Origin of the sequence: Marinobacter sp. CH_CUG1437-1, assembly GCF_037029655.1 — a bacterium.
In the GTDB taxonomy this organism is placed as follows: domain Bacteria; phylum Pseudomonadota; class Gammaproteobacteria; order Pseudomonadales; family Oleiphilaceae; genus Marinobacter; species Marinobacter salsuginis.
Genome location: NZ_JAYMEW010000003.1, coordinates 342,218 through 397,646, shown reverse-complemented (window position 1 = coordinate 397,646; position 55,429 = coordinate 342,218). Strand labels below are relative to the sequence as shown.

The following is a 55,429-nucleotide window of genomic DNA, read 5'->3' as shown; positions in this document are numbered from 1 at the left end:
GACAGCCTCTCACAACTGGTTTTTTCTGGGAACCGGCGTTTATGACATAATTATGGTCAATATTGCCACAACCTGATCACCTGTCGCTGATTCATTGCTGACCGACCGGCTCTGAGGTGGGGAAGTCTGGCCGGGACACGCCGTGAATACATCCATGTAGGCTTGACTGCAGCATCCATGCTGCAGACAGTCCCGGCCAGACTTCCCCACCCCAGAGCCTACCTTGGAGGATGCATGCGAACCGTTTCTGTTATCGGTTTTGACGGGGCACTTGCCAGTGCCATCACTGGCATTATTGATCTATTCCGTCTTGCCGGCGTTACCTGGGCGCGGATTCACGATGAAACGCCGGCACCCCAATTCACAACCCGACTTCTCACGAAGGACGGAGCGCCTTGCCGCTGCATAAACGGGCTGACCATTCAGCCAGACGGAGCCTGGAACGAATTGCTTCCGGGGGGCGACGACAGTGATTTGGTGGTGATACCGACAATTGGCGGTCCAATTGATGTTGTGCTGGCAGGGAATCCGGAGCTCATTGAGTGGCTCGGCGCCTTTCGGGCGTCAGACGCCGGGCAGGTCCGGGTAGCCAGTAACTGTACCGGGGCGTTCATGCTGGCCGAGGCGGGGCTGTTGGATGGTCGGCAAGCGACGACACATTGGGGGTTCAGCCATCAGTTTCGGCAACGTTTCCCGGCGGTGAACCTGCAGCCGGACAAGCTCGTTACGGTGGACGGCGACGTTGCCTGTGCCGGGGGCGGGATGGCCTGGTGGGATCTGGGGATCTATCTGGTGGAAAGGTACGCGGGGGCACAAGTCGCAAGGGAGCTGGCGAAGGCGTTTGTGATTGATGCAGGGCGGACCAGTCAAGCGCCCTACAGTGCACTCCAGGCCCGGCGCTACCATTCCGATGCTGCCATTCTAAAGCTTCAGGACTGGCTGGATAGCCATTACAGTGAACCCGTCACCCTCCACCGCATGGCTTCTTTGGGCGGACTCACCGAGCGCTCCCTGATTCGCCGGTTCAAGACAGCCACCGGCGATACGCCTACAGGGTACCTGCAGCTTCTTCGGATTGAGGTGGCACGTCAGCATTTGGAGAAATCGCGGTTACCGATTGATGAAATCACGCAATTGGTAGGCTATGAGGACGTGAGCTCGTTCACTCGTCTGTTCCGCAAACATACCGGGCTATCCCCGGGTGCTTACCGGTCCCGCTTTGTCAGGTAATGTTGCCCCCCGACTGGCCCGGGTTATGCATCGGTTTTCAGCGAAGGCCAACATCCGGTCTTGAACGTAAAGAATACCGACAGGTGTCACTATGGGGAGGCCCGCCATGAACGCACCGATCAGACAAAGCCAGGCAGATATTTTGAGCAAGCTGTACGACATGAAACGAAAGCAGATCGAGCAGGCGATGCAGCAGGGAAACAGCCTTCGGTGTCAGGTACTTGAAGCAGAAGCCGAAGCAATTTCCAATGCACTGAAAGCCGCCCGTTAAACCTCACATCCCCGTTTATCCGGAGCCATACTTCTTCAGACGACGGCTCCAGCGCTGCTTCGCATACCGGCGGAGGTTAGAGACATTGTCGGTTTCATCCATGATTTCCGTGCCCAAAAGTGTCTCCAATATGTCCTCCAGCGTCACTATCCCCAACCAGGTCCCCAGTTCGTCATAGACCACGGCCAGGTGTTGCCGTTCTCTCAGCATGTCCGAGAACAGGAATTCAATGTTGGTATTGCCTTTCACGCGCTTGATCTTGCGCATGTGCTCCAGGAGGTCGACGTCGGCATCGAGGTTGATCAGATCGGCCCGGTGCAGGTAGCCAAGTGCCTCCCCGTCTTCGTCTATCACCGGATAACGGGAGAAGGGTGATTTTCTGACCTGGTCGCGGAATTGTTCGTAGGTAACGTCCGGATCGACGTATTTGCAAACCGTCCGCGGTGTCATGACCGAACTGACCTTGATTTCGTGGAAGCGCAGAACGTTGTGAATCATCCGCCGCTCATCTTCGTCCAGCGCCTGTTGGTCTTTTCCTATTTCTGCCAGGGCGCTGATCTCGGCGCGGATGTCCGTATCTGCCTCACCCGAGGCAATGCGCCGAGTGACCTGTTTGGACAACCAGATGAACGGCAACAGCGCCTTGATCATGAAGCCCAGAATGGCAGGCAATCGAGGAGCGATGCCCCGCCAATACTTTGCCCCGATGGTTTTGGGAATGATTTCCGAGAAAATCAGGATGGCGAGGGTCATCACGGCAGAGGCGATACCGAGCCAGGCCTCACCAAAGACCACAGTGACCTGGGCGCCGACACCGGTGGCGCCGACGGTGTGGGCAACGGTGTTCAGTGTAAGGATTGCAGACAGGGGGTCGTCCACATCGTCTTTGAGTTTGCGCAACCTGGAAAACAGCTGCGGTTTCTCTTTTTTCAATGAGGCGATGTAGCTCGGCGTCACCGACAGCAACGCCGCTTCGAGAATGGAACACAAGAAGGAGAAGCCTATCGAAAGCACTGCGAAGGCAATAAGTAATGTCATAGTTTGGCTGCGACTTCCGTTCCCTGCCGGATGGCCCGTTTTGCGTCGAGTTCTTCGGCAACGTCTGCGCCGCCGATAAGATGTGCGTTAACCCCAGAGTCCGACAACTGATCGAAAAGTTCCCGGAACGGCTCCTGACCGGCGCAAATTATCACATTATCCACCGGCAGCACCCGGCTTTCCGTCACCTTGCCCTCTTTATCGGTGACGGAAACATGCAGTCCCTGGTCGTCGATGCGCTCATAGCGACACCCACGAAGCATTTCCACTTCGCGATGCTTCAGGCTGCTGCGGTGCACCCAGCCCGAGGTCTTGCCCAGGCCCCCACCGACCTTGCCGGTTTTTCGCTGCATCAGATAAATTTTGCGGGGCGAGGGGGTCGGTTGACGTTCCGCCAGGCCGCCGGGGCCATCAAAATCGGGATTAACGCCCCACTCCGCCTGCCAGTCGGCAACGCTGACCTGCTCGCCTTCGGGATGATGGCTGAAATCATGGGTCAGGAATTCGCTGACATCGAAACCGATGCCGCCGGCGCCGATAACCGCCACATTCTTGCCAACGGGTTTGTTATGGCGAAGTACATCGAGGTAGCCGAGCACCTTGGGATGATCAATGCCGTCAATGGACGGAGTTCTCGGCTTCACACCGGTGGCGATCACGACATCGTCGAAACCCTGCGCCTTAAGTGACTCAGCATCCACACGAGTGCCGAGTTTGAGGTCAACCTCAAGCAGCTCGATCTGGCGCTGGAAATAGCGAAGGGTTTCATAAAATTCTTCCTTGCCCGGGATGCGCTTGGCGTAGTTGAACTGGCCACCAATCTGGTCATCCGCTTCGAACAGCGTCACTTTGTGGCCGCGTTTCGCGGCTGTTGTTGCTGCGGCCAAACCGGCAGGTCCGGCACCTACCACGGCGACCCGGCGCGCAACAGGCGCTACCGTCAATACCAGCTCGGTTTCGTGACAGGCTCGGGGGTTCACCAGGCAGGAAGCCCGCTTGGCCTGGAAGGCATGGTCCAGACAGGCCTGGTTACAGGCAATGCACGTGTTGATTTCATCACTGCGCCCCTGCTCGGCCTTGCGCACAAACTCGCTGTCCGCCAACAGAGGCCGGGCCATGGACACCATATCCGCCTTGCCGGCCGCCAGAATCTCCTCCCCTTTCTCCGGGGTGTTGATTCGGTTGGTGGTGCACACCGGGATATCCACTTCGCCATAGAACTTGGCGGTGACATCGGCGAAGCCGCCACGGGGCACAGAAGTAACAATGGTGGGCACCCTCGCTTCGTGCCAGCCAATACCGGTGTTAATAATAGTGGCACCTGCCTGCTCGATGGCTTTGCCCAGGGTTACGATCTGATCCCAGGTCTGGCCGCCCTCAACGAGGTCCAGCATGGACAACCGATAGATAATGATGAAATCCGGCCCCACGGCTTTGCGCATCCGGCGAACAATTTCCACTGGCAGGCGCATGCGGTTTTCGTAAGGGCCGCCCCACTTGTCTGTCCGCTTGTTTGTCCGTTCGCACAAAAACTGGTTAATGAAATAGCCCTCGGAGCCCATCACCTCAACGCCGTCATAACCGGCAAACTTGGCAAGTTTCGCGGCACCGACAAAATCGTTGATCTGCCGCTCAACGCCCTTCGTGGACAGGGCGCGTGCCTTGAATGGGCTGATTGGCGCTTTGGTGGCCGACGCCGAAACAATAAGTGGCTGGTACCCGTAGCGACCGGCGTGCAGGATTTGCATGCAGATCTTTCCGCCCGCCTCATGAACCGCGCCCGTCACATGGCGATGCAGCAAAGCCGTGGCCCGGTTGTTCATGGTTGAAGCAAGTGGAGCCAACTGCCCGACCAGATTGGGCGAAAAGCCACCCGTTACCATGAGCCCGACGCCACCTTCGGCTCGCTCAGCGAAATAGCGGGCAAGCTTGTGAATGTTCCAGAACCGATCTTCAAGGCCCGTATGCATGGACCCCATCAGCACCCGGTTCTTCAGTTCGGTGAAGCCGAGGTCCAGCGGTTTCAGAAGGTTGGGATAGCTATCGGTCATGGGACTCTCTCATAAAATATTTATCGGGAGTATACACTTGATCAATGGCAAGTTGACTTGACCTTCCAGATGGGCCACGTATCATCGGCAAACAAGTTTGACTGACGGAGCAACCATGACCGCAAGGTCCTTCGGCTGCACAAGAGTTACCCGCCCACCTGTTACCGCTGACATCGCGCGGCACCGGGGACGTTTACCGTACTTTCCGGATCCGCCTCGTCTCAGCTGATCCACGCCACCCCCTGTGCCGTAATGGCATCTTTGCCCAATGTGCAGGGTGGCCGGCCTGAGACTAGACTCTGGCAAACATGCCTTCAATACTCACGTAAAAGAAAACCAATAACGAGGTTGCGATGTCGCTACCGCTGGTTGTTTTACTGCCTTTTCTGGGTGCCATAGCCGCACCCCTGTTCGCCCAGGGCGGCAGAACGGCGATAGCCGTTGCATCTTCAGTACCCGCACTGATCGCTCTGGCAGCCCTCTTCCCACACTGGGAAACCCTTGCTGACGGCGGCGTGGTTCTGCACAGCTACGAATGGCTCCCTGCCCTGGGCCTCTCATTCAGTTTCCGGCTGGATGGACTATCGCTGCTGTTCGCCCTGCTGATCCTGATTATCGGGCTGCTGATCATTCTTTACTCTCGCTATTACCTAAAAGCTCACGAGAACGTCGGCAAGTTCTACGCCCTTCTGCTCTGCTTCAAGGGTTCGATGTTGGGCATCGTGCTTTCCAGCAACCTGTTGCTGATGATGATCTTCTGGGAACTGACCAGTCTGACCTCGTTCCTGTTGATCAGCTTCTGGACACACAAGCAGGACGCCCGTCGCGGTGCCCGGATGGCCCTTGCGGTCACTGGTGGCGGTGGCCTCGCGCTACTGGCCGGCATACTGATCATTGGCAATATCGTCGGCAGCTTCGAACTCGATGATGTGCTGGCAGCCGGTGACCAGATCAAGGCCCATGCCATGTACCCGGTCGCCCTGACACTGGTTCTGCTGGGCGCGTTCACCAAATCGGCCCAATTTCCGTTCCATTTTTGGCTACCCCATGCCATGCAGGCGCCTACCCCGGTATCGGCCTACCTGCACTCTGCCACAATGGTGAAAGCCGGCATCTTCCTGATGGCCCGGCTTTATCCGGCGCTGGCAGGCACCGAGCAATGGTTTTACATGGTCAGCTTTACCGGCATGGCCACCCTGCTCATTGGCGCCTATGTCGCCATGTTCAAGCATGACCTCAAAGGCCTGCTGGCCCATTCAACGGTCAGCCACCTGGGCTTGATCACGCTGCTGTTCGGCATGGGCACGCAGCTTGCTGCAGTGGCGGCGGTTTTTCATGTGATTAACCACGCTACCTTTAAGGCCTCCCTGTTTATGGCCGCCGGTATCATCGATCATGAAACCGGTACCCGGGACATGCGGCGCATCAACGGGCTGTGGCGTTATATGCCACACACCGCCACCCTGGCCATGGTCGCGGCGTCATCCATGGCCGGTGTTCCGCTGCTGAACGGCTTCCTGAGCAAGGAAATGTTCTTTGCCGAATCCCTGGAACTTAACCTCCCGGGACTCATAGCCTGGCTACCCCCGATTGTTGCGACCCTGGCCGGGATTTTCGCGGTGGCGTATTCAGCGCGTTTTGTCCACGATGTGTTCTTCAATGGTAAACCGGTGGATCTTCCGATCTACCCACCCCATGAACCACCGCGCTATATGAAATTCCCGGTGGAGATCCTGGTGTTTGCGTGCATCATGGTAGGCGTGTTCCCGGCGGTGTCTGTCGGTCCGCTACTCTATATTGCCGCGTCGGCCACGCTTGGCGGTGATGTGCCGGATTACACCCTTTCTGTCTACCATGGATTCAACCTTCCGTTGCTCATGAGTTTCGTCGCCTTCTTTGGTGGCCTGCTCATGTACAGTCAGCGTCAGCGTTTCTTCGACTTCCACGCCCGATTCAAGGAAATTGACGAAAAGGCTGTTTTCGAAGCGGTGGTCCTGCGAGTTGTCGATCTGGCCAACAGATTTACCACGCGTATCGAGAACGGTTCCCTTCAACGATACGCATTGCTGCTTTTCGTCAGTGTTATTGCCGTTGCCGCAGCGCCACTTCTTGATTTAGGGATTTTCGTCGGGCAGAACGGATTGAGTCCGATCGATGCACCTACGACGATTGCTGCTGGCATCCTGATTCTTTGCGCCCTGGCAACCGCTACTCTGCACCGGCAGCGTTTTTATGCACTGGTTCTACTTAGCGTGGTGGGCCTGATTGTGGCCCTGGCCTTCGCCCGATTCTCGGCGCCGGATCTCGCCATGACCCAGCTGTCTGTCGAGGTTGTGACCATCGTTCTTCTGATGCTCGCACTTTTCTACATGCCGTCCTGGACGCCAATAGAAACACCAATGAAACGGCGTTTGCGGGACATGGTTATCGCAGGAGCTGCAGGTATCGGTATGACGCTGGTCACGCTCGCCATGCTGACCCAGCCATTCAGTTCAATTTCTGAATTTTTCCTGGAGAACAGCAAAACCGGCGGCGGTGGCACCAACGTGGTCAACGTAATTCTGGTGGACTTCCGTGGCTTCGATACCCTCGGGGAAATCGCCGTGTTGGCTATTGCCGCCCTGGGCATTTACGCCATGCTCAAAAACACAGCCCTGACACCACCCCCAAGTGATGGCGAGGGGCACGCGTGGACCCGGGATGCCTATCCGCTGATGCTTCGCCAGATTGCGCGCCCGATGTTACCACTGGCTCTGATGGTATCGGTGTTCATTTTCCTGCGAGGCCACAACCTGCCTGGCGGGGGCTTCATCGCCGGCCTGATCACCTCGGTGGCGCTCATTCTCCAGTACATTGCCAGCGGCATGATCTGGACCCAGGACCGGATTCCATTCCGTTATCACAATGTAATTGGTCTGGGCCTTCTGTTCGCAACGATTGCTGGCGTCGGAAGTTTTGCCTTCGGCTACCCATTCCTGACGTCCACGTTCGGCTACATAACCTGGCCTGTAGTAGGAAAATTCGAGGTTGCTTCCGCCCTGGTTTTTGACCTCGGCGTCTATCTGACGGTTATCGGAGCCACTCTGCTTGCGCTGGTGAGTATTGGACGGCTGTCGCCCCACTCGGCTATCAAGAGTAAAAAGGAGGGTGCGTAATGGAGCTCGTTTTCGCACTGGTTATTGGCGCCCTGACGGCATCCGGCGTTTATCTGATTCTGCGGTCACGCACCTTCCCCGTGGTGGTCGGTCTGACCATGCTTTCCTACGGCGTGAACCTGTTCCTGTTTTCCAGTGGTCGCCTGGCGACGGGCCAGCAGCCAGTGCTCGGCACTGCAGCTACCCACTCAGACCCACTGCCACAGGCGCTGGTACTGACGGCTATCGTGATTGGCTTCGCCATGACGGCATTCGTTGTGGTGTTGTCGCTGCGAAACCTGGCAGACAACGATGACGATCATGTTGATGGCAAGCAGCCCTACAAATCTCCTGCTCCGGAAGAAGAAGAGGAGGTAACCGGTAAATGAACCATTGGCTTACCGCTCCTGTTCTTATTCCGCTGCTTGGTGGCATTCTTCAGGCTTTCATGGGCTATGCGCCTATCAGTCTGCGCCGCACCCTGGCGCTGGCAACAACTGTGTTGATCCTGGTCTCAGCGATCGTGCTTCTGGTGTTGGCAGACGATGGCAGCTATCGGATCTATGCGTTCGGCAACTGGCAGCCGCCCTTCGGGATTGTTCTGGTACTGGATCGCCTCGCTGCGCTGATGCTGGTGATGACAGCCGTGCTGGCCCTGTTTTGCCATATCTATGCCATTGGCGGCGCCGATGAAGGAAACCGCCAGTTCCACGCCTTGTTCCTGTTCCAGATCATGGGCCTGAACATTGCCTTCCTCACCGGTGACCTATTTAACCTTTTCGTTGCCTTCGAGGTGTTACTCATTGCCTCCTACGGCTTGCTGATGCACGGCGGGGGAACCGTCAGAACCGTCCCCGGCCTGCACTACGTGGTCCTGAATCTCGCCGGTTCCGCCATTTTCCTCATCAGTGTCGGGATGATCTACAGTGTCACCGGCACCCTGAACATGGCCGATCTGGCAGTAAAAATTCCCCAGGTCTCGGGCGAGGACGTGAATATCGTCAAGGCTGGAGGGATGATGCTTCTCGTCGTCTTCGGCCTGAAAGCAGCCATTCTGCCCCTGTGCTTCTGGCTACCCAGGGCCTACTCAAAAGCCACGGCTCCGGTCGCCGCATTGTTTGCAGTCATGACCAAGGTTGGAATTTATGCGATTTTGCGCGTGTATTTGCTGATTTTCGGTGACGACGCCGGCGAGTTGGCAAACCTGGGTATGGACTGGCTGTTCCCGATTGCCCTGGCCACACTCGCCATGGGCGTTGTTGGAGCACTGGGTTCTGGCAGCCTGAAAACCCTGGTCGCATGGCAGGTCATCATTTCCGTGGGCACATTACTGGCTCCGATATCGCTCGGCTCCGAAGCCGGGCTGTCCGCTGCCCTCTTCTATCTGCTGAGCACAACCTGGACGGTTGGTGGCCTGTTCCTCGTCTCGGAACTGGTGGCCAACCAGCGAGGTTCTGCTCAGGATCGCATCGTTACGGCCCCCAGAATGCAGAATCGTACCTTCCTGAGCGTGCTGTTCCTGGTCGGAGCCGTTGCCGCGGCAGGGCTACCACCACTGAGTGGATTCTTTGGCAAGTTGCTGATTCTGCAATCCGTTCAGTCGGGAACTGAAATGGCCTGGCTATGGTCTGTACTGCTTATTGGCAGCTTCCTGACCGTTATCGCGTACAGTCGTGCGGGCAGTATTGTTTTCTGGCGGACTGTGGATGGCCATCTGGAAAAGCCTGACCCCCTCAACGGCCGGATTTCCGTCGCAGCCGGCGCCCTGACTGCCCTGGCGGTTGCGATAGTGGTCCTGGCAGGGCCAATAACACGCTACACCGATGAGACGGCGGCCCAACTCTTTAACAACGATGCCTATATCAACATCTTGCAGACCCCCGTGGTCGGGGAGGATGACTGATGCTTGATCGATTGAGTTTTCCGCAACCGTGGTTGAGCCTGATCCTTTTTACGACCTGGCAGTTGCTGAGTGATGGCGTGTCCGGAGCCAGCGTTGTGATGGGGATCATTCTCGCCTGGCTGATCCCCCAAATCACCCAGGGATTCTGGCCTGAGCGACCGGCATTTATTAAATCCTGGAAGATGCCTGCCTATCTGGCCATCGTGTTGAAAGACATTGTGGTGGCCAGTTTCTCTGTGGCACGTCTGATTCTGAGCCCGCGTCAGCCAAGACCGATCTTCGTCTGTTACCCGCTTCAGCTTGAGCATCCGCTGGCCATTTCAATTCTCGCCAGCACAATTTCCCTGACGCCGGGCACCGTATCTGCCGATGTCAGTGATGACCAGAAAACATTGCTGATCCATACTCTGGATGCCGGCAGCGATCAGGAGGTCATTGACGCCATTCACAAGCGCTATGAGAAGCCACTGATGGAGATGTTCCAATGATGACAGCCGCTCTCTACATCACGATCGCCATGGTGACTCTGGCCGCGTTGCTCAACGTCTACCGGCTGATCAAGGGACCCGATGCTCCAGATCGTGTTCTGGCACTGGACACGCTTTACATCAACGCCATCGCTCTGATCATCCTCCTCGGCATCACCCTGGGTACGCGCATGTACCTGGAAGCAGCTCTGCTGATCGCGGTAATGGGCTTTGTCGGGACCGTTGCCATGGCCAAGTATCTCAAGCGAGGCAGTGTCATTGAATAGTCCCGATTTCTATCCTTCACCTGCAGGAGAAATGTCACGATGAGCCTGATTGCGGAATACCTCATATCAGCGCTGCTGCTACTGGGTGGCGCTTTTACACTGATAGGCGCCATAGGTCTTGCAAGACTTCCGGATTTCTTCACCCGCCTGCATGGCCCAACAAAAGCCACAACAGTGGGCGTTGGCGCGATCATGCTGAGCTCCGTGTTTTATTTCAGTGCCAATGGCGCAGGAATCGGTATCTCAGAAATCCTTATCACTGTATTTCTGCTGATGACCGCCCCGGTAAGTGCAAACATTCTGGCCAAGGCAGCGATGCATATCGGCGTCAAAACCATGGAAAATACCGAGGGTAACCCCTGGGACCAGTGAAAACCCTGATCGAGCATCCTGATCAGCATTTTGTCATTGGAGTTCAAGAAAATTGCCGTATAGTAGGCTCCCAAACTTATTCGAGGAGCCCAGCACATGCTGAAAGTAAATGAATATTTCGACGGCAAGGCAAAATCCATCGCCTTCCAGACCTCCACCCTGCCTGCCACGGTCGGCGTCATCAGCCCGGGCGAGTATGAATTTGGCACCAGCAAGAAAGAAACCATGACCGTCATCAGTGGCGCTCTGACCGTCCTGCTGCCGGGCATGGACGAGTGGATGACCTATGGTGCGGGCGAAAGCTTCGATGTCGCGGGCCAGGCCAGTTTCAAGGCCAAGACCGATATCGATACAGCCTATCTTTGCACCTACGAGTAAGTGCGCACCTGCCTGTGATTCGACACCTCTGAGTGTCGCGTCAGCGCTGACGGACGTGTCCGCAGAGCGAAACGGAATTTGCATCTAAGCCACCGTTCGCTCTGCATTTTTTCACTGTTACCGGTTCCTGTTTCAGCCAAACTGTGTCAGATTTATTCCTGTTTCTCGCGATAACACCAACAACTGGGAAAGAGGAAACAGGTAATGGCACAGACCCGCATTCTGCCCCCGGCTGAAAACGCCTACGAGTACCCGCTGCTGATCAAACGACTCCTGCTGTCCGGCCCCAGGTATAACCCGGACCAGGAAATTGTCTACTCCAACCGCAGCAAGTACACATACACAGATCTGGTTGAGCGCATCCACCGCCTGGCCAACGCACTGACCGATGCCGGCGTGAAGCCTGGTGATACCGTTGCAGTGATGGACTGGGATACGCCCCGGTACCTCGAGTGTTTCTTTGCCATTCCGATGATTGGGGCGATTCTGCACACGGTCAACATCCGGCTGTCTCCGGATCAGATTGTCTACACCATGAACCACGCCGAAGACGATGTGGTGCTGGTACACGACGACTTCCTCCCGATCATTGACGCTGTCAAGGGCGAGATCAAAACGGTCAAGACCTGGATTCAGCTCACCGACGACGATGCCGCGAAACAGGCACCGGTTGAAACCATCGGCGAATACGAGAACCTCCTGGCGAAGGCCAATGATAAGTTCGACTTCCCCGATTTCGACGAAAACAGTGTCGCAACCACGTTCTACACTACCGGTACCACAGGCAATCCGAAGGGCGTTTACTTCAGCCACCGCCAGCTGGTACTACATACACTGGCCATGACCGGCACCGTAGCGTCGTTTGATGAGATGCCGCTGATGCGCTCCTCGTCGGTTTACATGCCGGTCACCCCGATGTTCCACGTGCACGCCTGGGGTGTTCCCTATGCCGCCACCATGATGGGCATCAAGCAGGTTTACCCCGGTCGCTACGAGCCGGAGTTGCTGGTCGACCTTATCAAAGAGCATAAAGTCACCTTCTCCCACTGCGTGCCCACCATCATGCAGATGATGATGGCCACAGAGTCCATCAAGACCGCCGATTTGAGCAACTGGCACGTGCTGATCGGCGGCAGCGCGCTGACTAAAGGTCTGTGCGATGCCGGGGCCAAGCTTGGCATCAAGATGTTCACCGCCTACGGCATGTCCGAGACCTGCCCGCTGCTGTGCGCTTCCCACCTGAAACCGGAAGACCTGGAGTTGCCTCTTGAGCAGCAAACCGCAAAACGCGTGAAGACCGGTATTGCAACGCCAATGGTTGAACTGGAAATCGTGGATCCTGAGGGCAACCCGGTACCCCACGACGGCGAGGCGAAGGGTGAAATCGTGGCACGCGCCCCCTGGTTGACCCAGGGCTACTTCAAAGAGCCCGAGAAAGGCGAACAGCTCTGGGAAGGCGGCTGGCTCCACACCGGCGATGTTGCTTCCATGGAGCCCGACAACACCATCACCATCAAGGATCGCATCAAGGATGTGATCAAGACCGGTGGTGAGTGGCTGTCGTCACTGGACCTTGAAAACCTGATCAGCCAGCATCCGGCCGTCGCCGGCGCTGCCGTGGTGGGTGTGCCCGATGAAAAATGGGGCGAGCGTCCTCACGCTCTGGTTACCCTCAAGCAAGGTGAACAGGCCAGTGTCGAGGATATCCAGAACCACCTGAAGCAGTTTGTGGAGAGTGGCGAGATCAATAAATGGGCAATCCCCGAGCATATCGATTTCGTCGAGGATATCCCGAAAACCAGTGTTGGCAAGATCAACAAGAAGCTGATTCGGGATCAGTTGCAGTAAACCGGCCGAACGCTGATGAAGACTGGGGCCAGATGAAGGCTTTCATCTGGCCCCTTTTCATTTCTATAGCCCGGAAAACGTAAAATCCACCTCAGGCTTACGGCCGTCAATAATGTCCGCAAGCGCGGCGGCGGAGCCACAGGAATGGGTCCACCCCAGGGTGCCGTGCCCGGTGTTCAGGTAGAGGTTGGCAAAGTGGCTCTTTCCGATGTAGGGCACATTGGAGGGAGTTGCCGGCCGCAGACCGGTCCAGAATTCGGCCTGGTCCCAGTAGCCCGCCTCTGGCATAACTTCCGCAGTGCGCCGGACGATGGCGCGGCAACGGGTGTAATTCAGTTTCCGGCTGTAGCCACTGAGTTCTGCCGTGCCTGCCACACGCATGCGATCGCCCAGGCGTGAGAATACCAGCTTGTACTCGTCGTCGGTCAGGCTAACTTGGAACGCTGCCTCTTCGTTTTTCACCGGCACGGTAATCGAATAACCCTTGGCCGGATAGATGTTCAGGAAAATACCCAACTGCCGGGCGAGTGCCGCACTGAAGCTCCCCATGCTCAGCACGTAGGCGTCTGCACGGAGCGTCTCATGGTGGCCGTCGTGAAGGGTCTGGACGCCAAGCACCCGTTCGCCAGCACGCTCGAACGCCAGAATTTCAGTGCCGTACCGGAACTCTACTCCCGCCTCGGCGCAGCGTTTTGCCAGGTTCTGGGTAAACATCCGGGCATCACCGGACTCATCCTCAGAAGTGTAGGTTGCACCCGCGATCCGGTTCTGGATCGGTTTGAGTGCCGGCTCCAGTTCAACTGCGCGATCAGCGTCGATGATCTGCCGGTCACAGCCAAGATCCTGCATGATTCGGGTAGGCTCGATAGCGCCGTCAAATTCGGCCGGATTGGTATAGAAATGCAGGATACCCTTCTCGAGGTGGTTGTACTCTATACCGGCCTCCTTGCGAAGAGCCTGCAACTGGCTACGGCTGTAGGTGCCAAGGTTCACCATCTGGCGGATATTGTGAGCGGCCCTGGCCGACGTGCATTGCCCCAGGAAGGAAAGCGCCCAGCGCCACTGGCTGGGATCCAGCGTTGGCCGGAACAGCAGAGGCGCATCCGGCTTGGTGAGCCATTTCAACACCTTCAGGGGCGCTGATGGATTGGCCCAGGGTTCGGCATGGGAGACCGAGATCTGCCCCCCGTTGGCATAACTGGTCTCCACGCCGGGCTGGTTCTGGCGATCAACCACGGTTACCTGGTGCCCCTGCTTCTGCAGATACCAGGCTGTGGTAATGCCCACAACGCCTGCGCCCAAAACCAGTATATGCATGCTCGCCTCCGGTCGAACGGAAACCGCCATCCCACAGGATATTCCCGGGGATTTTCGGCCAGATTCCGGTTGATGTGAAACTCGGGATTCGTTCTTCGCAGGGTCTATTGTAACGTGAGCATAAGGGAATTGCGTGTTATACCATCAGCCACCGGCGCGCTTGACGATCCACCCTTTCTGTTCGAGAAGTGGAACCAGGAGGTCCCGCTGGTCGCCCTGAATCTCGACTACGCCGTCTTTTACCGTACCACCGGTGCCGCATTTGGCTTTCAACACCTTGGCGTAAGCCTTCAGTTCCTTGTCATCCAGTGGAATGCCGGTAATCAGGGTGACACCCTTGCCTTTGCGGCCCTTGGTTTCCCGGCTCACCCGGACAATGCCGTCGCCGGCCGGCCGCGACGCTGCAGCGCAGGTGCACTCGTTCACCGGGTTACGGCAATCGGGGCACATGCGCCCCTGTTCTGTCGAGAAAACCAGGCCGCCCTCAGATCGCTTCTTCATTCCGTCTCCGTGCCATTCCGGTCTTGCCCGGTCTTTTAATCAAGACCGGGGGGATACTTGGTAAACATTTCAGCCACGACCTCGTCGATCAGCTCCCTGCGGGTCTCGGGTGACTGGTTTTCATTGAGGTAGCGGCGACTGGCTGCACGCCAGACAACTTCCTTCGACTTGCTGTCCGCCAGTTCGACCACCAGCTTGCCCTCTTCAATTTCACGCACCGGTGGCGGCGCGGACAAGGCCCAGCCGAAATTTCCGCTACCAAAGCCAAACCCGAGGCCCAGGCCAGTCTGTTCGAGCCTCTCTTCCGGCACAATCTGCCAGCTTACAAGCAAATCCGCTTCCGCCTCAGGCACCTGTCGCAACGCTTTGCGATTCAGCTCCCTCTCAACGGCACTGCGTACCCGTGTGCCGTCGAGTGAGGTGAATGACGACTCGTTCGTACCACTGGCAAACGCCCAGGATGAATAATTCCCAAAAACCACAGACGAGTTGTAGTCGGTCACCACATTGCTGGCGCAACCGGTCATGGCCAGTGTGACAAGCGCCAACATCAGAAAACGCATCATGATTTCTGCCCTCGGTTGAGAATTCGCTTTTTCAACAGTATACGCTTAGCGGACGCGGTACGATGCCCCCGGGATCCATCACCTTTCAAAACTGTAATCCAGCTTCTGGGCATCGCAGAAAGCCCCGAACGCTGCCAGTTGGTCCTCCGGAACCAGCACCCGGGCGCGAACGGACGCGCCATAATCAACAGACTCCACCGATGCACCGTTAACGTCGCACCAGTGTCGCAGGGGCTGCTCATCGGCGAAGGACAGGGAAACCAGCGCGTCCGTCATGGGTGTTTGCACCACCCGGTCAACCGCTGACAGCACGCTCTCTGCCGCCCCGGCATAGGCCCGCACCAGTCCGCCGGCACCCAGCTTGATCCCGCCGAAGTACCGGATAACCATCACCAGGACATCGCCCATATCCTTGTGCTGAATCACGTTGAGAATCGGCTTCCCGGCGGTTCCGGAGGGCTCGCCATCGTCGTTCATGGCGGCCTCAGCGGCAGAACCAGGGCGGCCGATCTGGTAGGCCCAGCAGATATGACGGGCGTCCGGGTGGTCCTGGTGTGCCTGTTCCAGCCAGTCTTTCACCTCCTCCCGGGAACTCACGGGCGCTACCCGGGCAATGAACCGGCTTTTCTTCACTTCCGTTTCACGCTCAAGGTATCCTGCTGGAACGGGGTAATCTTTTTTCATGGACACCGACCAATGGCCTCTGAAGACGAATACAACAACCCTGGCACTGCCAAACCCGCAAGAATACGCAAAGCAGCGTGCGGAATTCGCTTTGACGAGGACGAGTTGCAGGAGGGTATCGACTTTTCCGGCGCGGAGAAACTCAAGCCCTCCGATCCGGAGCCAGAATCAGCCACCGCCGAAAAACACAGGAAGGCGAAGCGTCACCCTTAACCCTCCATGCTCGCCCGCCGCTGCCGCGATCACTCCATCGTGGGCAGCAACAATGTCTCTGGCGATGGCCAGGCCCAGGCCCCATCCCTTGCCGCCGCGGGACTTGTCCGCCCGGAAGAACGGCTCAAAAAGCTGACCAATCATCTCATCCGCAACGCCTGGCCCTTCATCATCAACCGTCAGACTCAACAAGTCATCGGCCACCGTGACGGCCAGGTGAACAGCTCTGCCTGGTGGTGTGTGATCCAGGGCGTTTTGAAGGATGTTGTCGATTGCTCGCTGCAGAAGCCCCTCATCACCCAATACCGATGCCCGCGAGCTTTCAGGCGACACCACGAGCTTGCAGTCCACCCCCTGGTGTTCGGCATAATCGGCCGCATCCGTGAGCACCTGATTGACTACATGTACCAGCCGGAGGGGCTCGCGCTCAATATTGCCGCCGGCCTCCGTAACCCGGTACAGCGTCAGTATCTGCCCGGTCATGGTTTCGAGCCGCTCGTTCTGGCGCAGAATACTCGCCATAAGCTCTTCGTCTGCGCCGGCTTCGTTCGCCAGTTCAATGGCAATACGCTGGCGGGTGAGCGGCGTTCGCAGATCGTGGGAAATATCCCGAAGCAAGTGTTTCTGGCGATCCAGAAGACTGCAAAGCTGCTCTGTCATGGCATTGAAGGCTGTTGCCAGTTGCCCTACCTCATCCCTGCGTTGCGCGATCTTGTCGCTGACCCTGAGTGAATTGTCCCCTCCCGCAATCGCGCGGGCGGTGGTCTCCATATGCCGCAGAGGTCTTGATACCATGCGGGCAATCCACCAGCACGCCAGAGAAATCATCAATAGAGCCAGACCCAGCTCGATAGCCCGGAAGAACCTGGGATTGAGCCAGCCGGCGCCCTGCACCCGCGGCCAGGCCACCAGGCGGTAATCACCGCCCACATCCAGAACCGCCGGTTTCTGCGGGTACCAGCCGGATTTCATTCGGTCGCGAATGAACGAAGGCAGCTTGCCATCATTTTCATCCTGCTCGAGCAGCACCAGAAACAGTTCAAGGCGCTCACCCTCATCCCGCAGAAAGCGCCAGGCAGCGCCTCGATCACCAGCCTCACGGATGGCGATTGCCTCCTCGGCCAGGTCCCTGAGCCCTGCCTGCCGCTCGATCGCTTCCCGTTCGCGATCCAGGAGCATTCTGGTTGCCAGGTTACCGGCCACCACGGTGACCGCCATGGCCAGCCAGATGGAGAGGAAGATCCGCCAGAACAGCGGGAACATGGGCCGCTGCTTCATTCCGGCACCCGATAGCTGTAACCCAGCCCCCGAACGGTCTCAATCCGGGGCGGATCGTCGTTGCCCAGCTTTTTGCGAAGGTTACTGATGTGCATATCCAGGGTTCGGTCGTATGCCTCGAGCCGGCGTCCCAGGGCCCATTGCATAAGGTCCGTTTTGCGTACGACGCTGCCGGCGTGTGCAAGCAGGACCTGGAGAACCTCGTATTCGGTGGCGGTCAGTTCCATGGCTACATCGTTCTGATAAATCCGGCGATGGCCGGGCTCGACTCTCAGATCGCCATAGGTCCGGGCCGCATTGACTTCGGTTTTCTGGTCCCAGGCAATCCGCCGCAACAGCGCCTGCAGCCGGGCCACCAGCTCGCGAGGGTTGCAGGGCTTGGGAATGTAGTCATCAGCACCGACTTCAAAACCCACAATCCGATCGGTTTCATCGCCTCGGGCAGTCAGCAGCACAACCGGCAGATGCGTCTCTGCCCTCAACTCCCGCAGCACCTCAAGACCACTGATGTCGGGCAACATGATGTCGAGCACGACAATATCGCAGTCCTGGCCAAGCGCCAGGGCGAGTCCGTCCCGCCCGTTTGCCGCCTCGCGAACGGTGAACCCCTGATTGGTCAGGTAACGTGCGAGCAGTTGCCGTAATTCATCATCGTCTTCGACCAGTAACACCCTGTTCTGCATCTTGCCTCTCCAACTGTCGTGCCGGCCACCATAGCTGGATGAAGTCTAACACGCTCGGGGTATAGTGCCGGGCTGGCCCTGCCCGCTTTGCAGAACCTTTACACAGTCACAGACGAGGTTCCGGAGGGCCGCCGAGGGTGATCAAAAGCCATGTTCTGACGTATGGTAACGGGTACACACAGGAGTTTTCCCGCACCATGCCAGAATCCGGACAAGCGACTCTTACCCTGGAAACCTGCGCCAGCCTCAATGACATTCCCGCACGAGAGTGGGAACGACTGGCGGGCTGCACCAACCCTTTTCTTCGCTACGAGTTTTTCCAGGCTCTCGAAGCCTCCGGCTGCACGTCCGAAGCCACCGGTTGGTCTCCCAGCCACCTTGTGTTCAAGTCGGACGACAAAATCGTAGGCCTGGCACCGGCTTTCCTGAAAAGCCACTCCATGGGGGAATATGTTTTCGATTGGGCCTGGGCCGATGCCTATCAGCGACATGGCCTTGCGTACTATCCGAAATTGCTGATCGCCATCCCGTTTACGCCTTCTGCCGGGCCCCGACTGTTGCTGGCCCCGGACCTGCGGGAACAACTGACACCCGAGCAGATTCATGATCTGCTGGACACGCTGACCGACAAACTGGGCGCCCACTCCTGGCACCTTCTCTTTCCGGACAGCGAGGACCAGAAACTGCTCCAACACGACCAGGAGCTACACCGCATTGGATGCCAGTTCCACTGGCACAACCACGGTTACGGGAACTTCGAGGATTTCCTGGCAGCTCTGACGTCCCGCAAGCGAAAATCCATACGCAAGGAACGTCGCCAGGTTGCTGAACAGGGCATTTCCTTTGCCCGTTTCCACGGCCGGGATATTCCCGAGCATGTGCTGTCTGCCTTCTATGTCTTTTACCAGGCTACCTACCTGAAACGGGGCCAGCGGCCGTACCTCAACAAGCGCTTCTTTGAGCTGCTTCGGGAACAGTTACCCGAACATGTACACCTCGTGATCGCCCAGCGCGAAGGTGAAATGATTGCCGGGGCGCTGTTCCTGGCAGGCAAAACCACCCTGTACGGGCGTTACTGGGGGTGCCTGGACGAATACAACCACCTGCACTTCGAAACCTGCTATTACCAGGGCATCGAGCTGGCCATGGAGCTGGGGCTCAGCCACATTGACGCCGGCGCCCAAGGCGAGCATAAACTGGTGCGCGGCTTTGAACCGGTGATTACCCATTCCTGGCACGGAATCCTTCACCCCGGCTTCCGCAGGGCGATAGAAAACTTCACCCATGAAGAAGCCGAACACGTCCTCGGTTACTTCAAAGAGGCACAATCTGTCCTACCCTTTCGACAGCAGACGCAGGATTAACTTCTATACTGAAAGACCCAGACAGGATTTGCGCAGGGGTCAGATATTATGGATGCAGACCCATTTTGGAGCACGGTATCGGCAGGTGGCCTGCCGCTCCTTCTTGCCACCGGAGCGCTGGGCCTGGCGCTCATTGCCCTGTTTTGGGGTTCAGGGGCACGACGCCGATACCAGGAGCAACTGACAGCGCTGCGTGAGCGCTCGGACACCCTATGGCGGGAAGTGGACGATATAAGAGTCGCGCAGTTCAATCGCCCCGGGGAGGCCGGCAACGGAGCGTCAGGCTCGCCGGTTGAAGAAGCCCGTTATCACACAGAAGTGGAAGCCTACAGCAAGATATGGCCCCAGGTATGGCATCTTCATGAACGCCTGGGCATGTTCCTGAGGGCGGTTGAAGCGGGCGAGGCCGCCGGCGAACTCAGACTGGAAGCCCGCAACGCTGCCCTGGAGGCACGCAACCTGTTGAACCGGAACCGTCCGTTCTGCACCGAATCCGTTGATGAACTGGTTACCCGGCTGATCGATGCGGAAATAAAGGCCCACCTGGCGGCCTGCCAGTATCTGGATCTGCTCAAGGACGTCACCAGCGCCTCATCCAACCACGACCGCCGGGTATTGCAGGAAAAATGTCACAGCCTGCATGAGGGCGAAGCCCGGGAACTGATGAACCAGTTGGTTTCGTCTATCCGGCACCGGACCATTCGAAGCAGCTGAGGACCCGCCAGCCTTAGCTGTCAGCGATACGAAACCCTACTTTCATAACCACCTGATAATGGCCGACCTTGCCATCGACGATGTGGCCGCGGGTCTCGGTTACCTCAAACCACTCCATGTTGCGAACACTTTTGCCGCACTCCTCCAGTGCGTTCTCGATGGCGTCTTCAATGCTCTTCTTGGAAGACCCGACAATTTCCACTTTTTTGTAGACATGATGGTCAGACATGGAACCCTCCTTAAAATCGCAGCTTGTAGTTTTCAGCCTAGAAGACAAGCCTGATGCCAGCAAACTACAGCCCGGCACAGTCCTCATCCGCAACAAGACGAAGGACGTATTTGTTCACTACAATGAATAACGCCATCCGGAACTTTCTGAGCCCCGACGAGTCCCGGATACCCTCACGTTCTGGATTGGATTCATGAAACGATTTCTGAAATACACCAGCTGGTTTGTCGGTGCGGTGCTCCTGCTGCTTTCCGGCCCAATCCTGCTGGCCACCAGCGGCAGCTTGCAGGGAGCGGAGAGCTGGCAGACAGCCACCCGGGAAAGCGCCCGCATTGCGCCCCTGCCAGAACAGGCCGACGAGGCCATCGTCCAGGTCTACGGGGCTCGGGCCTGGAGCTGGCGAGGCTACTTTGCAGTCCATACCTGGATAGCCACCAAGGAAAAAGGCGCCAGCCACTACCGGGTTCATGAGGTTACTGGCTGGCGCAGCTACGTGGTCAATTCCCGCCCGGGCGAACCGGACAGACACTGGTATGGTGCGAAACCGGAACTCTATGCTGATATCCGCGGAGAAGAGGCAGAAAAGCTTATTCCCGACATCTACCGGGCAGTGGAATCCTACCCCTACCCAACCGAATACGAAGCCTGGCCGGGCCCCAACAGCAATACCTTCGTGGCCTGGGTGATACGGGAGGTTCCTGGACTTGATGTCGCTTTGCCCAACCACGCAATCGGCAAGGACTACCTGGGCGATCGGGTGTTCGCAGAGGTTCCGGGTGGCGCTGGTTACCAGGTTTCGCTGGGCGGGTATTTTGGCGTGCTGGCAGGTGTCCGCGAAGGGCTGGAACTGAACCTTTTGGGTCTTTCTTTCGGGATTAACCCGTTGGCGCTCGGAATCAAGCTACCCGGCATTGGGGAACTGGCACTCAGAAATACCAACCCGATGCCCGAATGAGCCGATGAGCCTCATTGAACAGACGGCCAGGTCGGGTGCAGGGCTCCCAAAAAACGCTGTGAATACGTCCCTGTAAGCTTGGCTCCGCCATCCATGGCTCCGCACATTTTTGGGAACCCTGCACCCGACCTGACCTGCCCCGGAGCTAGCCATCAAAGACTAGCAAACTCCAGATACCGACTCGCAGCCTGCTTCTTCTCATCCTGGCTGTTCAGCATTTCCAGCCGCATTTTATCGATGAGCTTCAGGTAATCGACAAGCGGTGATTCCGGCTTGCCGGATTCCTTAGACTCCTCGATAAATGCCTTCTGTTTCTCGCGGATTTCGTTCAGCTTCTCCAGTGCCGAGCGGATCGCCTCCACCCTGGCCTCCACCAGATCACTGCCGCCGCGGTCCGTTAAGCCACGTTCGGTGCCGAGGACCGTCTCGGTAACCGGCGAGTCGGTCGTATTCTGCTCCGCCAGATTAATTTCCTCGAGAGTGCGAACCTCGCCGTCGGTCGTCAGGTAAATGCCGGAGCCCTTGATCTGGCCTAGAGGCACGCCCTGGCTGTTGGCGAGGGTGAAGCGGTCTTCGACATTGTCCACGTAGAGGGCCTGAACCCCGACTTCCTCGAGGGATTTCAGGGCCTGGGCGCCGTCCGCGGTTTGCACCCACACGGACAGCGATTTGAAGATCTCATCATTGGCATCAATCCACCGGTTGCCGTCGTCATCGAACCGGGCCAGCTCGCCGAAGCCGGAACCGCTCTGGGGACCAAACAATTCGGTGCCATCGTCCACCTTGCCGTTGCCGTTGCGATCCAGCACCAGATAGCCGCTGCCACTGCCCAGCGAGGCAAACTGCCCGGTTTCGCCGTTGCCGTTCAGATCGAACTCGAACAGGGTGTCGGTCAGGCGGGCGGTGGCCGCGCCGAAGTTGATCACCAACGGATCGGTAAGCGGCCGTTCCTGGATCTGGACCAGCTCGGAATACTCGTAAGTGCGGGACTGCGACTGCCGCAGGGAGAGCGTGAAATCAATGGTTTCGCCGTTCTCCAGGCTGATGGTGCCGGTAGAGGCAAAGCTTCTGGACTCGCTCTCCGAGTAGAACATATAGCGCCCGGCGGAAACCGAAAGGCTGCCACGACCCTCGACGCCAGCATCACCGCCCAGAGCCGCACGGCTTACGCTCAGCGCCTGCTGGCCCATCAGGAGCAGCTCTGAGGTTTTCTCTGCCAGCTGTGCACTGGTGAAAACGCTCTGCTGACCGTCACCTGTCACGGTGCTGCTTCCACTGAACGCGAGCTGCTCCTGGCTACTGTAACGGTAGGCAGCCTGGCGCATGAGTGTCAGTTCAGAGCCCACCGCATTCCCGTTAGCCTGGGGCGCTGGCCCTGGCGCTTGCCGGTTGATGCGCAGCTGGGTGCTGTCGAACGCCGATACTTGGCGGGAACTGTCCTGGAAAAGCGAAATCTGGCTGGAGGAAATCATGGCTTCGGGTACCTGTGGTCACTACACAGGTATATCGGCCGGGCGGCACCAGACTTGAGCAGTTTTTGATCGACTCAGGTTCGGGCGTTCAGTTCAGATAGCGCACAATACCGGCAGCGGCGATGCCAGCCGCTATCGCCGGCAGCGGCTTGCGCAGGGCCAGCATGATCACCGCTGTGACTATCAGGGCTGCCACTGCCCCAAGGTCACCGCTGAAAGCCATGGGCACAATGATGGCGATCAGAACCGAGCTGGCCATCGTTTTGATAAAGCTCTCGATGCGGGGATTGATCTTTACGAACGACATGACAAACGCACCGCCGAAACGGGTCGCCAGGGTTACAACCGTCATGATCGCGATCAGCAGGAGAATGCCCGCGGTGGTGGTTTCAATGGTCATGGTCGCTGGCTTCCCCACCTCTTACATCGTTCCCATCCGAAGCAGGCTTTGGTTCCAGCCAGAAAAATCCGATAGCTCCACCTGCCAGGGCCCCGACCACTACGTGGGTATTGGGCGGCAGCCATTTCCAGGCCGCCAGTGATGCCACTGCGGCCACTGTCCAGGCCACGAGCACCCTGGGTGATTTCTTGCCGCCCAAAGCCATGGCCAAAAGGAAACAGCCCAGGACCATATCCAGCCCGAGGGCCTTGGGATTCTGTAGCAGCCCACCAAAGTAGACGCCCAGCCCAGTACCGATGATCCAGGCCAGCCAGAGGGCCAGACCACCGCCGAGGATCACCTCCAGGTTGCGCCGGCCGCTCTGATACTCCTGGGCAGACACCGCCCAGTTGGCGTCCGTCAGCAGCAGCAAAAGGCCGTAGCGCTTGCCAGGCGATACATCCCGGAGCATCGGGTACAGGGAAGCGCCCATAAGCAGGTGGCGGGAGTTAATGGCGAAGACCACGGCAATCATCGGGAGGACAGAGACTTGGGCGCCCCACATATCGACGGCTGCAAACTGGGAGGCCCCGGCAAAGACCGTGGCACTCATCAACACGGCCTGGAGCGGTTCAAGGCCTTTCTGCGTTGCTGCCAATCCAAAGGCAGCACCAAACGCCACCACGAACAATGAGATGGGAAGTAGCCGGAAAAACTCCACCCGCACCCGGGCCGGCTGAAGCTGATAAGAATAGGAAGCGACAGACATCAGGGGAAACTAGGCCAGTTTCCCCCAAACGCGTATAGGTAGTTCCCGCAGAAACCACCAGATCTGAGACTAATGGACCAGATCCGAGCAGAAAGCGCGAATAGATAAACCCGTGATTACGCCGAAACTTTCCAGGAAAGCCTGTAAACCGAAGAACAACCACCGCACCGAATAGTTCACTTTTGCATGTTGACGTTAACGTTAAATGCGGCTAGTTTGTTTTTCGTCCAGCCCCAAAAGGGCAGTTTCAATGGGTAACCCCCAAGGGAAAAGCGGACACCTGAAATCGAAACGCCGGCCACAAGCCGGTCGACAAGAACAAGATACCCGCTCATGCCGAGATCCGGCCCAGTGGGAGAGGATTTCACAATGCTATTCAGCCATCCCGAGTTCGATAACCACGAACATCTGTCCTTTTTCTGCGATCCCGAAAGCGGCCTGAAGGCCATCGTTGCTATCCATAACACCTCCCGCGGCCCCGCACTGGGTGGCTGCCGGATGTTTCCCTATGCCTCCGATGAAGAGGCGGTGCGCGATGTATTGCGGCTTTCAAGGGGCATGACCTACAAGTCGGCCCTCGCCAACCTGGATCTGGGTGGCGGCAAGTCGGTGATTATTGGCGACCCGCGCAAACAGAAAACCGAAGCGCTGATGGAGGCCATGGGCCGTCATCTGGAAAGTCTGGGCGGGCAGTACATTGCGGCAGAGGATTCCGGCACCAGCGTACCGGACCTCAAGATCATGGGCCGACACACCGGCCACGTTGCCGGCATCGCCTCGCGCACCGGTTTCGACGGCAATCCCAGCAACGGCGACCCATCACCGGCAACTGCTTACGGGACGTTTATTGGCCTGAAGGCAGCAGTGAAACACAAACTCGGACGGGAGGACCTCAACGGCTTGAAGGTGGCCATCCAGGGCATCGGCAATGTTGGTTTCCGGCTGGCCAGACACCTCAAGGACGCTGGCGCTGATCTCTGGGTGTATGACATCCACGAGGACAACATGCAGCGGGCAGTGGATCAGCTGGGAGCCAGACCGGCCGCCGCCGAGGACATTCTTTCCCTGCCGGTCGACGTGGTTGCGCCCTGTGCCATGGGCGCGGTACTGAACGATCACAGCATTCCCCAGCTGCAGGCCCGGATTGTGGCCGGCGCCGCCAATAACCTGCTGGAGCACCCGGAGCATGATGCCATGCTGCGGGACCGGGGCATCCTCTATGCGCCGGATTTTGCCATCAACGCCGGTGGCATCATCGATGTGTTCTACGAGCGCACTGGCGCCACTCCGGAAACCGTTCGGGCCCACGTCGAGACCATCGGCGACACCCTGACCGAAATCTTCAACCGTTCCGGCCGCTCAGGGCGCCCCACCGGGGAGATCGCCAACGAACTGGCGGAAGAACGGTTCAAAAAGCACACCGCCGGAGCCAGCCTGGCACCCGAGCGGTTGGCTCGCACCGGCTGAGCTGACACCGGCGCACCCCTCAGGAAGCTGCAGGCAGCTGCAGCTTCCCTCTTAAACCCTGATACAAAAACAAATACTCCGGGAGACAGTTATGTCCGTCACTTCTTCAGATTCCGCCGCCTATTCGGGGGCGCTTGAAGGTTCAAACGCCCAACGCGGGCTCTGGTCATCACGTCTAGCCTTTATTCTGGCCGCTACCGGCTCCGCAGTGGGCCTGGGCAATATCTGGAAATTTCCCTACGTGACCGGCGAAAACGGGGGCGGCGCCTTCGTGCTGGTTTATCTGCTGTGCATCGCGGTTGTGGGTATTCCCATCATGATGGCGGAAGTCATGATCGGTCGTCGCGGCGGTCGAAGCCCCGTCAAGAGCCTGAGCCTGATTGCCGAACGGGACGGCCTCAACCCGGCCTGGAAGCTGGTCGGTGCCATCGGTATTCTGGCGGGTTTCCTTATTCTCTCATTCTATTCGGTGATTGGCGGCTGGGCCATTTCCTACGTGGGCACAACCGCCAGCGGCCAGCTTACCGGCCAGACTGCTGACGCCGTCGGCGCTATCTTCTCGGGTCTGCTGAGTGATCCCACCACCCTGCTCGCCTGGCATACATTGTTCATGGCGCTGGTCATGGTTGTGGTTGTGAGGGGTGTTCGCTCGGGTCTTGAGCGGGCGGTCAGCATCCTGATGCCGGCCCTGTTCGTGCTCCTGCTGATTGTCGTGGGTTATGCAATGACCACCGGGCACTTTGGCCAAGCCGCGGCGTTTCTGTTTCAGCCGGATTTCTCCAAGCTCACAACGTCCGGGATCCTGGTAGCTCTGGGCCATGCGTTCTTCACCCTGAGCCTGGGTATGGCAGTAATGATGGCCTACGGCTCCTACCTGCCCAAGAATATTTCCATCGCCAAAACCTCCATGACCGTGTCGGTCATCGACACCGGTGTGGCGCTGTTGGCCGGTCTGGCCATTTTCCCGATCGTGTTTGCCAACGGCCTTGAGCCGGGTGCCGGCCCGGGCCTGATCTTCCAGACCCTGCCGCTGGCTTTCGGCCAGATGCCCATGGGCTCCCTGTTCGGCACGCTGTTCTTTGTCCTGCTGATCTTCGCCGCCTGGACATCCGGGATCTCGCTGCTGGAGCCTATCGTGGAGTGGCTGGAGGAGCGTAAAGGCATGAACCGCACCGTCAGCACGCTGGGCGCCGGTTTTGTCTGCTGGGGACTGGGCATTGCCTCGATTCTGTCCCTGAACCTATGGTCCGACTTCGCACCGCTTGGCTTTGTGCCCATGCTGGAAGGCAAGACCATTTTCGACCTGCTGGACTTCTTCACCGCCAACATCATGCTGCCGCTGGGTGGCTTGCTTGTGGCCCTGTTCGCAGGCTGGGTGATGTCGCGCCAGGCCATGGAGAAGGAACTGGCACTGTCTCCAGGCATGTTCAATCTCTGGCTAATCACCGTGCGTTTTGTGACGCCGGTAGCGGTGGCCGTGGTATTTATCTACAACCTGATGTAAACAGCGTGAACTTGGGGTCAGATGAACGCTTTCATCTGCCCCCTTCTTCTTCAGAGTTGCGTGAGGGCCGACGCCAGGGTCTCCCCGATACGGGCATTCAGTTTCAGATCCACCAGATCCTCGGCCCGTGTCCGCCCCAAATTCAGGGTGGCAATGGGCTTGTTCCACTCGTTGGCGTACCGGCAAAAACGGAAGCCGGAATACACCATCAACGACGAACCGATCACCAGAAGGCCATCACTGGCTTTCAGCGTATCCAGGGCCGAATACACCCGGTCTTTCGGAACGAAGTCACCAAAGAACACCACATCCGGCTTAAGAATCCCCTCGCATTTCGGACAGTCCGCCAGCCGGAAATCCTCGAAATCCACATCCAGATCGGCATCACCGTCCGGCGCTGTCTCGGCCGTGTATTTCTGGAAGCCCGGGTTCAGATCCGCGCAACGATCGTGCACCTCATCCCGCGGGCAACGGTAGCCGCAACTCATGCACACAACCTCATCGGCCCGCCCGTGCAAATCCGTTACCGCCCGGGTACCCGCCTTCTGGTGAAGCCGGTCGACATTCTGGGTAACCACCAGGCTGCTGTGATTAAGCAACTCCAGATCGGAGATGTAATGATGGGAGGGATTGGGCCTCGCGTTGCGCATCACCGGCCAGCCAATCAGGCTTCGGCCCCAGTAGCGCTGGCGGGTGTAGAAGTCTTCCATGAACGCCTTGTGCTGAACCGGCTGCTTGCGCTTCCAGGCACCATCGCCGTCCCGGTAATCCGGGATGCCCGAATCGGTACTGACCCCGGCACCGGTCAGAATCAGCAAGCGGGGGTAGCGATGGATAAACTCCGCTAGCAATGCCCCGGCCTCCTCCGGCTCATGCAACACCGGCGGCTGCTCCGGCTCGGGCAGACGCTGGCTGGAACTGAAAGGTCGGCTACGGTGCGTGGTCAAAGACATACAGACTCCGGTTTTCAGCCCGGCTTGCGGGCCACATACACGGTGTTAAACGATTCCCTGTTCTGAAATGGATTGAAAAAGGATACAACATGGCAAGCCACATCGGTGAACACTTCGTTGAGAACGGCCATGAACTCGTCATCCTCGCCCTCGTTCGACCACATGGCAAACACGCCCCGGGGCTTCAGTTGCCGGGCCATCAGGCGCAGATTGTTGGTGGTGTAAAAGCTGGCGCTTGAATCGTTAAGCAGCGCCCGGGGTGAATGGTCGATGTCCAGGAGGATGGCATCGAACTGTTTGCCGGGGTTCTCAGGATCGAAACCGCCCTCTGCAGGATCGGCAATTGCCAGGTCGAAGAAGCTGCCATGAACATAGCGGTTCCGCGGATCGGCATTCAGGTCTTTGCCCAGCGGCACCAGCTCCTGCTGATGCCAGCCGATAACCGGTTCCAGGTACTCAACCACGAGCAGCTCGGCAACCCGCTCATGCCTGAGCGCGGCCACGGCGGTGTAACCCAGGCCCAGGCCACCGACCACCACATTCAGGTCGTCACCCTCGGTTTCGCCAAGTCCGATATCCGAGAGGGCTACTTCAGCATCCACGAACATGCTGGACATCAGGAATTCCTCGCCCAGCTTCACCTCGTAGATATCCCGGTCACCAATAGCAGGAATCCGGCGCCGGCGAAGCGTGATCTCACCGATCACCGAAGGCTGGCTGTCAATTTGCTCGAAAAGCAGTCCCATTTGCTCTGACTCTTCTGGTTGATCTGGTTTGCAACTATGCCGTTATATCCGAGTTAACCGCCCGGGCCTTAGGATCCGTGCATTCGCCGGTGGGCAGGGCTTTCCAAAACACGCTCCTTGCGGCACATCCATGTGACGCTTGGGCTCCGCCATCCATGGCTCCGCACAGTTTTGGAAAGCCCTGCCCACCGGCTCCTGATCCTACTCCCCTGTTTCCGGCGAGTTCTCCACGCAGCTAACGAGGATTTTCCGCATCCTCTCCGCTCCCAGTTTCTCCATCAACTCGATGTTTCTTTGGGGTATAGCATCCACATCAGGATAACTATTAATCGCCGCTTCCAGGCTGGCTTCCCTTAGCAGATGCAACATCGGAAACGGTGAACGATTGGTGTAGTTCTCCGCCGCATCGGGCTCTGTGCCCTCAAACTGGTAGTCTGGATGGAAACTGGCAATCTGGTACACGCCTTCCATATCCAGGTACGACAACAAACCATCGGCGGCATCGAGAAACTCATTGTAGGGCCCGAAGTCCTGCAATACACCCGGGTGAATCAACAGTGTGGTTTCAATCTCAGGCTCCTCTTCCAAGCGCTGAAGCTCCGAGTGCAGGGCCTGTAACAGCTCGTCTTCCGTTTCGGCTTCCGACACTACAAACCGAACCCGGTTCCGGACCAGTTCCCGCTTGGCGAACGGGCACAGGTTGTAGCCGACGACAACGTCTTCGACCCATTTACGGGTTGAAGCGATAATTTCGGTCTCGCCCATATTTTTTCCTTTGTTAGTGAAGGCCGCTCAGAGGCACGCGCGGGCGGGTGGGTAGGCCTTTCCAAAACTGTGCGGAGCCATGGATGGCGGAGCCCAAGCGCCCCAGGGATGGGCCGCAAGGAGCGTGTTTTGGAAAGGCCTACCCACCCGTACGCAAACTCCCAAAGCCCGAATCAATAAGCTTAGAGGTACCCCTGGCTCCGAAGATAATCATCATAAGAGCCACTGAAGTCAGTCACCCCATCAGCCTTGAGCTCTATAATCCGGGTCGCAAGGGAAGACACAAACTCCCGATCATGGCTGACGAAAATCAGTGTACCCGGATAGTTCTCCAGCGCCAGGTTGAGCGCCTCGATGGACTCCATATCCAGGTGGTTCGTGGGCTCATCCATCAGCATCACATTGGGCTTCTGCAGAATCAGCTTGCCGAACAGCATCCGCCCCTGCTCACCGCCGGAAATCACCCGCACCGATTTGCCGATGTCGTCACCGGAAAACAGCATGCGCCCCAGGGTGCCGCGCACCAGCTGTTCACCACCCTTGGTCCACTGCGCCATCCAGTCGGTCAGGGTTTCATCGTCGGCAAAGTCCGCCGTGTGATCCTGGGCGAAGTAGCCCACTTCCGCGCTGTCGGTCCACTTCACCTCGCCGCTGTCGGGGGTGTAGGCGCCGGCCAGGCATTGCAAAAGGGTGGTTTTGCCGATGCCATTGGGGCCGATGATGGCGACACGCTCACCGGCTTCGATCTGAAAGTTCAACTTGGACAGCACACATTCCTCACCGAAGCCTTTGTAGAGATCTTTCACGGTCACAGCCTGGCGGTGCAGCTTCTTGCCCTGCTCGAACCGGATAAACGGGCTCACCCGACTTGAAGGCTTCACCTCTTCCAGCTGGATCTTGTCGATCTGGCGAGCGCGGGAGGTGGCCTGTTTGGCCTTGGAGGCGTTGGCGGAGAAGCGGCTGACAAACTGCTGCAGTTCGGCAATCTGCGCCTTTTTCTTGGCGTTGTCCGCCAGCATGCGCTCGCGGGCCTGGGTGGCGGCGGTCATGTACTCGTCGTAGTTGCCCGGGAACAGGCGGAGCTCGCCGTAGTCCAGATCCGCCATGTGGGTGCACACGCTGTTCAGAAAATGGCGGTCGTGGGAGATGATGATCATGGTGCTGTTACGGGCCACCAGAATGTTTTCCAGCCAACGGATGGTGTTGATGTCCAGATGGTTGGTAGGCTCGTCCAGCAGCAGCACGTCCGGATCGGAAAAAAGGGCCTGGGCCAGCAGCACCCTCAGTTTCCAGCCCGGAGCGAGCGCACTCATGGGGCCGTTGTGCTGTTCCAGCGGGATATCCAGGCCCAGCAGTAGTTCACCGGCACGGGATTCAGCCGTATAGCCGTCCATTTCAGCGAACTGCACTTCCAGGTCCGCCACCGCCATGCCATCTTCTTCGCTCATTTCCGGCAGGGAATAGATCCGGTCACGCTCTTTTTTGACGTTCCAGAGTTCCTCGTGCCCCATGATCACAGTGTCGATCACCGAGCAATCCTCGTAGGCAAACTGGTCCTGTCGCAGTTTACCAAGACGGGTATTGGGCTCCAGCATGACCTGCCCGGCGGAAGGCTCCAAGTCGCCGCCGAGAATTTTCATCAGCGTGGATTTGCCACAACCGTTGGCCCCAATCAGGCCATAGCGGTTGCCGTTACCGAATTTGGCGGAGACGTTTTCAAACAGGGGTTTAGCCCCGAACTGCATGGTGATATTGGCGGTGGAGATCAAGAAACAAACCTGTCGATGTGGGGCCGGGCGAACGCCGGCGAAAAGAAAGCCGGCATTGTACAGGTTTGCCCGTTGGACTGTGAGGCCGCAGAAACACGGATAAAAAGGCTTGCCTCCGGCGAGCTGTGCGGGCAGCATTCCCATTCTGATGTACCCATTCATCCGACACAAGGACATTGATCATGGCACAGGCAACAGCGCGCCACATTCTGGTAGACAGCGAAGCAAAATGTGAAGAACTGAAGAAGGCGATTGAAGGCGGTCAGGACTTTGCCGAAGTGGCAAAGCAGCACTCCTCATGTCCCTCCGGCCGCAATGGCGGCGACCTGGGCTCCTTCGGCCCGGGCCAGATGGTGCCGGAGTTCGACAAGGCGGTGTTCAACAGCGAACTGAACACGGTCATCGGTCCGGTCAAGACCCAATTCGGCTATCACCTGCTGGAAGTGACCAGCCGTAGCTGATGATTCCTGGTTTCATACCGGGAATACCAACCATCGGCCGGCAACTGCCGTTGCTGGCCGGTGCGGCTTCGCTACTCATTGCGCCCTTCCTGTTTATTGGCGGGCCGGATTACCCAAGTGTCCAGGGGTTATTAGTGATCGGTTCCGCACCATCTTCGGTAACCAGAATGGTTTCACTACACCCAATACCCCACTGCCCCGGAATGCGCAAGCAGATGGGAAGATGGAAGACCATGCCGGGTCGGAACTCCATGTTGCCGCCCCTGGCTATAAAGCCCGAGCCCTCTACCCAGGAGGGTGGGAATTGTGCACCCACCGTGTAGCCGAAGACGCCGGAGAAGAACACCTTGCCCGCCAATGGCTGGAGTGCTCTCTCTGCGTCCTGGGCGGCCTGATCGAAGGTGACCCCCGGGCGAACCGATGCCAGCAGGGTGTCGACAACCCGCCGGCAGCCGTCATGTACCTTTCTCATTTCAGACGAGGGCTTTGCCCCGGCCACGACAGTCTGCATCATCGGCGCGGTGTAGCGGTGCCAGGCTGATCCGAATTCCAGAAACACCGGATCACCTTCCTGCACCACCGTGCGCTTGTGATTGCAGTGGATTACGCTGCTGCGACGCCCGGTCACGACAATTGGCTGCATACTCATAAACTCACTGCCAGCCTCCAGCAATGCCCGGGCACCTTCGGCGGCGATGTCATTGTCGGTGACACCCGGCTGGACCGCGGCCACGGCCGCCCTGAGACCTTCGGCGGTGATCCGCGCGCTTTCTCGCAAAAAACGGATTTCGGCATCCGACTTCACGATCCGGATCTGTTTCAACAGACCGCCGTTGTTCAGAAACCTAACGCTTGCCATCCGTGCCTTCAAACTTTCCAGCACGCCATGGCGCAGGGACCCGTGCCAGGCATCAATGCCCACCGTTTCCACGCCGTCATTAAGGGCCTGGACCAGTGGTTCGAGCACTTCACCGATGCCTTCCCAGCGGTAGCCGCTGACCCGGGCAACCCGGGTGGTCACCATGGCTGGCCCCATTTCAATGGAAGGTACCTGCAACAGAAGGTCCTCCTGGGTAACCACCAGGGCCACATGCACAGACACCTCAAAGGTGCTGTAACCGGTCAGGTAAAAAATGTCGGAAGGATCAGTCAGCAGCAGCGCACCAAAATCCTCCCGGGCCATCCTGTCCCGGACACGGGCCAGACGCTCTGCAAGTTCCTGCTCTGGAAACGGACATTCCACCCCCCTCAATTGTGAGGACAAGGCTTTCTGATAGGCGTTGAAATCCATAACGGCACTCCTCACTGGCATATACTAGGGAGATTGGACCCTATTCCAGCTTTGCACAAATCCCACTCACCGAATAATTCATCAATCGGGAGACCCCATGGGCCGCAAGCAACAGAGCGATGGTGCTGTCCAGGTCAGCGTCGAGTTGGGCGCCCTGACCAGCGTTACCAGCGATCCGCAAGTGGCAGTGCGTGCAGGGCCTGTGGTCGCGTCCCTCGTGAACGGTGTTTGCGGTGACCCTTTATTGCAGCTCAGGCTTCTGCATCAAGCCCGCAGTCTTCTGTTTGATCTGGGAGATACCGGGCGCATGCCACTCCGGTCTGCGCACCAGGTAACTGACGTTTTCATCAGTCATTGCCACGCCGACCATATCGGGGGATTCATGTGGTTTCTTCGCAGCCGGATCGGTCACTTCCCGCCCTGCCGGCTGTTCGGACCACCAGGGTTGGTGCGGCACATCACCGGATTGATCAGCGGTATTCTGTGGGATCGCGTGGAGGATCGGGGCCCGAGATTCGTGGTTCACGAATGGCACGGCGACCACTTGAAGCGCTGGAGAATAACCGCCGGCAACAGCACGCCCACGGTGCTGGAAGACCAGCCCACCCCTGGCGATGTGCTACGCCGGGAACCGGAATTCCAGGTTCGTGCTGCCATGCTGGACCACGGCACGCCTGTTCTGGCTTTCACCCTGGAACCTTTCGGCAAGCTACAGGTGCGCAATGACCGGTTAAAGGCAGAAGATCTGAAACCCGGTCCCTGGCTACACGACCTGAAAATGGCCGTGCTGCGCCAGCGGCCGGATGAACTGATCTCACCCGACGCCAGATGCACCTATCGCGCTGAGGATCTGGCCCGCAAGCTCCTGATTCAGGCGCCGGGGGAAAAAATCGCCTACGGCACGGATTTCGCTGACACCCCCGATAACATCCGGAAAATGACGAATCTGGCCCAGGGGGCCCACACGCTGTTCTGTGAGGCCTCCTTCATGGCGGTGGACGAGGATCAGGCCCGGCGAACGCATCACCTTACCACCAGGGCGTGTGCCGACATCGCTAACGCGGCGAACGTTCGGCAACTGATTGCATTCCACTTTTCCCATCGCTATGAGCGCAAACGGGACGACGTCTACAGGGAGCTTGCAGGATTCACTGAACGCCTGGCGATTCCGGACTGAGAAACCGCGACATCTGCTTGCCGATACTCTCCACCGGCTCGATGATTGCCTGCTGAATGCTGTTGGTCACAACCTTCGAGAAGGCTGAACCGGCCGGACTCTCCAGAAACTCCAGGTACAGGCCCATCTCCTGTGCACCGATGTTCTGGTAGGTGTACAGATAGCTGTCGTAAACCTGCTGGCCAACAACACCCCTGAGCATGCTGCGCTGGCTTTCAATGCGCTGGCGCAGCTGTTCATAATTGGCCGAATCACTGCTGAACGCCGCCATCGCAGTTGCCAGACCGAGCTGGACTGCGATAGTGGTATCTACCGCGCTCTCTGTTGCCCGGGCCGCCCGATCAAACCGATCGAACATGTCCGCTCTGCGAGTACCTTTGTACTGGCTGTTCAGCTCTGCAGCTCTGGCCTGGATTTCCTGCCAGGCAGAGGGCTCGGAAGCCGCAATCTCGGCGGCGGAGATCTTTTTGGCCACGGGAGTTTCGTACCAGTCATGAACGGCCTGAAGCTGCGAGTCGGTGAGGCTGGCTTGCAGATCGTTAACGATCTGCTTCTCGATGTCCACCGAGTTGAAGCCGCTGCTGACAATGTTGCCGATGGTATTGGCCATCATCGGAGGGAGCTGACCATTCTGCTTCAGCCCCTCACGGATGCCCTGGCTCATCATCGCCGGGTAGCGGGCCACAATGTCGTCAACAGGCGATACTGCCAGCACCTCCCGGGCATCCGGCGCCGCCTGGGCAGTGCCGGTCATCAGCAGGGCTGTTACTAAAAGAGGTTTAATTAGGGGAAATCGCATCATTTACCTATCATCCAGAACGTGTCGTTGATTCCCTTATGCCATGGGTGTGATGCGTGCGGCAAGCAATCCCGGGGGGCCGGAGATGACGGTTTGGTAGGAATACGGAAAACACCTCGCCGGCGAAACAGAGGCCGGCGCACAACTCTGGAGATCTGGAAAAGCCGGGCCAGATGGTATGGGCTCCCGATACTCGGTCTGTTGATGGGCACCTGGGCAACCCTTCGCTTCAGCCTTCTGGCACCGGATCCCCCGGCAAATCCCGAAGATGTCTGCGAAATTTTCCGGGAGCACCCCGTCTGGTACGACTACGCCAGCGAATCCGAGCAACGCTGGGGCACCCCCATCGCCACCCAGATGGCGTTCGTCTACTACGAATCCTCGTTCCGCAGTCATGCCCGGCCGCCACGAACCCTACTGTGGGGATTTATCCCCTGGACCAGGCCGACAACAGCCTACGGATATGCCCAGGCACTGGACCCTGCCTGGCAGGAATATCTCGTGGCCAACGGCGAGGGCTGGTTTACCGTGCGCACCGACATGGAATATGCGCTGGATTTCGTCGGCTGGTACAACCAGCTGAGCCACCAACAGCTGGGTATTCCCTATTCAGCACCCAGGAAGCTGTATCTTGCCTACCATGAGGGCCGTGGAGGGTACGCTCGCAGGAGTTTCGAGCAAAAGCCGGCCGTCATGAACCTTGCGGGACGGGTGCAGAACCGGGCCTTCCAATATGACAATCAGCTCAAAACCTGCGAACAGGAATTCCAGTGCTGGCGCTGGTACCAGTTCTGGCCATTTTGCGGCTGATGCGCGCTAAAAAGTCGAAGAAATCTCCAGTTGGGACTCCAGAGCCTGAAGTCGTTCAACCAGGTATTCCATGACAATGCGAACCCGGGCCATTTGCTGGGTGTCCTGATTGACATGCAGCCACAGATCAACACTTTCACCTTCCAGCGGGTCCGACAAGCGGCGCAGTTCGCGGGTGCTCTCCCCCAGATAGCAGGGCAGAACCGCCAGCCCCGCACCAGCTTTAGCCAGGGCATGCATGGATTGCAAGCTGTTGCAGCGAATGAAAGAAGTGACATTCTTCAGGTGCTTCCTGTACCACCGACCAGTGGCCAGATGGCTGAAGGTTTCATCCGGCAGGATCCAGAGGCAACCTTCCGGGTGATTCTCGATGTCCATATTGCGGTGACGCCGGCAATAACGCGCAGCCCCGTAAACGGCAGACTCGATGGCCGCAATCCGCTCGCCTTCGAGCGTTGCCTGGGGCTTGTTTTCCGATCGCAGGGTGAGGTCGGCTTCGCGATGACTCAGATTGGCCACGTCGTTGTCGGTCAGGGTTTCCAGTTCTATGTCCGGAAACTCGCGCACCAGCTCGGCAAGGATCGGGCTGAGCAATGCATTCATCATTGCGTCTTCGGCCGCCAGCCTCACTTTGCCGACCGGCGCTGAATCCTGCCCAACCAGTTTTCGTTCGAGATTTTCCATCTCGATGGCCAGCCGCTCGGCCTCCCGAAACGCGGTTTCGCCCACCGGCGTCAGATGCAATCCATCCCGGCTACGTTCAAAAAACTGCACACCCATCGACTCTTCCATCTGATCGAGTCGACGCAAAACTGTGGTTTGGTGCACACCCAGTAATTCTCCGGCTTTGGCAAGTGTTCCACCTATTGCCAGAGCCCTTATGTATCGAAGATAATCCCAGTCCATAGCTACTGCATATTTGCAACGTGAGTAGGGATTTTAACGTATTTGAGCTGCAAATAAGAACCCTTAGAATCGTCTGTAAATTAAAGGTAGATCGCTAATCAATTCACCAGAAATAAGGAGGAAGGCGCTATGACTCAGAACCATATCGCAACCGTAAACCCGCTGCCGTCCAGTATCCTCCACAACAGTGCTGAGGTCAGGCGCCAGTATACCCGTGCTGCAGCAAAGCAGGCGGTACAGTTTGTCAGTCGTAAGATGCGGAACTTCAACCGGAAAGCAGCAATCGTTGCTCCGGACATGAGCCAGATGCAGGGCGGCCACTAAACGGCAGCTGGGTCTGGCATGAGCGGGGAGATCGCTCAGGCTGAGAACAGAAAGAACATAAGGATTTGAAAACGCCGGTGGTACCCTTGGGGCCACCGGCGTTTTGCGTTAGCGGATCAAAATTCCCAGACGACTTTCCTCTTCTGGCTGAACCAGTCGTCCATCTTCTGGTTGTAGAAGTCTTCAATCACGTTCCGCTTGATCTTCATGGTCGGCGTTAGCATGCCGTTTTCCATGGTCCAGGGTTCCCGGACCACAACCACAAAGGCGACCTTCTCGTGGGACTCGCACTCCGCGTTCACCGCGTCCAGCTCGGCCGCGAGTTCCTGCTCCAGCTCACCGCGATCAGCGCCGGTTTCCAGTTCATCCCGGGCTTCCTCGGAAAGCAGGACCATCAGGCAAGGCTGAGGCTGGTTCGCGCCAGCGACACAGACCACCTCGGCCTTGGGATGATTGAAGCGGTTCTCGATGGGCACCGGAACCACGTACTTGCCCTTGGACGTTTTGAACAGATCTTTTACCCGGCCAGTGATCCGGAGGGTACCGTCCCGGTCAATTTCGCCCATATCGCCGGTTTTCAGGAAGCCGTCGTCAGTAAGGTCCTCTTTGGTTTTCTCTTCATTCTTGTAGTAGCCCAGCATCTGGCCCGGGCTTTTCACCTGCACCTCGCCACCCTCGCCGATACGGTGTTCAACTCCAGGATTGGCCATACCTACAGAGCCGGCGCGCGCCTGACCCGGCCGGTTGGCGTGGGAATACCCGAAGTTTTCCGACATTCCATACACTTCCAACAGCTCCAGCCCGAGATTGCGATACCAGTTGACGATATCCGCTGACAGCGGCGCCGCGCCGGTAAGGGCTGCCCGGCAATAGTCCAGTCCCAGCTGTTTCAGAACCTTCTTTTTGACCAGACCGCTGATAATGGGCAGGTTGAAGAGCAGCTTCTGCTTCTTCGGTGGCAATTTTGCGTTAACACCCAGATAGAACTTCATCCACAGACGCGGGACCGAGAAAAACAGAGTGGGCCTTGCCCGCTGCAGGTCTTCCTGGAAGGTATCCAGGGAATTCGCAAAGTAGAGGTGGAATCCGTAATAGAGGGACTGTGTTTCGACCGCTGCGCGCTCCGCTACATGAGCCAGCGGCAGATAGGACAGCATGCGTTCATCAGAGGAAACCGGGAACAACTGCTGCAGGCCATCGGCCACCGAAATCATGGTGCGGAAACTGTGCATGACGCCTTTGGGACGGCCGGTGCTGCCCGAGGTATACACAATGGTGGCCAGGTTGTCCGGATCTGGCAATTTGGGCTCTGCCGGTTGCTGGTCGGCGATGATATCCAGCCATTTCGGGGTGTCGTCCCGTGGCGACATGGGCAGCGAAATGATCGGTAGGTCGTCCGGAATGTGGTTCTTGATGTCGTTCCAGCCGTCCGCGGTGCCATCCAGTTTGCCGAGGAACAACAACTTTGCCTCACTGTGCTCAAGCACGTAAGCGGCCGTGTCACCGTTGAGCGTGGGATAGAGCGGCACGGAAACGTGGCCCGCCGCCCAGATCGCCAGGTCGGCAAGGATCCAGTGCGCACTGTTCTTGCCGAGGATACTGATATTGCTGGGCTCGGGCAGTTCCAGGCTGTTCAGGTAAGCGGCCATCCTGGACACCTGGTCGGCAGCCTGCTTCCAGGTAATATCCTCGACACGGCCATCCGGGTACGGCTGGGTAAGATAAACGTTATCGGGGGTTTCCTCTGCCCAGTAGTACAGGCAATGGAGTGAGGTCTGCTTCCGGGGATCTACCGCCATAAACGGCTCCTTTTTGTTATTTTACTTTATGTTTTGGTTTGCAATTCCTGTTCATACTAGCGTCATTTCAGACCCGCTCAATAGCATTTAGTGCCCGCACGATTGGCAAATTAATCCTCGTCTGAGAGCTGTTCCTCAAAATTTTTCGTAACATTTGTCAAGTTTGAGCTACTGTGAATAGTGTGACTCCACTTTCCGAGCAAATTGGATATGGCCATGAGCAAAGCAAAACGTTCGTTTTTGATCTTTCCCGCCTGGGGCATCATTCTTCTGGGTTCGGGTGCCTTCTTCTACAGTGCCTACGCCGGAATGCTGGGGTCCTGATCGGAGCAGGATTTTCTAGCGTCGGAACCGGGTTTCGAGGACCACGGCAGAGTTGGTCCTCTCAACTCCTTCCAGATTGCCGATGTCATCCAGCACAGCGCTCAGCTCCTCCAGGGACTGGGCCTGCACGATGGCAATCAGGTCGTACTCTCCGCTCACCGAGAACAGCTGCGAAACCTGGCTGATCCCCTCCAGTGCGGCATTGGTCCGGCTAGTCAGTTTCTGGAAAACCTTGATCGATACGTGCGCCTCCACCTGGCTGGCAGAAAACTCCCCACCCAACTGCACCGAGTAGCCGCGGATCACCCCGCTGGCCTCCAACCGCGCGATGCGATTCTGTACCGTTGACCGTGACACATGCATGGCCTTCGCCAGCTCGGTAATACTGGCCCGGGCATTCTGCCTCAGCAGCATCAATAGCTTCTGATCCTGAGAACTGATCATTCTGCCAAAACTCCTTATCAATTTGCCGTTATTGTAGACCATTTCGACCGTTATGCAGCTGCAATCTGGCAGCCTCGCCTTTCATACTGAGCCGAAACAATGCTCAGGATCCTCGCCATGATAATTCGACCAATCGCCCCCAGGGATCTCGATGCCCTGGAACAGATCGCCACTGAATCCGGCCCTGGCTTCACCTCCCTGATGCCGGATCGCGATGCCCTGAGTCGAAAGATCGATCACTCGGTGGAAAGCTTCGCCCGAACGGTAACGAAGCCAGGCGATGAACATTATCTTTTCGTGCTGGAAGACAGCACGACCGGCGATATTATGGGCACCACCGGAATTGAAGCCGCCGCTGGCGTCAACCGCCCTCTCGTCCATTTTCGTCGCAATGCCGTTATTCATCACGCAGAAGATCGACAGAAACGTCAGATTGAGGAAAGCCTGACCCGTTGCCAGCACTACACCGGTTGCACCGAGGTCTGTTCGCTGTACCTTCGGCCTGAATTTCGACGGGCCAATGCCGGCAAACTGCTCTCCAGGGTGCGTTTTCTCTTCATGGCCCTGCACCCGGAGCGGTTCGCAGACACCGTGATCGCAGAAATGCGCGGTGTTTCAGATGCTTCTGGCCAATCTCCGTTCTGGGACTGGCTCAGGCACCAGGTGGCGGATCTGGATTTCATGTCTGCAACACAGCTGGCCTGCTGCGGCCAGAGCGGCTTCATTGACCGGTTCATCCCCGCCACACCCTTGTATACCCGGCAGATGACCGGTGAAGCCATCGCGGCTATCGGTCAGGTGCACGAGGACACCCGTGCGGCACGGCATATGCTGGAACGCGAAGGCTTTCGCCACCGGGGGTTCCTGGATCTTCTGGACGGCGGACCGACCCTGGAGTGCCGCAGGTCAGACATTGCCAGCGTGCGGAAAACGTTCCTGGCAAACACCGTGACCGGGCAACAGGATCCGGCGGACAATTCGGGAGGAACCGGTAAATCCGCTATAGTTGCCAATGCCAGTTGTTCAGAATTCAGGGCTACGGTGACCGATCAGGTCTGGCCGACCACATACAGCAATGACCTTGTGGTGGAACCGCAAATCGCAAAGCAACTGGACCTTGGCGACGGCAGTCTGGTGTGCTGCCTGCCCCTGGGCCAGACCAACAAGCAGTCACAGAAGCGCCAACCGCCCCGTCACAAACAGGCTAATGAGGAGATTCGCTATGCATACTGATCCGGACACCCTGTTCGAGAGGCTATGGGAGTCCTATCGGCAGGTGACGCCCTCTGCCGAACGTATACATAAAATCCTGGGCGCCGAAGAGGGGCAGGCCATCGTCAACGATCATATTGCGCTTCGAACCTTCAACCTGGATCCGGTGCGCCTGGACGCCCTGGCCGAGCACTTTCTCAGCCTCGGCTACCGTCAGGGCGGTGAATACCATTTCGAGGCTAAGAAACTCTATGCCAGGCATTATGAGCACCCCTCCCTGGAGCTTCCCAAGGTTTTCATCTCCGAGCTGCTGGTGGAGCAATGTTCGCCGGAGTTACAGTCTGTGGTGAAGCGGCTTGTTGAACAGGTAAGGCCGGAAGCGGTTGCCGCCGATGATTTCCTGTATTCGGGGCGCCACTGGCAAGTCGATTACGGCACCTACCGCGAGTTGATGAAGGAAAGCGAATACGCGGCCTGGATGGCCGCCTGGGGCTATCGCGCCAACCATTTCACGGTCAGCATCAACCATCTGGACCAGTTCCGCTCGGTGCCGGAAATCAACCAGTTGCTGAAAGCTCATGGCTACAAGGTAAATGCATCTGGCGGGGAGGTGAAGGGCTCGCCGGAAGACCTGCTGGAGCAATCATCAACCATGGCTGACCGTGTACCTGTGGCGTTTGCCGACCAGACAGTGACCATACCCAGCTGTTTCTACGAGTTTGCCCTGCGTTATCCGAAACCCGATGGCCAGCTCTACTCGGGTTTCGTGGCGGCATCCGCCGACAAGATCTTCGAAAGCACAAACGCTGGCAGCTGATCCAGCGCGTCAGATCTGACCGTCAAGACCACCCCTGCTCGCCGAGCAGGGGGACAAACCGCACCGCGCCCAGGTTATCGGTCCGGAATTCATCCTCTGCCAGGCGGGTAACGCGCATTAGTGTTTGCACGGAATGCTCCGAGCCCACCGGAATGACCAGATGCCCGCCAACCGCAAGCTGATGCTTTAACGTTTCGGGCACAGCTGGCGCGCCCGCAGCCACGACGATACCGTCGTAAGGCTGGTGCTCCGGCCAACCCATGGTGCCGTCGCCACAGCAAACCTCGACATTGTCAAACCCCTCGGCGGCAAGCGTACGGGCAGCGCGATCGGCCAGTTCCTCTACCCGTTCAATACTGAACACTTCACCGGCAATGCACCCGAGAACCGCGGCTGCATAACCGGAGCCGGTACCTATGTCGAGAACCCTTTCCCCGCCCTCCAGGTCCAGGGCTTCTGTCATTAACGCCACGATATAAGGCTGCGAAATGGTCTGCCCGGCCCCGATAGGCAGGGGGCTGTCATCGTAGGCGCAGTCCCGCATGCGCTCGGGAACGAAGCGTTCACGCGCCACCCGGCCCATGGCCTCCAGCACCAGCGGCGATTCGATTCCCCGGGCACGAAGCTGATAATCCACCATGGAAGCTCTGCGCGATTCGAAGCCGTTATCCCGATTCATTGTCTTGATCCCTTCCCGTGGTCTGGCTGATTACCGGAAGTTACAAAGCAGTAACTTTTTTACAACGGCGCACCCAACATTATCTGACTACTTTTTAGTCACCGGCAATGACAGATACAACTACCGAACGCCAAAAACAACAAACGTGCAACGGGAAGGAACACCGGGAACCCCGTTGTCGAGGAGGAGAAATGTCAACATCCGTGAACCATCTTGACGAGCGCACGCGGGATTCCTCCGATTTGCTCGAAGAGATCATGCCCTCAGCCATCACCCTTGCCATGATGCTTCGCCACCGGAAAATGGCGGCCTGGCTGCGTACCGAATTTGACGGCTACCAGGATGTTGCAGCCGCACCGCCGTACCGGCGTGGGTTGCACGGACACATCGTTGCCAAATCTCCCCAATACGGCTGGATTCCTGCACCGGTAGATGATCAGCAAAAAGAGGAATTCGGTTACATGGACCTGCCCGAGGGGGTAAAAGCCCTCGAGAAAATCTGCGTGAACTGCAAAAAGGGCAACGGCAACCGGGTGCTGCTGGAAAAAGACGAGATGGCGGTGCTGCAGAAGCAGATCAATCTGACGGCCGAATTGGCTATCAATCTGAGCCGCGACGCCTATTGCCGGCTGCTGAGAACCGTTCGCGCCGCGATCTACCTCTGGACCCAGGACCTCATGGCCGAGGGTATTGCCGGAGAACACAATCACTACAGCCCGGATGAGCGGGCTAAAGTGGCCCACCTGGATGAACCCGAAAAATTCTGGCGACGGGCCATGGAGGAAGTCGACAACCTCCCGATACCCGACGTACGAGAGGTTGGGTTCTTCGAGAGGGTGTTCGGACGCGCGGGCTGAAGCCCGCCACTCCGCTTACCACAAGACGCTGACAATCCCGATGCTGCTCACCAGCAGCAGCACCGTACCCAACAACCGGAAGAAGACCGGAGTCTCTGCCCGGAGAATCCGGTCGTGAGCGTAAAGCCCGATGACATGGCCCACCGCGGCACAGGGCAACAGCCAGAGGTGGTGGATAAGCTGAAGATCGACGCCGGCCCACACGAAAGCGGCCATCTTGATCAGCACCAGAATGAACCACAGGGCAAACAAGGTATCCCTGAGTTTCTCTTTCGGCAAATGCTGGGCTGCCACGGCTATGATCAGGGGGGCGCCAATCAGGGATGTGCCGCTGATGTAGCCCCCCACCATCAGGAAGATCGCGTCCACCGTTTTGCTGCCACTGCGGAACGGCCGGTTAACGATGTAGGACACCGAATAAAGCGCCACGATCACGAATATGATGGCGCTGAGAATGTCGGACGGCATAGTAATCAGGCCAAACACGCCAATCAGCTTGGGCACGATCATGATGCCGAGAATTCGCCAGAGGTATTGCCAGTCGACGGTTCCCGTTCCCGCCTGACGTTGCTCACCCGACCCTCTGCGGTTGTTCATCCAGATGGTCAGGGAAGAAAACACAAGGAGATGAACCGCAATGATCGGCAAGAAGACCAACGGTTGATCCAGAACCAGCAGCAAGAATGGCAGGGACAGAACGGCACCACCAAATCCCAGCCCGGAACGGACAAAACCACTCCAGACGAAAATCAGTGCAATCAGCAGATATTGGTAAATTGCGAGATCAGACATGGATTCCCGGTTGTCGTCAAAAGGGCCGTCATTTGTCCGGAACTGGTCTAAACTCAGCTATTTGCGAAGAAAAATAACATTGTCCGGAGGATGAGAATGGCCCTGTCATGGAAACAGAAGTTCCTGTTGTTGATTGTTGCCACACTGATTGGCCTGGCCATTGCCACACTGGCATCACTGAGCGGTCTTGGCAGGGTATCGGACGCGTACGAGGCCCAAAGCGAAGCGAGAGCCTACGAATCAGCATCCCTCACCCTGCTGAACGACTGGCTGGGCCTCGAGAGAATGAGCGAAAGCCTGGAGCCAAGCCAGGTTGAAACCTATCAGGAGCGGCTGGCGTCACTGGCCACCCAGTCATCGGCACTCAATGAATCAGCGCAAACCCTCCCGGGCGACGCCGTAAAGACCACGGCACAACAAATCCACAAACAGGTTGCGGAGTATACCCGACTTCGCACGCAATGGCTGGCCCTGAGCCAACAACTCGGGCTCACCCCGTCGGATGGCCTGAGAGCAACGATGTCCAATGCGATTGATGAGAGGCTCCGGCAAATCAGCATCTCGATCTTCAACGACGACATCAACACTATCGCCTCTACCTACCGCGATTACCTGGCAACCTTCGACGCGACCTACGCCCAGACCACACGGGAAGCATTGGAGCGGATGCAGGCCACGGTCACAGAAATGGATTGGCAGGAAATCGACATTGGCAAGGCGGTACAGGCCTTCGACGATGCTTTTTCCGACGCCGAGACGCTGATCGCGGATCTGTCCGCGATCGAGAACCAGCTCGCGGGCGCCGGCACTCAAATCAGGGATCTGATCTCGGAACAGAACACCCTGCTCCGCCGTGAGATCATTGTGGCAACGAGCGAACAGGCTGACACAGCCAGGACAGCTTCAACATGGCTCATCGTTGCAACCGCCGCAGCGGTCGTCATCATCCTCGTACTCACACTCACGACGGCCTCCAGCACCCTGGTCAGGCGGCTCAATGAAACCGTAAACCTGCTGACCCGGGTTGCTGGCGGGGACCTCAGCCAACGCCTCGAGCCGGGCCGCAATCCGAATGATGAATTCAATCGCCTTGGCCAGGCGGCGAACAAAATGCTGGACGATGTCTCGGATGTTATCGGCCAGGTCGTCGAGGGTAATCGGACGCTGTCAGTGCTTCAGACCGAACTGAACGCACTGATCGATCAGATGGGAAAAAACGGCGAACAGGTCGAAGATGAAACCGAGCAAACGGCGACGGCGGTTCAGGAGATTTCCCACACCGCGGTGGATATTGCCCAGTACACCCAATCCGTCAATGACGCCGTTCAGAGCGCCAACGGGGCCGCCCATTCCGGTGCCGAGGTGGTCAGGCGCAGCGCCAAAACCATGACCGAACTTGCCGAGCGGATTCAGAAAACCCACGATCAGGTAAGCCAGCTGAGCAAAACCGGAGAGAAGGTCAACTCTATCGTCGGCGTCATTAACGGTCTCGCTGAGCAGACCAACCTGCTGGCTCTCAATGCCGCTATCGAGGCCGCAAGAGCCGGCGAGGCCGGGCGAGGCTTTTCTGTTGTGGCAGACGAAGTTCGATCCCTGGCAGAAAAAACCGTATCTGCCACTAATGGCATCGCCGACATCGTGGAGTCACTGAACCGTGAAACCCAGGCGATATCCGGACTAATGAAAGAGGGCCTCAAGTCCGCCGGCGAGGGTGAGGAAAGTTCAAAAGAGGCGGCTCACTCGATCGAGCAGATCACCAGCTCCATCCAACAACTGGCGGGGGATATGAACCAGGTGGTGTCGTCGGTTGAGGGGATATCAACCACCACCGAGGAAATCGCCCAGAAGGTTGAGCAGATTCACGGCCACACGCGAGAAACCGCGGATATCCGCCAAAAGCTCAACGCCCACATCGATCGACTGTCGTCCCAGGTAACAGCCTTGACCCAGGCCTCCCAGGGCTTTCGGCTCTGACTCGCTGAAACAGCGGTTGCGCGGGCGGTTTACAGAGGTTAGCATACCCGATACTGTACATTTAAACAGTATCGGGTATGCCCATGAAAACTCGCGCCACCGCCCTGAATCCCCACAACCGTTTCCAGCCCATTGTTACTGACCGAGAGGTCGACCCCGACTGGTATAACGATCCCGAGGACGACCTCAATCCCGATACCCTGGCCACTGAAGTCATTGAGGAAACCGCAAGATCCATCATCAGCCGCAATACCTCTCCGGATGTGCCATTTGATCAGTCCATAAACCCCTATCGCGGCTGCGAGCACGCGTGTATTTACTGCTTTGCCCGCCCTACCCATGCGTACTGGGACATGTCACCAGGGCTGGATTTCGAGACCCGGCTGATCGCCAAGCCGAACGCTGCAGCGCAGCTGCGAGAAGAATTGGACAAGCCCGGCTACCGGGTTTCGCCGATTGCCCTGGGCGTCAATACCGATGCCTACCAGCCCCTTGAACGGGATCAGAAAATCACCCGCCAGGTGCTGGAGGTTCTTGCCGAGTACCGCCACCCGGTATCGATCATTACCAAGGGTGCTCTCATTCTCAGGGACCTTGATCTTCTCGCCAATATGGCCTCCGAGGGGCTCTGTTCTGTGCGTATCAGCCTCACCAGTCTCAGCAACGATCTGAAACGACGCATGGAGCCAAGGACAGCCGCTCCGGCCACTCGCCTGAAGATGATCAGGCAGCTCTCGGCGGCCGGCATTCCAACCGGGATTATCCTTGGACCGGTGACCCCCTTCATCAACGATCACGAAATCGAGTCCATTCTCGAAGCCGCTGCGGACGCGGGCGCTACCCGCGCCAGCTGGATTATGCTCCGATTGCCCCACGAACTGGACGAACTGTTCCAGGACTGGCTGCACCGGCATTTTCCGCAAAGGGCAGAGCATGTGATGAACCGGATGCGCGACCTGCGACGCGGCAAGAGTTACGACGCCACCTTCGGCCGCAGGATGACCGGCACGGGCCCCTACTCGGATCTGATTCGCCAACGCTTCACCAAAAAGGCACGACGGCTTGGGCTCAACCTCCATGAAGAGGAACCGCTGCGGAAGGATCTTTTCCGGCGACCAGGTGGGGAACAAATGCCACTGTGGTAGCATCAAAGTACCGTCCCTCCGACCACCGCAATTTAAAGCCTCTCAAGGATGAGGTGGAGAACATCCATGCATGGAATCAGACGTTGTTATCTCGCCCCGACCTTGTTTGCCCTGTTTGCCACCCTCTGGCAACCCAGCTGCCTGGCCGCAGACGAAGCCATTGTCTCCAGGATTGAAGCCATGGAGGCCGGTTTCCCGGTGCAGGTGCTCGGAAACAGGTTAATGGCCCATCAGGCACTGTCTGCCTTTTATGGCGCCAACGGATACCAGCGAGTATGGCAATCAGCCGAGCTTCGCCGGCAATTGATTGATTCGGTTGAACAAGCCAGCGATGACGGCCTGAACCCGGCTGACTATCACGCGGATATTCTTTCCGGGCTGACGCTCAGACCCATGAGCGATTTCTCTGAGGACCTGAGGGCCGATCTGGATCTGCTTTTCTCTGACGCCTTTCTGATGCTCAGCTCACATATGCTGGTCGGCAAGGTCAACCCACAAACGGTCCACGCAGAGTGGACGGCCAATCGGCGCCAACGCCAGATGGAATCCGTTCTGCGGGATGCGTTGGAGCGCTCGGACATCACCGGCACACTGGATTCGTTGCGGCCATCCGATCCCGCCTACCGAAAGTTGATGACTGCACGACAGGAACTGACCAGATTGCTGGGCCAGCCCTGGTTACCTCTGGCCTCTCGCCCGACCATTCGCCCCGGCGACAGCGATGAGCGGCTGAGTGAAATTCGCCGCAGACTCTCTCTGTTGGGAGAGCTTGCGCAGGGAACTGAAACCGGTACGGATCCGCTTGACTACGATGCGGAACTTGAAGCCGCAATGATGGGTTTCCAGGCCCGACATGGTCTTGAATCCGATGGTCTTATCGGGCGCGACACCGTAGCGGCCCTTAACCTGATGCCGGTGGAACGACTGCGCCAGATTGACGCCACGCTCGAACGTTGGCGCTGGCTGCCGGAAACCCTGGGCGACACTTATGTACTGGTCAATATCGCCGGATTTGAGATGAAGATGGTCGAAAACGGGGAAGAAGTGCTGCGCAAACGGGTGATCGTGGGCCAGCCCTTCCGTCAAACCCCGGTGTTCAGCGACCGCATCCGGTATCTGGTATTCAATCCCACCTGGACCGTACCGCGCACAGTGATGATTCAGGATCAGTTGCCACAGATAGTCCGGGATCCGGACTATCTCTCCCGACTCAATATCAGCGTTTACCGTGGCTGGGGCGCTGACCGGCAAAAGCTGGATCCGCTGGACGTTGACTGGTCATCACTGAACCGGAATAACTTCCCGTACCAATTGGTGCAGGAACCCGGCCCCCAGAATGCCCTGGGGCAGGTTAAGTTCATGTTTCCGAATCAGTACGATGTTTACCTGCACGATACGCCGGGTCGCGGGCTTTTTTCCCGGGCCGAGCGATCATTCAGTTCTGGCTGTATCCGGGTGGAGCAACCGTTCGATCTCGCAGAGCGGCTTCTGGCATCGGCGCCCGGCTGGTCCAGGGAAAAGATTGACCGGGTGGTTTCCGGGGCAGAACCGGAGACGGTCGTGCTCCCGAAACCCGTGCCTGTGCATATCCAGTACTGGACGTCGTGGGTGGATAACGAGGGACAACTGCAGTTCCGCAATGATTTGTACAATCGCGACGCCCGCCTGATCGACCAGCTCCGGAAAACCGCCGAGGGGGATACGCGCTACACTACACCGGTATCCGTCTCGAATCCGGAACGGGCAAAGCTCTGAAACAGGATACACCCATCAGTTGAGGAGAAATCATGAAACAGATTCTGCTCGTGGCTTTCGTGATACTGATACTCCAGGGGTGCCAGTTGCTGCCCTCCGGCCAGGACGGGATTGAGGCCGACACTGTCTTCGTCAGCGCCAGTCATTGTCTCAACGAATACCTGGATGATCTCGAGAAGGTGCATTACGGCCCCTGTCTCAAGATCATTGCTATCAATGGCGAAGAGCCGGATGTAAGAGAGGACGGCTTTGTTGAGCTACCGGTAGCCACAGCGCTGACCATCGGCGTGAGCTGTGTATATCGCCACGCCGACGGCTCGCCAATTCCGGCAACCATGGAAAATTCGGACTTCTCCGTGAGCAAAACCACATTTGCAGAACCCGGCCAGCGTTGGTATCTCCACGCCCACAAACAGGCCCGAGGCGTCGTCGGCTGTGCCCCTACCCTGTCCCGTTCGGTCTATCCAACCCATGACACGGACTAACGCCGCTGGCCAGTGGGATCGGGTTCTGACGCTCAGAGATGGCAGGATTTTGGCCTACACAGACGTTGGCGATCCTCTTGGCTACCCGATTGTCTTTGGTCACGGCATGCCGGGCAGCCGTCTCGAGGGCCGCTTTTTTCACGACAAAGCCCGGGAGCACGGGTTTCGCATCCTGAGCCCGGACCGTCCCGGTATCGGCAACTCCGATTTCCAACCCGGGCGCAGACTTCTCGATTACCCGGACGATATCGAACAGCTTGCCGATTCACTGGAGCTTACCCATTTCTGTCATATCGGCTGGTCCAGCGGCGGTTCGCGGACCCTGGCTTGCTGTTACAGACTGGCGGGTAGGGTTGATCTCGGTGTCTGCCTTTCCGGTCTCACACATTTTGCCGAATATCCGGGCTCCGGCGGACTGCTTCAGGCCACAAGATGGCCAGGCCCGCAGCTGGTCCGGCTCAGCCCCCGACTGACCCGACTGGCTGTCACCTTGATGGTCTGGCTGTCCAGGCGTCACCCGGGGCTGTATCTCAAAGGTGCCGAGGAAATGGCCAGCCGGAGCGATCGCAAGCTCTTGCAGGCGTTAATTAACGGGGGAGAATTCCGGAGAGATCAGCTCATGTGTCTTAACAGTGGCGGACGAGCCATTACCACCGATTTGCTGACAGAGCTTGGAAACTGGGGATTCAGCCTTCGTGAAGTCCGGACCCCGGTACTCATCTACCAGGGCGAAGAGGATCCATTCGTACCCATGGACTATGCTCTCCATCTCACCAAAAACCTACCTGCCGGGGAACTGATCACAATGCCCGGGCTCGGGCATCTTTACCCCCTATCCCGGGAATTTCAGGATCAGCTTTTTCAACGTCTCACGCTGCAATTGGGCAGCGAGAAGAGAAAGGAGTTACACGCATCATCATGACCAACAAAATTGATATCCATTACTGCACGGGTTGTCGCTGGCTTTTGCGTTCGGCCTGGATGGCACAGGAGCTGCTGACAACCTTCGAAAGTGAAATCAGTGAGCTCAGCCTGCATCCCGGCACTGGCGGGGTTTTCGAGGTATGGGTCAATGACAAGCGCATCTGGTCTCGCAAGGAGGACGGTGGCTTCCCGGAAATTACCCGACTCAAACAGCTGGTTCGGGATCAGATTGCGCCGGACCGCTCGCTTGGGCATTCGGACAATAAATCCGCCTCCTCAGAATAATCGTTCAAAAATATTGACAGGGTGCGTCGATATTCTTCGCTTTAAGAGTCCGAGGCGCGGCCCGATAGTAGGTGCCCATCAATTCACTTATATGTGAGGGTATCTATGAGCGACGTGATGCAATCCATAAAGTTCAACACCATTGAGGTACCTAACCGATTCGCCCTGGCACCGATGACGCGGACCAGCGCAGAGCCAGACGGCACTCCGAATGCCCTGATGGCCGATCACTACGAAGGCTATGCAAAAGGCGGCTTCGGACTGGTGATCACTGAAGGCACCTACACCGACGACAAGGCAAGTCAGGGCTATGCCAACCAACCCGGCATAATAAACCAGGAACAGATCGATGGCTGGAAAGCCATTGTCGATCGGGTTCACGCCGCAGGCAGCAAAATCATTGTTCAGCTTATGCACGCCGGCGCGCAGTTCCAGGCAAACCGTTTCACCGAACAGCCCCAGGGCCCCAGTGAAGTCACACCCAAAGGCGCACCGCTTGGGTTTTACGGTGACCAGACTGAATGGCAAACCCCTGCGGCCATGACCAAGGCCGACATTCAGGCGGCTGTTGATGGTTTCGCACAATCCGCCGCCAATGCGAAGGCCGCCGGGTTTGACGGTATTGAGATTCACGGTGCCAATGGCTACCTGTTGAATCAGTTCCTGAGCACGTATTTCAATCGCCGCGAGGATGAGTACGGCGGAGCACTGGAAAACCGGCTTCGCCTGGTGGTGGAAGTCGTCCGCGCAGTAAGGGAGGCTGTTGGCGAGAACTTTACCGTCGGCATTCGACTGTCCCAGGGCACCGTAACCGACCCCGACTACCAGTTGCCCGAGGGTGCAGCAGGGTTCCGCCAAATTGTGGAAGCCGTGCGTGATGCCGGTGCCGACTTCGTTCACACCACCGACGGTGACGTGAACCGGAAGCACTTTGCGGAAGGAAACGAAAGTCTGGCTAGCGTGGCGGCCAGCGTTGAAGGCATCAACCTGATCCTCAACGGCAGCATTGATGAAACCAATTGCCAGGACGTTGCCAACCAGTTCCCCCACACCCTGCTTGCGGTCGGCAAGAAAGCGCTCGCAAACCCCGACTTCGTGCAGCGACTCAAAGACGGCAAAGAGATAGCAGACATCGATTTCGCGATGCTGCAACCGAAGGCCACGATTACCAACGAACTGGCCTGGCGCAAGCAAAACGTCGCCTGATTGTCTCTGCCTCCCTATCGATGTTGCAGGAGGAACCCAGCTGGGTTCCTCCTGCGTAGCTACTTCGAACTGCTATGCTGACATCACAAGCGAAAGGGAGACTGAATGACCTCTGACATCAGTATTGTCTGGCTGGGAACCATGGCCAGTCTGTTGGCTGGCCTCGCCAGCGGCGTCGGCGCACTGGGCGTGTTCCTTGTTCGCACCCTGACCCATAAACTGCAGGACGGAATGCTCGCGTCGGCCGCGGGTGTCATGCTCGCAGCTTCATTTTTTTCATTGTTGTTGCCGGGACTGGAGTATGGGGAGCAGATTACCGGCGAAACCTGGACTTCCGCCCTGATCGTCATTTTCGGTCTGCTATCTGGAGCTGCCGCGCTCTATTTCGTTCACCAGAGACTCCCACACCAGCACTTCGAGCTGGGCCGGGAAGGACCGGACGCCTCCTATATTCGCGGCATCTGGCTTTTCATCGTCGCCATCACCCTTCACAACTTTCCCGAGGGTATGGCCGTGGGTGTCGGTTTTGCTGGCGGCGACGTCAATAACGGGTACGTGCTGGCCACCGGCATCGGGCTTCAAAACATCCCGGAAGGGCTGGCCGTGGCATTTTCCCTGCTTGCCATCGACTATTCCCGTACCAAGGCATTCGCCATAGCCCTCATGACCGGCCTTGCCGAACCCCTGGGTGGCCTGTTCGGCGCTACCCTGGTGTGGCTGGCCGAGCCCCTGATGCCCTGGACCCTGGGCTTCGCAGCGGGCGCCATGCTGTTCATCATCAGCAATGAGATCATCCCGGAAACTCACCATCGCCAGTGGAAGATCATGTCCACCTTCTGCCTGATGGTCGGTTTCGCCGTGATGATGTTCCTGGATGCTACGCTGGGCTAACAGCCCAGACGCCCGCAAGGGCTTCCAGCGCCTCGGCTATCAGCGGCTCGTCCTGCCGGTCCCGGTGCCATATAAAACTGAGTGCGCAAGGCAACTGTACCCCATCGACAATTTCCAGACCGGTTTCCTGGCGCTCAGCCATGGCCAGCGCATCCCTGGCGAGGCTGAGGCCCACTCCGGCCCGAACCAGGTCCAGCATGCAGGCCTCCTGATCGACCTGAGCCACGCCACGGGGCATTAAGCCCATGGGATCCAGAGTGCCTTTGAGTAGCCGGTGATGAACGGAGTCCTCGGGCGTCACAATCCAGGGCATGGTGGCCAGATCAGACCATTGCACAGACCGAATTCTCGGCCCCCAGCCCGCGGGGGCAACAACATAATAGTTGAACCGGGTCAGCTCACGATGAGTCACATCGGGTGCCAGTGACCCCGGCCCAACACCCGGCGGAGCCAGAAAAAAGCCGACGTCGAGCCGGCCATCCCGTACCTGCTCCAATACGCTGCCGCTCATGCCCTGCCTTAGTTCGGTCTCCAGTTGAGGCGCCCGTTCGACCAACCGGCGCAGAAACGCACCGAGACGGATGAATTCTGGATCCACAATGGTACCGATGCGCAATCGCCCTCGCAGCGTGCTGTGCATTGCCCGGGCGCTCTGCTCAAAGGCGGCCACGGCTGCCAGCGCTTTCTCTGCCGGCGGGAGCAGAGCCTGGCCATCCGGTGTCAGGACCAGCCCCTGGGGTTTGCGTAGAAACAGTTTCAGCCCTAACTCATCCTGCAATTGCTTAAGCTTCAGGCTAACGGCGGGCTGGGTCAGGTGAAGGCGAATTGCTGCACGGGAAACGCTACCCTCCCGCGCCACGGTAACGAATGCCCGAAGGCTCTGAAGGGGATGCATAGAAGACCTCGCTTACAGGACACGATATAAGATTAACTTATATTTCGCTTTTAAAAATCTCAATTGCTTTACCCAATAGCCACCCCTAACCTATATGGTCAGATATTAATCAACGCTCATTTTAGCCCGCAGAATCAAACATTCTGTCCCATTTTAGAGGCTGAGCACGAACAGACAGAGGCATCCATGACCGAAGCAACCATCCAGCATTATATTAATGGCCAAATATCTCCCGGCACATCCAGCCACTCCCAGGAGGTATTCAACCCGGCTACCGGCCAGGAAACCGGACGGGTGGCCCTGGCCAACCGCGAGGATGTGAACGCTGCTGTTGCTGCCGCCGATGCAGCCTTCCCCGCCTGGGCCGACACCCCGCCCATCCGCCGGGCACGGGTCATGTTCAAGTTTCTGGAGCTGTTGAACATGCACAAGGATGATCTGGCCCGCGCCATCACCGCGGAACACGGCAAGGTGTTCACAGACGCCCAGGGCGAAGTGGCCCGGGGCATCGACATTGTCGAGTTTGCCTGTGGTATTCCCCAGCTTCTGAAGGGCGATTACACCGAGCAGGTCAGCACCGGAATCGACAACTGGACCACCCGCCAGCCCCTGGGCGTGGTCGCCGGCGTAACCCCCTTCAACTTCCCGGCCATGGTGCCCATGTGGATGTTTCCGGTAGCGATCGCCGCAGGGAACACCTTCGTTTTGAAGCCCAGCCCGCTGGACCCAAGCGCGTCCCTGATGATTGCCGACCTGCTGAAACAGGCTGGCCTGCCCGATGGCGTATTCAATGTGGTCCAGGGTGACAAAGAGGCGGTGAACGCCCTGATCGAGCACCCGGATGTTCAGGCCCTCAGCTTTGTCGGCTCTACCCCCATTGCCAACCTGCTCTACGAGAAAGGCGCAAAACACGGCAAGCGCATTCAGGCCCTTGGCGGCGCCAAGAACCACATGGTCGTCATGCCGGATGCCGATCTGGACAAAGCCGTTGACGCGCTGATCGGCGCCGCCTATGGCAGTGCCGGCGAACGCTGCATGGCCATCAGCGTGGCCGTGCTTGTTGGCGATGTTGCGGACAAGATCATGCCCCGGCTTGCCGAAAGAGCCCGTGCCCTGAAAGTAAAAAACGGCGAACAGCTTGATGCCGAGATGGGCCCGATTGTGACTGCCGCCGCACACCAGCGCATTACCGGCTACATTGACAAGGGTGTGGCCGAAGGCGCTGAACTGGTGGTCGATGGCCGCGAGTTCGATGCGTCGAACACGGGCGATGGCTGTGCCGATGGCTTCTGGATGGGCGGTTCACTGTTTGATCATGTCACGCCCGACATGACGATTTACAAGGAAGAAATTTTTGGCCCGGTTCTGGCCTGTGTCCGGGTACCGGATATCGCCACCGCCATCCGCCTGATCAATGATCATGAATTTGGTAACGGCGTAAGCTGCTTTACCGAGAGCGGCAGCGTCGCTCGGGAATTTGGCCGCAGGATCCAGGTCGGCATGGTCGGAATTAACGTCCCCATCCCTGTCCCCATGGCATGGCATGGCTTTGGTGGCTGGAAGCGCTCCATGTTTGGCGATACCCACGCCTACGGCGAAGAGGGCGTAAAGTTCTACACGCGCCAGAAATCCATCATGCAGCGCTGGTCCGATTCCATTGATGCCGGCGCCGAATTTGTGATGCCAACAGCCAAATAACGACAGACGCAGCTGCGGAGAGAGCGCCATGCCCGACAACAATAACGCGACGGGACAGCAGGAATTCGACTATATCGTGGTAGGCGCCGGTTCAGCCGGCTGCCTGCTTGCCAATCGCCTGAGCGCGAACCCGGAGAACCGGGTATTGCTCATTGAGGCAGGCGGGAGGGAT

At 57.9% G+C, this 55,429-nt stretch carries 56 protein-coding genes (1 of these 56 only partly in view); 32 read left to right on the top strand and 24 right to left on the bottom strand.

Annotated features, from left to right (window positions below; translation table 11 throughout):
- The first annotated feature begins 234 nt into the window (after positions 1 to 234).
- Positions 235 to 1,230 carry a GlxA family transcriptional regulator gene (locus tag WA411_RS10665; protein WP_291906081.1) on the top strand — a complete coding sequence of 332 codons (996 nt, stop codon included), beginning with the start codon at positions 235 to 237 and terminating at the stop codon, positions 1,228 to 1,230.
- Positions 1,231 to 1,336: 106 nt separating this feature from the next.
- Positions 1,337 to 1,501, top strand: coding sequence for a hypothetical protein (locus WA411_RS10660; RefSeq protein WP_167352690.1), 165 nt, complete (start codon positions 1,337 to 1,339; stop codon positions 1,499 to 1,501).
- Between the two features lie 15 nt (positions 1,502 to 1,516).
- On the opposite strand, the gene WA411_RS10655 is transcribed toward WA411_RS10660, so the two are convergent.
- Positions 1,517 to 2,539, bottom strand: a complete 1,023-nt coding sequence (locus WA411_RS10655) for a CNNM domain-containing protein (protein ID WP_069182959.1) — start codon at positions 2,537 to 2,539, stop codon at positions 1,517 to 1,519.
- A complete protein-coding gene (locus WA411_RS10650) occupies positions 2,536 to 4,590 on the bottom strand; it encodes an NADPH-dependent 2,4-dienoyl-CoA reductase (protein WP_291906083.1) in 2,055 nt (684 codons plus the stop codon). Before WA411_RS10650 ends, WA411_RS10655 begins: the two co-directional genes overlap by 4 nt.
- A 353-nt stretch (positions 4,591 to 4,943) precedes the next feature.
- Here WA411_RS10650 and WA411_RS10645 point away from each other — a divergent pair, with 353 nt between their 5' ends.
- From WA411_RS10645 to WA411_RS10610, 8 genes are all read left to right on the top strand, one after another.
- Entirely contained in the window at positions 4,944 to 7,745 is a 2,802-nt protein-coding gene (locus WA411_RS10645; protein ID WP_291906085.1) for a monovalent cation/H+ antiporter subunit A, read from the top strand.
- Positions 7,745 to 8,113, top strand: coding sequence for a Na+/H+ antiporter subunit C (locus WA411_RS10640; protein WP_069182956.1), 369 nt, complete (start codon positions 7,745 to 7,747; stop codon positions 8,111 to 8,113). Before WA411_RS10645 ends, WA411_RS10640 begins: the two co-directional genes overlap by 1 nt.
- A complete protein-coding gene (locus tag WA411_RS10635; RefSeq protein ID WP_291906088.1) occupies positions 8,110 to 9,627 on the top strand; it encodes a monovalent cation/H+ antiporter subunit D in 1,518 nt (505 codons plus the stop codon). Before WA411_RS10640 ends, WA411_RS10635 begins: the two co-directional genes overlap by 4 nt.
- Positions 9,627 to 10,115: a Na+/H+ antiporter subunit E gene (locus WA411_RS10630; protein ID WP_069182954.1), complete on the top strand. Its 489-nt coding sequence runs from the start codon at positions 9,627 to 9,629 to the stop codon at positions 10,113 to 10,115. The genes WA411_RS10635 and WA411_RS10630 overlap by 1 nt, the downstream gene beginning before the upstream one ends.
- Positions 10,112 to 10,381 (top strand): K+/H+ antiporter subunit F, encoded by a 270-nt coding sequence (locus WA411_RS10625; protein WP_069182953.1) that lies wholly within the window; start codon positions 10,112 to 10,114, stop codon positions 10,379 to 10,381. The genes WA411_RS10630 and WA411_RS10625 overlap by 4 nt, the downstream gene beginning before the upstream one ends.
- Before the next feature lie 39 nt (positions 10,382 to 10,420).
- The gene (locus tag WA411_RS10620) at positions 10,421 to 10,753 is read left to right on the top strand and encodes a Na+/H+ antiporter subunit G (protein ID WP_222465039.1); all 333 of its coding nucleotides are present in this window, start codon (positions 10,421 to 10,423) and stop codon (positions 10,751 to 10,753) included.
- Positions 10,754 to 10,849: 96 nt separating this feature from the next.
- Positions 10,850 to 11,131, top strand: a complete 282-nt coding sequence (gene ppnP, locus WA411_RS10615) for a pyrimidine/purine nucleoside phosphorylase (protein ID WP_069182951.1) — start codon at positions 10,850 to 10,852, stop codon at positions 11,129 to 11,131.
- A 204-nt stretch (positions 11,132 to 11,335) separates the two neighbouring features.
- Entirely contained in the window at positions 11,336 to 12,979 is a 1,644-nt protein-coding gene (locus tag WA411_RS10610; protein WP_069182950.1) for a fatty acid--CoA ligase, read from the top strand.
- A 63-nt stretch (positions 12,980 to 13,042) separates the two neighbouring features.
- On the opposite strand, the gene WA411_RS10605 is transcribed toward WA411_RS10610, so the two are convergent.
- The 6 genes from WA411_RS10605 to WA411_RS10580 all read right to left on the bottom strand — a co-directional run bounded on the left by WA411_RS10605 (position 13,043) and on the right by WA411_RS10580 (position 18,221).
- Positions 13,043 to 14,296, bottom strand: a complete 1,254-nt coding sequence (locus WA411_RS10605) for a D-amino acid dehydrogenase (RefSeq protein WP_291906093.1) — start codon at positions 14,294 to 14,296, stop codon at positions 13,043 to 13,045.
- A gap of 144 nt (positions 14,297 to 14,440) precedes the next feature.
- Positions 14,441 to 14,797, bottom strand: a complete 357-nt coding sequence (locus WA411_RS10600) for a translation initiation factor Sui1 (RefSeq protein ID WP_153633774.1) — start codon at positions 14,795 to 14,797, stop codon at positions 14,441 to 14,443.
- A 35-nt stretch (positions 14,798 to 14,832) separates the two neighbouring features.
- Positions 14,833 to 15,360: a DUF4136 domain-containing protein gene (locus WA411_RS10595; RefSeq protein ID WP_174805033.1), complete on the bottom strand. Its 528-nt coding sequence runs from the start codon at positions 15,358 to 15,360 to the stop codon at positions 14,833 to 14,835.
- A gap of 81 nt (positions 15,361 to 15,441) precedes the next feature.
- On the bottom strand, positions 15,442 to 16,047 hold the full coding sequence (locus WA411_RS10590; protein ID WP_153633775.1) for a YigZ family protein: 606 nt from the start codon (positions 16,045 to 16,047) through the stop codon (positions 15,442 to 15,444).
- A gap of 168 nt (positions 16,048 to 16,215) precedes the next feature.
- Positions 16,216 to 17,538 (bottom strand): sensor histidine kinase, encoded by a 1,323-nt coding sequence (locus tag WA411_RS10585; RefSeq protein ID WP_291906096.1) that lies wholly within the window; start codon positions 17,536 to 17,538, stop codon positions 16,216 to 16,218.
- Positions 17,535 to 18,221 (bottom strand): response regulator transcription factor, encoded by a 687-nt coding sequence (locus WA411_RS10580; RefSeq protein ID WP_069182944.1) that lies wholly within the window; start codon positions 18,219 to 18,221, stop codon positions 17,535 to 17,537. The genes WA411_RS10585 and WA411_RS10580 overlap by 4 nt, the downstream gene beginning before the upstream one ends.
- A gap of 197 nt (positions 18,222 to 18,418) precedes the next feature.
- On the opposite strand from WA411_RS10580, the gene WA411_RS10575 reads away from it, so the two are divergent.
- Positions 18,419 to 19,585, top strand: a complete 1,167-nt coding sequence (locus WA411_RS10575; protein ID WP_291906098.1) for a GNAT family N-acetyltransferase — start codon at positions 18,419 to 18,421, stop codon at positions 19,583 to 19,585.
- Between the two features lie 48 nt (positions 19,586 to 19,633).
- Positions 19,634 to 20,299, top strand: a complete 666-nt coding sequence (locus WA411_RS10570) for a hypothetical protein (protein ID WP_291906100.1) — start codon at positions 19,634 to 19,636, stop codon at positions 20,297 to 20,299.
- A 13-nt stretch (positions 20,300 to 20,312) separates the two neighbouring features.
- Here the strand turns inward: WA411_RS10570 and WA411_RS10565 are convergent, their stop codons facing one another.
- The gene (locus tag WA411_RS10565; RefSeq protein ID WP_069182941.1) at positions 20,313 to 20,528 is read right to left on the bottom strand and encodes a dodecin; all 216 of its coding nucleotides are present in this window, start codon (positions 20,526 to 20,528) and stop codon (positions 20,313 to 20,315) included.
- Between the two features lie 193 nt (positions 20,529 to 20,721).
- Between WA411_RS10565 and WA411_RS10560 the strand changes: the two genes are divergently transcribed.
- Positions 20,722 to 21,483, top strand: a complete 762-nt coding sequence (locus WA411_RS10560; RefSeq protein ID WP_291906102.1) for a DUF3750 domain-containing protein — start codon at positions 20,722 to 20,724, stop codon at positions 21,481 to 21,483.
- Between the two features lie 152 nt (positions 21,484 to 21,635).
- Here the strand turns inward: WA411_RS10560 and WA411_RS10555 are convergent, their stop codons facing one another.
- The 3 genes from WA411_RS10555 to WA411_RS10545 form a co-directional block, all read right to left on the bottom strand.
- Entirely contained in the window at positions 21,636 to 22,955 is a 1,320-nt protein-coding gene (locus WA411_RS10555; RefSeq protein ID WP_291906104.1) for a hypothetical protein, read from the bottom strand.
- Between the two features lie 88 nt (positions 22,956 to 23,043).
- Positions 23,044 to 23,355, bottom strand: coding sequence for an AzlD family protein (locus WA411_RS10550; RefSeq protein WP_291906106.1), 312 nt, complete (start codon positions 23,353 to 23,355; stop codon positions 23,044 to 23,046).
- Positions 23,345 to 24,103, bottom strand: a complete 759-nt coding sequence (locus WA411_RS10545) for an AzlC family ABC transporter permease (protein WP_291906108.1) — start codon at positions 24,101 to 24,103, stop codon at positions 23,345 to 23,347. Before WA411_RS10545 ends, WA411_RS10550 begins: the two co-directional genes overlap by 11 nt.
- 369 nt (positions 24,104 to 24,472) lie before the next feature.
- Here WA411_RS10545 and WA411_RS10540 point away from each other — a divergent pair, with 369 nt between their 5' ends.
- Complete coding sequence (locus WA411_RS10540; protein WP_291906110.1) at positions 24,473 to 25,570, top strand: Glu/Leu/Phe/Val family dehydrogenase; 1,098 nt, start codon at positions 24,473 to 24,475, stop codon at positions 25,568 to 25,570.
- 91 nt (positions 25,571 to 25,661) lie between these two features.
- Positions 25,662 to 27,074, top strand: a complete 1,413-nt coding sequence (locus tag WA411_RS10535; RefSeq protein ID WP_069182935.1) for a sodium-dependent transporter — start codon at positions 25,662 to 25,664, stop codon at positions 27,072 to 27,074.
- 50 nt (positions 27,075 to 27,124) lie between these two features.
- Here WA411_RS10535 and WA411_RS10530 read toward each other — a convergent pair whose 3' ends face one another.
- The 4 genes from WA411_RS10530 to WA411_RS10515 all read right to left on the bottom strand — a co-directional run bounded on the left by WA411_RS10530 (position 27,125) and on the right by WA411_RS10515 (position 31,307).
- Positions 27,125 to 28,027, bottom strand: a complete 903-nt coding sequence (locus WA411_RS10530) for an NAD-dependent protein deacetylase (protein WP_069182934.1) — start codon at positions 28,025 to 28,027, stop codon at positions 27,125 to 27,127.
- Between the two features lie 14 nt (positions 28,028 to 28,041).
- The gene (locus tag WA411_RS10525; RefSeq protein ID WP_291906112.1) at positions 28,042 to 28,773 is read right to left on the bottom strand and encodes a spermidine synthase; all 732 of its coding nucleotides are present in this window, start codon (positions 28,771 to 28,773) and stop codon (positions 28,042 to 28,044) included.
- A gap of 201 nt (positions 28,774 to 28,974) precedes the next feature.
- A complete protein-coding gene (locus tag WA411_RS10520) occupies positions 28,975 to 29,538 on the bottom strand; it encodes a DUF1415 domain-containing protein (RefSeq protein WP_136631061.1) in 564 nt (187 codons plus the stop codon).
- Positions 29,539 to 29,720: 182 nt separating this feature from the next.
- Positions 29,721 to 31,307, bottom strand: coding sequence for an ABC-F family ATPase (locus tag WA411_RS10515; protein WP_291906114.1), 1,587 nt, complete (start codon positions 31,305 to 31,307; stop codon positions 29,721 to 29,723).
- A gap of 182 nt (positions 31,308 to 31,489) precedes the next feature.
- Here WA411_RS10515 and WA411_RS10510 point away from each other — a divergent pair, with 182 nt between their 5' ends.
- Positions 31,490 to 31,768: a peptidylprolyl isomerase gene (locus WA411_RS10510; protein ID WP_048495872.1), complete on the top strand. Its 279-nt coding sequence runs from the start codon at positions 31,490 to 31,492 to the stop codon at positions 31,766 to 31,768.
- 109 nt (positions 31,769 to 31,877) lie between these two features.
- Here WA411_RS10510 and WA411_RS10505 read toward each other — a convergent pair whose 3' ends face one another.
- A complete protein-coding gene (locus WA411_RS10505) occupies positions 31,878 to 33,059 on the bottom strand; it encodes a M24 family metallopeptidase (protein ID WP_291906118.1) in 1,182 nt (393 codons plus the stop codon).
- A gap of 97 nt (positions 33,060 to 33,156) precedes the next feature.
- Between WA411_RS10505 and WA411_RS10500 the strand changes: the two genes are divergently transcribed.
- Positions 33,157 to 34,236, top strand: coding sequence for an MBL fold metallo-hydrolase (locus WA411_RS10500; protein WP_291906120.1), 1,080 nt, complete (start codon positions 33,157 to 33,159; stop codon positions 34,234 to 34,236).
- On the opposite strand, the gene WA411_RS10495 is transcribed toward WA411_RS10500, so the two are convergent.
- A complete protein-coding gene (locus WA411_RS10495) occupies positions 34,208 to 35,038 on the bottom strand; it encodes a DUF2059 domain-containing protein (protein ID WP_291906121.1) in 831 nt (276 codons plus the stop codon). The genes WA411_RS10500 and WA411_RS10495 overlap by 29 nt on opposite strands.
- Positions 35,039 to 35,239: 201 nt before the next feature.
- On the opposite strand from WA411_RS10495, the gene WA411_RS10490 reads away from it, so the two are divergent.
- A complete protein-coding gene (locus WA411_RS10490) occupies positions 35,240 to 35,845 on the top strand; it encodes a transglycosylase SLT domain-containing protein (protein ID WP_418766803.1) in 606 nt (201 codons plus the stop codon).
- A gap of 6 nt (positions 35,846 to 35,851) precedes the next feature.
- Here WA411_RS10490 and WA411_RS10485 read toward each other — a convergent pair whose 3' ends face one another.
- Complete coding sequence (locus WA411_RS10485; RefSeq protein ID WP_291906123.1) at positions 35,852 to 36,751, bottom strand: LysR family transcriptional regulator; 900 nt, start codon at positions 36,749 to 36,751, stop codon at positions 35,852 to 35,854.
- A gap of 129 nt (positions 36,752 to 36,880) precedes the next feature.
- Here WA411_RS10485 and WA411_RS10480 point away from each other — a divergent pair, with 129 nt between their 5' ends.
- The gene (locus WA411_RS10480; RefSeq protein ID WP_291906125.1) at positions 36,881 to 37,075 is read left to right on the top strand and encodes a hypothetical protein; all 195 of its coding nucleotides are present in this window, start codon (positions 36,881 to 36,883) and stop codon (positions 37,073 to 37,075) included.
- Between the two features lie 116 nt (positions 37,076 to 37,191).
- Here WA411_RS10480 and WA411_RS10475 read toward each other — a convergent pair whose 3' ends face one another.
- Both WA411_RS10475 and WA411_RS10470 read right to left on the bottom strand, forming a co-directional pair.
- Complete coding sequence (locus tag WA411_RS10475; RefSeq protein WP_291906126.1) at positions 37,192 to 38,874, bottom strand: AMP-binding protein; 1,683 nt, start codon at positions 38,872 to 38,874, stop codon at positions 37,192 to 37,194.
- A 339-nt stretch (positions 38,875 to 39,213) separates the two neighbouring features.
- Complete coding sequence (locus WA411_RS10470) at positions 39,214 to 39,642, bottom strand: Lrp/AsnC family transcriptional regulator (RefSeq protein WP_069182924.1); 429 nt, start codon at positions 39,640 to 39,642, stop codon at positions 39,214 to 39,216.
- A gap of 117 nt (positions 39,643 to 39,759) precedes the next feature.
- Here WA411_RS10470 and WA411_RS10465 point away from each other — a divergent pair, with 117 nt between their 5' ends.
- Positions 39,760 to 40,875, top strand: a complete 1,116-nt coding sequence (locus tag WA411_RS10465) for an arginine N-succinyltransferase (RefSeq protein ID WP_291906128.1) — start codon at positions 39,760 to 39,762, stop codon at positions 40,873 to 40,875.
- Positions 40,865 to 41,671 (top strand): DUF1338 domain-containing protein, encoded by an 807-nt coding sequence (locus tag WA411_RS10460; protein WP_153633792.1) that lies wholly within the window; start codon positions 40,865 to 40,867, stop codon positions 41,669 to 41,671. Before WA411_RS10465 ends, WA411_RS10460 begins: the two co-directional genes overlap by 11 nt.
- A 22-nt stretch (positions 41,672 to 41,693) precedes the next feature.
- Here WA411_RS10460 and WA411_RS10455 read toward each other — a convergent pair whose 3' ends face one another.
- A complete protein-coding gene (locus tag WA411_RS10455; protein ID WP_291906131.1) occupies positions 41,694 to 42,350 on the bottom strand; it encodes a protein-L-isoaspartate(D-aspartate) O-methyltransferase in 657 nt (218 codons plus the stop codon).
- 191 nt (positions 42,351 to 42,541) lie between these two features.
- Here WA411_RS10455 and WA411_RS10450 point away from each other — a divergent pair, with 191 nt between their 5' ends.
- Complete coding sequence (locus WA411_RS10450) at positions 42,542 to 43,207, top strand: AbiTii domain-containing protein (RefSeq protein ID WP_069182920.1); 666 nt, start codon at positions 42,542 to 42,544, stop codon at positions 43,205 to 43,207.
- Positions 43,208 to 43,222: 15 nt separating this feature from the next.
- Here the strand turns inward: WA411_RS10450 and WA411_RS10445 are convergent, their stop codons facing one another.
- The gene (locus tag WA411_RS10445) at positions 43,223 to 43,999 is read right to left on the bottom strand and encodes a TSUP family transporter (RefSeq protein ID WP_136629403.1); all 777 of its coding nucleotides are present in this window, start codon (positions 43,997 to 43,999) and stop codon (positions 43,223 to 43,225) included.
- Positions 44,000 to 44,095: 96 nt separating this feature from the next.
- Here WA411_RS10445 and WA411_RS10440 point away from each other — a divergent pair, with 96 nt between their 5' ends.
- The 8 genes from WA411_RS10440 to WA411_RS10405 all read left to right on the top strand — a co-directional run bounded on the left by WA411_RS10440 (position 44,096) and on the right by WA411_RS10405 (position 52,664).
- Complete coding sequence (locus tag WA411_RS10440) at positions 44,096 to 45,973, top strand: methyl-accepting chemotaxis protein (RefSeq protein WP_291906135.1); 1,878 nt, start codon at positions 44,096 to 44,098, stop codon at positions 45,971 to 45,973.
- An 83-nt stretch (positions 45,974 to 46,056) separates the two neighbouring features.
- Positions 46,057 to 47,118: a PA0069 family radical SAM protein gene (locus tag WA411_RS10435; RefSeq protein ID WP_291906138.1), complete on the top strand. Its 1,062-nt coding sequence runs from the start codon at positions 46,057 to 46,059 to the stop codon at positions 47,116 to 47,118.
- A 66-nt stretch (positions 47,119 to 47,184) separates the two neighbouring features.
- Complete coding sequence (locus WA411_RS10430) at positions 47,185 to 48,873, top strand: L,D-transpeptidase family protein (protein WP_291906140.1); 1,689 nt, start codon at positions 47,185 to 47,187, stop codon at positions 48,871 to 48,873.
- A gap of 32 nt (positions 48,874 to 48,905) precedes the next feature.
- Complete coding sequence (locus WA411_RS10425) at positions 48,906 to 49,358, top strand: hypothetical protein (protein ID WP_291906141.1); 453 nt, start codon at positions 48,906 to 48,908, stop codon at positions 49,356 to 49,358.
- Complete coding sequence (locus tag WA411_RS10420; protein WP_291906143.1) at positions 49,345 to 50,280, top strand: alpha/beta fold hydrolase; 936 nt, start codon at positions 49,345 to 49,347, stop codon at positions 50,278 to 50,280. The genes WA411_RS10425 and WA411_RS10420 overlap by 14 nt, the downstream gene beginning before the upstream one ends.
- A complete protein-coding gene (locus tag WA411_RS10415) occupies positions 50,277 to 50,567 on the top strand; it encodes a SelT/SelW/SelH family protein (RefSeq protein WP_136629409.1) in 291 nt (96 codons plus the stop codon). The genes WA411_RS10420 and WA411_RS10415 overlap by 4 nt, the downstream gene beginning before the upstream one ends.
- Positions 50,568 to 50,672: 105 nt before the next feature.
- Entirely contained in the window at positions 50,673 to 51,773 is a 1,101-nt protein-coding gene (locus tag WA411_RS10410) for an NADH:flavin oxidoreductase (protein ID WP_291906146.1), read from the top strand.
- 105 nt (positions 51,774 to 51,878) lie between these two features.
- A complete protein-coding gene (locus WA411_RS10405; RefSeq protein ID WP_069182912.1) occupies positions 51,879 to 52,664 on the top strand; it encodes a ZIP family metal transporter in 786 nt (261 codons plus the stop codon).
- Here the strand turns inward: WA411_RS10405 and WA411_RS10400 are convergent.
- Positions 52,651 to 53,559, bottom strand: coding sequence for a LysR family transcriptional regulator (locus WA411_RS10400; protein ID WP_153633801.1), 909 nt, complete (start codon positions 53,557 to 53,559; stop codon positions 52,651 to 52,653). The two genes, WA411_RS10405 and WA411_RS10400, sit on opposite strands and share 14 nt — an antisense overlap.
- Before the next feature lie 186 nt (positions 53,560 to 53,745).
- Between WA411_RS10400 and WA411_RS10395 the strand changes: the two genes are divergently transcribed.
- Both WA411_RS10395 and WA411_RS10390 read left to right on the top strand, forming a co-directional pair.
- Entirely contained in the window at positions 53,746 to 55,257 is a 1,512-nt protein-coding gene (locus WA411_RS10395; protein WP_291906149.1) for a CoA-acylating methylmalonate-semialdehyde dehydrogenase, read from the top strand.
- 28 nt (positions 55,258 to 55,285) lie between these two features.
- Positions 55,286 to 55,429, top strand: the 5' portion of a protein-coding gene (locus WA411_RS10390) for a GMC family oxidoreductase (protein ID WP_291906152.1). It continues 1,527 nt past the right edge of the window; 144 of the gene's 1,671 nt are visible here — the first part of the coding sequence; the start codon lies at positions 55,286 to 55,288; the stop codon falls past the right edge of the window.

What these genes read in the sequence shown, in the direction of transcription:
- WA411_RS10440 (WP_291906135.1), top strand. Translation starts at nt 44,096, where the DNA reads ATGGCCCTGTCATGGAAACAGAAGTTCCTGTTGTTGATTGTTGCCACA.
- WA411_RS10470 (WP_069182924.1), bottom strand. Translation starts at nt 39,642, where the DNA reads ATGATCAGTTCTCAGGATCAGAAGCTATTGATGCTGCTGAGGCAGAAT.
- WA411_RS10495 (WP_291906121.1), bottom strand. Translation starts at nt 35,038, where the DNA reads ATGATGCGATTTCCCCTAATTAAACCTCTTTTAGTAACAGCCCTGCTG.
- WA411_RS10405 (WP_069182912.1), top strand. Translation starts at nt 51,879, where the DNA reads ATGACCTCTGACATCAGTATTGTCTGGCTGGGAACCATGGCCAGTCTG.
- WA411_RS10655 (WP_069182959.1), bottom strand. Translation starts at nt 2,539, where the DNA reads ATGACATTACTTATTGCCTTCGCAGTGCTTTCGATAGGCTTCTCCTTC.
- WA411_RS10455 (WP_291906131.1), bottom strand. Translation starts at nt 42,350, where the DNA reads ATGAATCGGGATAACGGCTTCGAATCGCGCAGAGCTTCCATGGTGGAT.
- WA411_RS10665 (WP_291906081.1), top strand. Translation starts at nt 235, where the DNA reads ATGCGAACCGTTTCTGTTATCGGTTTTGACGGGGCACTTGCCAGTGCC.
- WA411_RS10410 (WP_291906146.1), top strand. Translation starts at nt 50,673, where the DNA reads ATGAGCGACGTGATGCAATCCATAAAGTTCAACACCATTGAGGTACCT.
- WA411_RS10650 (WP_291906083.1), bottom strand. Translation starts at nt 4,590, where the DNA reads ATGACCGATAGCTATCCCAACCTTCTGAAACCGCTGGACCTCGGCTTC.
- WA411_RS10630 (WP_069182954.1), top strand. Translation starts at nt 9,627, where the DNA reads ATGCTTGATCGATTGAGTTTTCCGCAACCGTGGTTGAGCCTGATCCTT.
- WA411_RS10600 (WP_153633774.1), bottom strand. Translation starts at nt 14,797, where the DNA reads ATGAAGAAGCGATCTGAGGGCGGCCTGGTTTTCTCGACAGAACAGGGG.
- WA411_RS10520 (WP_136631061.1), bottom strand. Translation starts at nt 29,538, where the DNA reads ATGGGCGAGACCGAAATTATCGCTTCAACCCGTAAATGGGTCGAAGAC.
- WA411_RS10575 (WP_291906098.1), top strand. Translation starts at nt 18,419, where the DNA reads ATGCCAGAATCCGGACAAGCGACTCTTACCCTGGAAACCTGCGCCAGC.
- WA411_RS10395 (WP_291906149.1), top strand. Translation starts at nt 53,746, where the DNA reads ATGACCGAAGCAACCATCCAGCATTATATTAATGGCCAAATATCTCCC.
- WA411_RS10540 (WP_291906110.1), top strand. Translation starts at nt 24,473, where the DNA reads ATGCTATTCAGCCATCCCGAGTTCGATAACCACGAACATCTGTCCTTT.
- WA411_RS10555 (WP_291906104.1), bottom strand. Translation starts at nt 22,955, where the DNA reads ATGATTTCCTCCAGCCAGATTTCGCTTTTCCAGGACAGTTCCCGCCAA.
- WA411_RS10660 (WP_167352690.1), top strand. Translation starts at nt 1,337, where the DNA reads ATGAACGCACCGATCAGACAAAGCCAGGCAGATATTTTGAGCAAGCTG.
- WA411_RS10510 (WP_048495872.1), top strand. Translation starts at nt 31,490, where the DNA reads ATGGCACAGGCAACAGCGCGCCACATTCTGGTAGACAGCGAAGCAAAA.
- WA411_RS10465 (WP_291906128.1), top strand. Translation starts at nt 39,760, where the DNA reads ATGATAATTCGACCAATCGCCCCCAGGGATCTCGATGCCCTGGAACAG.
- WA411_RS10620 (WP_222465039.1), top strand. Translation starts at nt 10,421, where the DNA reads ATGAGCCTGATTGCGGAATACCTCATATCAGCGCTGCTGCTACTGGGT.
- WA411_RS10625 (WP_069182953.1), top strand. Translation starts at nt 10,112, where the DNA reads ATGATGACAGCCGCTCTCTACATCACGATCGCCATGGTGACTCTGGCC.
- WA411_RS10535 (WP_069182935.1), top strand. Translation starts at nt 25,662, where the DNA reads ATGTCCGTCACTTCTTCAGATTCCGCCGCCTATTCGGGGGCGCTTGAA.
- ppnP (WP_069182951.1), top strand. Translation starts at nt 10,850, where the DNA reads ATGCTGAAAGTAAATGAATATTTCGACGGCAAGGCAAAATCCATCGCC.
- WA411_RS10425 (WP_291906141.1), top strand. Translation starts at nt 48,906, where the DNA reads ATGAAACAGATTCTGCTCGTGGCTTTCGTGATACTGATACTCCAGGGG.
- WA411_RS10635 (WP_291906088.1), top strand. Translation starts at nt 8,110, where the DNA reads ATGAACCATTGGCTTACCGCTCCTGTTCTTATTCCGCTGCTTGGTGGC.
- WA411_RS10570 (WP_291906100.1), top strand. Translation starts at nt 19,634, where the DNA reads ATGGATGCAGACCCATTTTGGAGCACGGTATCGGCAGGTGGCCTGCCG.
- WA411_RS10505 (WP_291906118.1), bottom strand. Translation starts at nt 33,059, where the DNA reads ATGGATTTCAACGCCTATCAGAAAGCCTTGTCCTCACAATTGAGGGGG.
- WA411_RS10415 (WP_136629409.1), top strand. Translation starts at nt 50,277, where the DNA reads ATGACCAACAAAATTGATATCCATTACTGCACGGGTTGTCGCTGGCTT.
- WA411_RS10485 (WP_291906123.1), bottom strand. Translation starts at nt 36,751, where the DNA reads ATGGACTGGGATTATCTTCGATACATAAGGGCTCTGGCAATAGGTGGA.
- WA411_RS10450 (WP_069182920.1), top strand. Translation starts at nt 42,542, where the DNA reads ATGTCAACATCCGTGAACCATCTTGACGAGCGCACGCGGGATTCCTCC.
- WA411_RS10580 (WP_069182944.1), bottom strand. Translation starts at nt 18,221, where the DNA reads ATGCAGAACAGGGTGTTACTGGTCGAAGACGATGATGAATTACGGCAA.
- WA411_RS10500 (WP_291906120.1), top strand. Translation starts at nt 33,157, where the DNA reads ATGGGCCGCAAGCAACAGAGCGATGGTGCTGTCCAGGTCAGCGTCGAG.
- WA411_RS10400 (WP_153633801.1), bottom strand. Translation starts at nt 53,559, where the DNA reads ATGCATCCCCTTCAGAGCCTTCGGGCATTCGTTACCGTGGCGCGGGAG.
- WA411_RS10435 (WP_291906138.1), top strand. Translation starts at nt 46,057, where the DNA reads ATGAAAACTCGCGCCACCGCCCTGAATCCCCACAACCGTTTCCAGCCC.
- WA411_RS10565 (WP_069182941.1), bottom strand. Translation starts at nt 20,528, where the DNA reads ATGTCTGACCATCATGTCTACAAAAAAGTGGAAATTGTCGGGTCTTCC.
- WA411_RS10590 (WP_153633775.1), bottom strand. Translation starts at nt 16,047, where the DNA reads ATGAAAAAAGATTACCCCGTTCCAGCAGGATACCTTGAGCGTGAAACG.
- WA411_RS10605 (WP_291906093.1), bottom strand. Translation starts at nt 14,296, where the DNA reads ATGCATATACTGGTTTTGGGCGCAGGCGTTGTGGGCATTACCACAGCC.
- WA411_RS10525 (WP_291906112.1), bottom strand. Translation starts at nt 28,773, where the DNA reads ATGGGACTGCTTTTCGAGCAAATTGACAGCCAGCCTTCGGTGATCGGT.
- WA411_RS10430 (WP_291906140.1), top strand. Translation starts at nt 47,185, where the DNA reads ATGCATGGAATCAGACGTTGTTATCTCGCCCCGACCTTGTTTGCCCTG.
- WA411_RS10460 (WP_153633792.1), top strand. Translation starts at nt 40,865, where the DNA reads ATGCATACTGATCCGGACACCCTGTTCGAGAGGCTATGGGAGTCCTAT.
- WA411_RS10585 (WP_291906096.1), bottom strand. Translation starts at nt 17,538, where the DNA reads ATGAAGCAGCGGCCCATGTTCCCGCTGTTCTGGCGGATCTTCCTCTCC.
- WA411_RS10490 (WP_418766803.1), top strand. Translation starts at nt 35,240, where the DNA reads ATGGGCACCTGGGCAACCCTTCGCTTCAGCCTTCTGGCACCGGATCCC.
- WA411_RS10475 (WP_291906126.1), bottom strand. Translation starts at nt 38,874, where the DNA reads ATGGCGGTAGATCCCCGGAAGCAGACCTCACTCCATTGCCTGTACTAC.
- WA411_RS10545 (WP_291906108.1), bottom strand. Translation starts at nt 24,103, where the DNA reads ATGTCTGTCGCTTCCTATTCTTATCAGCTTCAGCCGGCCCGGGTGCGG.
- WA411_RS10610 (WP_069182950.1), top strand. Translation starts at nt 11,336, where the DNA reads ATGGCACAGACCCGCATTCTGCCCCCGGCTGAAAACGCCTACGAGTAC.
- WA411_RS10560 (WP_291906102.1), top strand. Translation starts at nt 20,722, where the DNA reads ATGAAACGATTTCTGAAATACACCAGCTGGTTTGTCGGTGCGGTGCTC.
- WA411_RS10420 (WP_291906143.1), top strand. Translation starts at nt 49,345, where the DNA reads ATGACACGGACTAACGCCGCTGGCCAGTGGGATCGGGTTCTGACGCTC.
- WA411_RS10445 (WP_136629403.1), bottom strand. Translation starts at nt 43,999, where the DNA reads ATGTCTGATCTCGCAATTTACCAATATCTGCTGATTGCACTGATTTTC.
- WA411_RS10640 (WP_069182956.1), top strand. Translation starts at nt 7,745, where the DNA reads ATGGAGCTCGTTTTCGCACTGGTTATTGGCGCCCTGACGGCATCCGGC.
- WA411_RS10645 (WP_291906085.1), top strand. Translation starts at nt 4,944, where the DNA reads ATGTCGCTACCGCTGGTTGTTTTACTGCCTTTTCTGGGTGCCATAGCC.
- WA411_RS10480 (WP_291906125.1), top strand. Translation starts at nt 36,881, where the DNA reads ATGACTCAGAACCATATCGCAACCGTAAACCCGCTGCCGTCCAGTATC.
- WA411_RS10530 (WP_069182934.1), bottom strand. Translation starts at nt 28,027, where the DNA reads ATGTCTTTGACCACGCACCGTAGCCGACCTTTCAGTTCCAGCCAGCGT.
- WA411_RS10595 (WP_174805033.1), bottom strand. Translation starts at nt 15,360, where the DNA reads ATGCGTTTTCTGATGTTGGCGCTTGTCACACTGGCCATGACCGGTTGC.
- WA411_RS10550 (WP_291906106.1), bottom strand. Translation starts at nt 23,355, where the DNA reads ATGACCATTGAAACCACCACCGCGGGCATTCTCCTGCTGATCGCGATC.